Origin of the sequence: Herpetosiphon llansteffanensis (assembly GCF_003205875.1) — a bacterium.
GTDB lineage: Bacteria > Chloroflexota > Chloroflexia > Chloroflexales > Herpetosiphonaceae > Herpetosiphon > Herpetosiphon llansteffanensis.
The window spans coordinates 56,444-114,114 of record NZ_PUBZ01000136.1; the positions used below are offsets into that span (position 1 = coordinate 56,444).

Genomic DNA, 57,671 nt, shown 5'->3' on the forward strand with positions numbered 1-57,671 from the left:
AACCCTGTGGGACGTGCTTGGCCTGGCGCTCGATGCGGCGGTTTGGAGCAATGGCTTGGTTGTGCCAACGATCTTGCCTGCACTCTTGCATGCTGGCTACGATCGCTCGTTTGAATTGTTAGCCAATGCGCTGGGCGATTCGGCAGTTTTGCATGCTCAGCCACAAACTGCTTTGGCAATTTCGCTACGTGAGCAAGGCCGTTTGGTACAGCTTGCCCGTGATACAGCGCTTGATTTGGGTGGCATCGCCAAGGGTTGGGCCGCTGATCAGGCAGCTCACCAGTTGGGCCAACAGGCTGCTTGTTTGGTCGATGTTGGTGGCGATTTGGCGACCGCTGGTCAGCGCCACGATGGCTTAGCTTGGGCGGTTGGCGTGCCAAATCCGCGTAGCCAACAGCGTGAAGCTATGCTCTGGTTTGCATCGGGCGGCGTGGCAACCTCAGGAGTCGATTATCGGCGTTGGCGCAAAGGCGATCGCTGGCACCACCACATCATCGACCCGCGCACTGGCGAACCAAGTACCAGCGATGTGCTGAGCGCAACAGTGATAGCACCAAGTGCGGTGCAGGCCGAAGTTGCCGCCAAAATCGTTGTGTTGTTGGGCCTTGCACAAGGTTTAGCCTGGATTAATCAACAGCCAAGCTTTGCCTGCATGGCGTTTGATCATAGCGGCCAAAGCCACACCTGCGAACGCTTTGATCACTATCGTTGGGAGTAAATATGAGTGCTTCAGAACACGATAAAGCAGCCAGATTAGCGGCGATTCGCGCGCAAAACGCTGCCAAAAAAGCCCAAGCTGCCGAGCCAACTGAGCCAGCGCCGCAAGATAAAGCAGCCAGATTAGCGGCGATTCGCGCCCAAAATGCTGCCAAAAAAAGCGAGCCTGTTGCAAACCCCGTTGTGGCAGCGCCAGCGCTTGTTAAGCAGGCTGCACCAGTTGCAGCGCCTAGCGCTGATGAATTGCTCGAAGCTGCTAGTGCCAGCCTTATGAGCTTGATGCTGGCTTTGGTCATCGGTATTGTTGCTGCCGTGCTGGTGCTGCCGCGCTGGATTCCTGGCCTCAGTAGCTCGCTGCTTGGCGAGCAACCCAAAGCTTTTTGGTATCTTTCGCGCTCAAGTGGCTTGGTGGCCTATAGCTTGGTCTGGCTTTCGATGTTGTTTGGGCTTTCGCTGACAGGCAAGGTAGCGCGTTTGTGGAATGGCGGCCCAACAATGCTTGATCTGCATCAACATGCCAGCATTTTAGGCATTGGTTTTGGCCTGTTTCATACCGTGATTTTGCTTGGCGATGGCTATAGCAATTACACATTAAAACAACTGCTCGTGCCATTTGCCAGCAGCCAATATAAACCGCTGTGGGTTGGCTTGGGTCAAGTTGGTTTGTATGGGCTGGCGATCGTCACCATGAGTTTTTGGCTCAAACGCTGGATTGGCCGCAGCGCTTGGCGGATTATTCACTACGCTAGTTTTGGCTTGTTTTTGCTCGTTTTGGCCCACGGTATTTTCAGCGGCAGCGATACCAGCATGCCATTGGTAACGCTCTGGTATTGGGCAACTGGAGCCAGCGTTGTGTTTATGACGCTCTATCGGGTGTTGATTATGCGCCGTAGCAAACCCTTGCCCAGTGTTGCTGCAACGCCGCGCGCTTAATATGCTAATGCTTGCCAAACGTGATACCATAGCAGCATTGATTGATCGAGAAGTTTGATTAAAAGGTGTTGCTATGGGGATGTCGTTTGTTACGCCACACTATTTATGGCTGTTATTGTTGTTAGTTCCAGTTGTGGCTTTGGGGTGGTTTAATGGGCGGCGCTTTCAACGCAGCCGCTTAATTGGCTCGTTGCTGTTGCGCAGTTTGTTGCTGATCACGCTGATTGGCTCGTTGGCAGGCGCGCAAATCATCTCGCCCGTTAAACAACTCACGACAATCTTTTTGGTCGATACTTCCGACTCGATTACCCCCAACCAACGTAGCCAACAAGACCAATTTATTGCCGATGCCTTGCAAACGATGCCCAAAGATGATCAAGCGGCGATTATTGTGTTTGGCCAAAATGCCCTGATTGAACGGTTGCCCTCGGAAGTGCGCACGCTCAGCCGCATTCAATCGGTGCCAATTGCGGCCCGCACCGATTTAGAGCAAGCCATGACCTTGAGTTTTGCCTTGTTTCCCGCCGATACCCAAAAACGGGTGGTGCTGCTCTCCGATGGTGGCGAGAATAGTGGCCAAGCGCTCAAAGCCTTGGAATTAGCCCAAGATCGCCAAATTGTGGTCGATGTGGTTACGGTTGAGCAAATGGGCGGAGCTGAAGTTGCAATCACCGCTTTGCGCATGCCCGGTCAAGCTCGCATTGGCCAAGAGTTGCAAATTGTCGCGCAGATTGATAGTAACGAAGCTCAGGATGCCACAATTCGCATTTTGATCGACCGTGAATTGTATGCAGAAGAAGCTTTGGCCTTGCCCAAAGGCACTTTAGAATATACCTCAACCGTGGTGTTAAATGATCAAGGTTTCCATAAAGTTTCTGCCCAAATTATCCCAACCAACGATATTCGCAAGCAAAATAACGAAGCGACAGCCTTGGTCAATCTGCAAGGGCCACCAAAAATTTTGGTGGTGGCCAACGAACCTGCCGATGCAGAAAATATTGCGCCTGCACTCGAAGCTGCCAATTTGCAAGTTACGGTCGTTGGCCCAACTGGCTTGCCCACAACCTTAGCCGATTTAGCCGATTACGAAGCAGTGATTTTGGCCAACGTGCCTGAACGCTTGGTTGCCGAGGAGTCGCAACAAGCGCTGCAAACCTTTGTGCGCGATCTTGGGCGTGGCTTTGTGATGATTGGCGGCGAGAACAGTTATGGGATTGGTGGCTATACAAGCACGCCAATCGAAGAACTATTGCCCGTCGAAATGCAATTGCGCAATCGCGAAAAATACCCACCAGTTAGCGTTGCGGTGGTGTTTGATATTTCTGGCAGTATGAGCGCGCAAGTTGGCGGTCGCGAGAAGGTGACCCTGGCCTCGGAAGGTGCGGCGCGGGTGGTGCAATTGCTGCGCGATTTCGATGAAATAACCGTGCTGCCGTTTGATAGCGCTGTGCAAAACCAATATGGGCCGGTAGCTGGCTCGGAGCGCGAAGTAGCCCAAGGCGAAATTATTGCCCGTGGCGTAACTGGCGGCGGCGGCATCAACGTCCACGATTCGTTGGTTGCTGCTGGCAGCGTGCTCAAAGGCCGCGATGCACCAATTCGTCACATTATTTTGCTGGCTGATGGCTCGGATTCGCAGCAACAAGAAAATGCTGTCCGTCTGACCGATGAGCATCGGCGCTTGGGCATTACCACCAGCACGATTGCGATTGGCAATGGTGGCGATGTAAGCTTTTTGAATAATGTGGCGGTTGCTGGTGGCGGGCGGCACTTTTTAGTTGAAAATGCGCTGGCGTTGCCCGATATTGTGTTGCAAGATGCCCAACTTTCGCTGGCCCCGTATATCGTTGAAAAAAGCTTTTTGCCTTTGCTTGGCAGCGATAGCGTGATTATGGCCAATTTGAATACGGCGAATTGGCCGCAATTGCTTGGCTACAATGGCACAATGGCCAAAGATAATGCGAATATCGTCTTGTGGGCCGATGAAGATGCGCCGCTGTTGGCCCAATGGCAATATGGTTTAGGCCGTTCAGTTGCTTGGATGAGCGATATGAAAGGCAAGTGGGGCACAAACCTCACGCGCTGGGATCAATTTCCGCGCTTAATTGCCCAAATGGTTGGCTGGACGCTGCCGGTTGTCTCCAACGAAACGATTAGCGTCAATGCCAGCTTTGTTGGCCCAGAAATGGAAGTAACCCTTATTGCCCGCGATCCCAACGATACGCCGATTACTGGCCTGATTGTTGATGGCAATGTGGTGAATGATGGTGGTTCGCAAGCTGGCATTAACTTGGTCGAAGTCAGTGCTGGCATTTATCAAGGCCGCATCAGCAGCCCTGGCGCTGGCACCTACTTTTTGCAACTAGCTGGGCGCAATGGCGAAGGTCAAGCGGTGTTTCAAGAAACTGCTGGGGTCATCGTGCCCTATTCGCCAGAATATCGCCAAGGCCAATCGAACCCCAACTTGTTGAGCACGATTGCCCAACGCAGCCAAGGCCGCGTTTTGACCGATCCAACCACGGTTTTTGAGCATTCGCTTGAACTGGTAACCAGAGCTACCCCAATTCACTTTAATTTACTGTTGGCAGCGCTGCTGCTCTTATTGCTTGATATTGCTGTGCGCCGGTTGCGTTTTGGCCAATTGGGCAACGTTTTGGCAGGTGTGCGTCGTCGCCAAGCTGCGCCATCGCAAACCATGGGCGATTTGGCCGCAGCCAAGCAACGAGCACGCACGAAAATGGGCCAAACTACATCAGAACCCAGCCCAATTGCCAGCAAGGAAGCGCCAGTGTATAAGCCTGGAGCGAACTATACGCCACCAGCCGCTCAGCCCAAACCTGAGCCATCAACGGTTGCGCCGCCGCAGCCAAAGCCAAGTGCACCAGCGCCAACGCCAACCCAAGGGCCACCACCAAAGCAAGCGAATCTCGATGAGATTACTGATCCATTAGAGCGTTTGCGAGCAGCCAAAAATCGTGCTCGTCGCCAATAGCCTAGCCTAAATAATATCTGAAGAGGAGAAAACCCATGTTAACGCCTGTTAAAGGCAATTCTGCAATCTTGCGCTTTATCAAGCCCACATTAATTATCATAGCCATTGTTAGTTTCATTCAATTTACTGTGATCTATGGATTCATGGTTGCGATTACAAAAAATATGACTGACTTTCCATCATTTTATTGGGCGAGTGATGCGTTCTTTAATCAAGGTATTTCGCCATACAACATTAAAATTATCCAATCATATTTTGATAAAACCATATTTCCCTTTATCTATATTCCACCAAGTATCCTTCTATTTTATCCATTATCGCTAATGAATTATAATAATGCATTTATTGTTTATTTATTTATTAATCATATTGCATTATTATTTTTTGTGTTACTTTTAATTAAATATTTTAATATTAAATTATTATCAAATCAATCATTGCTATTGATAATTATGATATATAACGCACATCCGATTTTGTTGAATATTGATTATGGATAGATAAATTTATTTGTGATTATATCTTTATTGTTATTTATTATGTTACGTAATAAAATGCAGTTTATTGCTTGTACTTTTTTAGCTCTTGCAACCATTATAAAAATGTATCCAATTATTATTATATTAATTTTATTAGTAACTAGAAAATATAAAATTTTTATGAAAACCATACTTGCAATAAGCTTAATTATTGGTACATCAATGATCTTTATTCCAAAATTTGTATGGCAAGATTGGTTTTTTACTGTAGTTCCTACTGGAAGCTATGGGGAATCGCCAAAAGGCTTACCGGCAATATCTCAAATCCATAATCAATCATTTAATGGTTTTTTTGCACGATTATTTACACAGCAAGAAGGTTCATATCATATTATGAATTATCCTTGGTTAGCAAAAATCAGTACCTATAGTGTTTGTGCGGTAATATTTGCTATTACGGTATCCATTTTTTATAAATACTTGAGAATTGATCGTGACGATATAATTGAAAAAATAGTTTTTGCAACTACGCCATTGATTTTTTAATTGCACCTCTTTCATGGATTCACCATATTCTGCTAGTTTACCCAACTATTCTTTATTTGTTTAAAGTATACTATGCTGAATATCCAGTAAAAATGAATATTCGCTTTATTGGAATTAATAGTATTGCAGTCTGTTTATCACTATTTCAACTAGGGACACCACGAATCCCAGCATTGCCGCTGGTATTTATCCTCTGGTTAATGATGCTAGAAGTTATTGTTAAACAGCAATCATTGCGCCCAACCGTAATCCAAGCACAACCAATTGAAGCGCTTAGCCATAGTTAAATAAAAATCCTACGAGCAGCAGGCAAACGCAACACTCGTAGGATAGTTGGATTTTAGAGGGTATCTTGGAGTTTTACGACCAATTGTTTGAGGGCAAAGCGGGCGCGGCCCAGGTTGCCGCCGCCATTGACTGCCAACACAGCGAAGTAGCCGGGGATGATTTGCGATGCCAAGTAGGTGGCATTATCGGTCTCAACCGCGACATCACGGACTTGGCCAGCCTTTAAGCGCGAGGCGGCTCCCGCAGCGGCGGCAGCAAGGCCGCCAAGCTCCACTTCAGCAACATCTTTGCTAAAGTTTGCATCAACATCGTTGAGGAGCATTTCAACGCCCAGCCCGTCTGTCCCCACGACTCCGGCCAATTTAACACCGGGTACGTTTTCAATCGCGCTGGCCAAAATGTCTTTCATCCCCATAGTGGCTCCTTATCAACAAACTGTGCAGTGAGTTCTGATGTTTGAGCTATCATACCACACCGCGACCGCTCTGCAATGCGCTGCTTACATTTCGCGGCGGCCTTGCAGCGCGCGACCCAAGGTTACTTCATCTGCATACTCTAAATCGCTGCCCATCGGCAAGCCCCGCGCCAAGCGGGTTACGCGAATACCCAAGGGGATAATCTCACGCGCCAGATAGGCTGCCGTGGCATCGCCCTCAAGGTTGGGGTTGGTCGAAAGAATCACTTCTTCGATTGGTTCAACCCGCAAGCGACTGAGCAACTCGCGAATTTTCAAATCTTCGGGGTTAATGCCTTCGACAGGCGAAATTGCGCCGTGCAGCACATGATACAGCCCTTTGAACTCGCCAGTACGCTCCAACGCCACCACATCCAGCGGCTCCTCGACCACACAAACTTGGCGTTCATTGCGATTGGCATTGGTGCAAATGCTGCACGGGTCATCAACCGTAATATTAAAGCAGCGATTGCAAAAAATCGTGGTATCTTTCATGGCCATAATCGCGTTGGCCAAGCGCTCCGATTGCTCGCGTTTGGCGCGCAGCAGATAGAAAACCAAGCGTGAGGCCGATTTTGGCCCAATTCCAGGCAAGCGATTAAATTCATCAATTAATTTTGAAACTGGTTCTGGCGTAATTGTATCGTACCCAAATGCCACAGTACACGCTCCACAGTTAAGTTAAAACAGGGTGGTCGCACGACCACCCTGAATCGGGGTTAGCCGCCGTTTTAGAATAAGCCAGGAATGTTCAAGCCGCCAGTGAGTGGCCCCATTTTGGCGTTTGAAAGCTCTTCGGCCTTCTTCGAGGCATCGTTGATTGCCAACATCAGCAAATCTTGTAGCATTTCAATTTCGTTGGGGTCAACCGCTTCTGGTGCAATGACAATGCTGAGAATTTCGCGGTGGCCATTCATTTTGACTTCAATCACACCGCCGCCAGCGCTGCCTTCGACCAAGGTTTTGCCCAAATCTTCTTGAGCTTGCATCAATTTCTTTTGCATTTGTTGCAATTGATTGAGCATTTTGCGATCCATTATGATACTCCTTTGTAGAAAATTGCTATCCTAAAGCAGTGCAAGTATAAGAAATTCAATCTAAATGTCAAAGTAGTTTAGCTGCCATCCTCTTGCACGCCAACAATGCGGGCATCGAAGATGTTGCGCGCTGCTTTGACAATGTGATCCTTCATAATCTCTTCGCGCTGGCGACGAGCATCACGAGCACGATTTTGCTGATCGCGGTTGGCTTCTTCGCCGCGCACAAAGATTTGGCGACCAACTGCCTTGGCCAGCAGGTCTTCGATCAAACGGCGCTGGGTTTGGTCATCAAGCTGCTTGGTGTGAAACGGCGATGGCGTGCCAATCAGCAAGGTATTATCTTCGAGGCCCAATGGCTCGCAGCTTTTGAGCACCGCTTGCAAGCGTGGGTTGTAGGGCTTGAGATCTTCGATTACCTGCAACCAAACCGCTTCAACTTCAGCCAAGATAATTTCTGATTCGGCCAAAACGATATGTTGCTCGGCCTCAGGCAGTGGTTGAACTGCTACGACCGCTGCCACGGTTACTGACGCTGATTCAACAACCTGTGGTGGTTGCTCAACGCTTGGTGGCTCAACCTTCGCTGCCGCTGGAGCAACTGGCGTTGGCCGTTGCTGCGCTGCTGGCTCTGCTTGGCGGGGTGCTGCTGGCACTGGTGTTGGGCGGGCTACTGGCGCAACTCCAGCGCGAATTGGGCTGGGTGCTGCAACCACAACTGGCGCTGGCACAACCAAGGCTTCGACAACCGCCATCTCCAAAGGCAACTGGCCATAGGGCGTGGTGCGCAATTGATGATCAAGCCCGCTAAAGATTTTGAGCCAAGCCAAAATCGAGGCTAAGGCTAATTGTTGCGCATGGCTTTGCATGGTTGCCAAAACATCGTGGCCAACATCGAGCAAGTCGGCGGAGCCGCCCGATTTGAGCAGCATCAGGCCACGTAGATAGCTCACCACATCGCGGGTAAATTGGCGTAAGTCAGCACCTTGGTCGGCAATTGTGTTGATCACGCTGAGCGCTGCGGCCACATCTTCGCCAGCAAACGCCGTAACCAAGGTTTCGACCTCGCGCGAGGCAGTTGCCCCCAGCAAACTTTGGACGCGGCTTAATGGAATTTGTGGCTCGCCATAGCCCATCAGCTGATCGAGGATGCTCATTGCATCGCGCATCGAGCCAGTTGCCGCCCGCGCAATCGCTTCAGCCACGCCAGGTTCAAGGAAAACGCCTTCTTCGCCAGCAACCCATTCGAGGTGGGCAATTGTGTTGGCGATGGTATGCCGATTGAAGACAAAACGCTGACAGCGCGAAAGAATCGTCGCTGGCACTTTGTGAAATTCGGTCGTCGCCAAAATAAACATGGCATGGTCTGGTGGTTCTTCGAGGGTTTTGAGCAGCGCATTGAAGGCAGCGGTGCTCAGCATATGCACTTCGTCGATTACATAGACTTTTTTGCGAAATTGGGTTGGGCGAAATTGCACTTTTTCAATAATTTCGCGCGCATCATCAACGCTGGTATGCGAAGCTGCGTCCATCTCAATCACATCGACGGCGCGGCCCTCGACAATCGAGCGGCAGGCGCTGCATTCGCCACAAGGCCGCAAACGCGGATCGCTTTGCTCACAATTGACCGCCTTGGAAAGAATCCGCGCGGCACTGGTTTTGCCGACCCCACGCGGCCCGGTAAATAAATAGGCATGGCCAATCCGATTGGCCACGATTGCATTGCGCAAGGCCTGCACAATATGGGCTTGGCCAACCAGATCATCGAAGGTCTGCGACCGCCATTTTCGATATAACGCTTGCGACGACATCTATACTCAACCCTTTTGAAACATCAGTCTCAATTATAGCATGCCCACCGATATGAATTATGAAGGATGAGGGATGAATTATGAAGGCAGAAGGCAGAATAAATTATGAAGGATGAGGGATGAATTATGAAGGCAAAAGAAATTATGAAGGATGAGGGATGAAGGCAAAAGAATATGATCGAGATTAGAACCACAAAATCGACACCCCTCGCCCGCGTTTTCGTGGGCGAGGGGCTGGGGGTGAGGGCATGCTTTTGGTTGTCAATCCAATGAACCAATACACATAGCCCAGCGCCTATAGCCAATTTCTCGTGGTATACGAGTTGCAATTAACCAATCTAGCACGAATTGAGGATTTAACCTATGCAAGCGAGGAGGCCCAGATGCAGCCAAGCATCCTGAATTTATTTAAGCAAACCTTCAAAGAATGGGGCGATGATAAAGTGCCTCGCTTAGGTGCGGCCTTGGCCTATTACACGGTATTTTCCTTGGCTCCGCTGTTGATCATCGCGATTAGTATTGCTGGTTTGGTGTTTGATCAAGAGGCGGCGCGCGGTGAAGTAACCCGCCAATTATCGACCCTGATTAGCAACGATGCAGCCAAAGCGATCAACGAGATTATTGAGCAATCGAGCAACCAGAAATCTGGTATTATTGGCACACTGATTGGGGTGGCAACCTTGCTCTTTGGTGCTTCGGGCGTGTTTGGCCAGCTCAAAGATGCCATGAACACCATTTGGGGCGTTGAGCCAAAGCCAGGCCGTGGCATTTGGGGCTTTGTGCAAGAACGCTTTTTCTCGTTCACGATGGTGCTGGGCGTGGGCTTTTTGCTCTTAGTTTCGTTAATTATCAGCACGATTCTTGATGCTGGTAAAAATTGGCTGTTTGGCGAAGAGATTGGTATCGTATTTCAGATGGTCAATATTATTGTTTCATTTGGAATTATCACAGTGGTATTTGCGCTGCTGTTCAAATTCTTGCCCGATGTCAAAATGGCATGGCGCGATGTTTGGATTGGTGCAGCGCTGACGGCGTTGCTGTTTACGATTGGTAAATTTGCGATTGGCCAATATCTGAGCCGCAGTAGCACGGCCTCGACCTTTGGTGCAGCTGGCTCATTGATTATTATCCTCGTGTGGGTTTATTATTCGAGCCAAATTCTCTTTTTTGGCGCTGAATTTACCCAAGTGTATGCCAATATGTATGGTTCGCATGTTGTTCCTGATGATAATGCCGTTGCGGTTACTGACGCTGCCCGCGCTGAACAAGGTATGAGCAACCGCCATTCGCCACGTGATCAGCGCACGCCACGCCCAGCAACCAGCGCTGGTAAACCACAAGTTATCGTGACTGAACGCTTTAAATCATTGGAAAAACAACGCTATGTGGCGGCTGTTTTGGGCTTTTTGCTGGCAGTCGTTGCGGGTGCATTCAAAAGCTTGCTGAAGGATAAACCATCATCCTAAATTACAAACACGATGCAAAACAGCGGGGCTTCGGCTCCGCTTCGTTATTTTAGGCTTAGGAGAGAAGTCTTGGGGGCTTATCTGATTTCATGATACCATGCGCGACAAGCCTGAGTCAATCGGCAATTCGATCAGTAGACAAATCAAGTTGGCTGCCCTACGATAGCCGTTCAAGCCATCAAAGAGGAGTGTATGCTATGACAGACCTGCGGCAGTCCGAAGAAGCATATCAAGTCGACCGTGAATATAAGCGCATGGAGCGCGAGTTGCAGGAAGCTAAGGTTGCCAATCGCGAGTTGCGCCGACGGCTGGAAAAGGTTCAGCAACAGCTTAACGAAACATCGAATGCCTACAATAAAACTGTCAAAAATATGCTCGATATGATTCGTGAAAACAATGAATTAACCGTTGAATGCGAACGCCTGCGTTGGTATAGCGGGCGCTACGATAGCGAACAGATTCGGGTTGAAACCAAACAATTGCCCAAACTCAGCCCCGATGAAGCCCGTGCGATTCGCAAGGCCATGGCCCGCTTGCACCACCCCGACATCGGCGGCAGCATCGAACGCATGCAATTGTGGAATAGTCTCTTAGACCAGATTGAGCAAGGCCATTAAGCACAACGAAGGAAGGTTATGGCTGTACTGTATGTGGTTGCCACCCCAATTGGCAACCTTGAAGATATTAGTCCGCGTGGTTTGCGCATCTTACAAGAGGTTGGCTTAATTGCCGCCGAAGATACGCGCCACACCCGCAAATTGCTGCAACGCTATCAGATTGAAACGCGGCTGATTGCCTACCACGAGCACAATAAACTTGCCCGTCTAGATACGATTTTGCTAGCCTTGGCCAACGGCGATGATGTGGCCTTGGTCAGCGATGCAGGCACGCCCGCGATTTCCGACCCTGGCTATGAGTTGGTTGGGGCGGTGATTGGCGCTGGCTTTGCGGTGGTGCCAATTCCTGGGCCAAGCGCGGTGATTACTGGGCTTAGCGCTTCTGGCTTGCCAACCGATCGCTTTTATTATTTGGGCTTTCCGCCACGCCGCTCGAAAGAACGAATTGCTCTGTTCAGCGAAGTTGTCGATATTCCAGCAACCTTGGTGGTGTATGAAGCGCCGCACCGTATTTGTGATTGTTTGGCCGATGCCTTGAGCGTATTGGGCGATCGTCCGGCGGCGGTGGCTCGCGAATTAACCAAATTGCACGAGCAGTTTGTGCGTGGCACGCTCAGCGACTTGGTGGCGCATTTCAATACGACCGAGCCACGCGGCGAGTTTGTGTTGATGATCGGCGGTGCTACTCGCCCAGCCAAACGCAAACCAACCAGCAGCACAACCAACGAGCTTGGGGTTATTGTCGAAGAAGCGCCTGCTGATGTCGATTGGAATTTGATTCGGGCTGAGTTGCAACGCCTGCGTGCTGAAGGCTGGACGGGAACCAAAGCCGCCAAACAGCTCGCCAAACAATACGAGCTTGATCGCCATCAAGTCTATAGCGAATGGAGCAACTTGCCAGAATAAGCCCAAAGTCGCACTTCTGACTGGTCATTTAAGGCGTATGATTAAGCTTGGGAATTAATCTGGCTGCCCTGAGCAGTGTGTGACGAAAGGTCTTGCATGAGCGAGCAAACATTTACACCCAAACGGATTTTGGTGGTCGTTGCCCACCCCGACGATGCCGAATTTGTCTGTAGTGGCACGTTGTCACGTTGGTATCGCGAGGGCCACGAGATCCATTTTTGTCTCTGTACCGATGGCAACAATGGCTCAAGCGACCCCAACATGACTTCTGAGCGTTTGGCTGAAATTCGCCAAGCTGAGCAACGCGCTGCTGCGGCGCATGTTGGGGCCGATGTGAGCTTTCTGCGTTTTGAAGATGCAGCGTTAGAACCAACCCAAGAAGTGCGCAAGGCAATTACACGGGTGATTCGGCGCTTCAAGCCTGATATTGTGGTTTGCCAAGATCCAGCTTTCCGCTATAGCGACGATTATTTGAACCATCCCGACCATGTGGCGGCTGGCAATGCAACCTTTGCGGCAATTATGCCCGCAGCCTCAACCCGTTTGATCTTCCCTGAACTTTTGGAAGAAGGGCTTGAGCCACACAATGTTCGTCAGGTTTATTTGATGGGTGGTGCGCAAGTTGATACGTGGATTGGTTTGACTGAGGAAGATTTTCAGTTGAAGCTCAAGGCTTTGCGTGAGCACAAATGCCAATTGGGCGATTGGGAGCCGGAGCAGATGATGCGTGAGTGGGCTGTGTCTACCGCAAAGTTGGCTCGCGAGGCTGGGGTCGAGTGCGAATTGGCCGAATCGTTTAAGCTCGTGACCCTTGTTCGAGATTAAGCAAGCGTTGGGCTGAACTGATAAAGCGAGGATCGTAGGCTGCAATTTCATGCCAACGGTCCTCGTCGTTTTGCAGGCCGTTAAGCAACCGCTGTTGTACATCGAGCAAGGCATTACGAATGGTGGGATAGGCGCGTTTTTGCTCGAAACGCCCAACATCAAGCACCTCGCGGGCCAATTCTACGCTATATTTGGCGATCCAGCGTGGTTTGAGCCGCTGCCAATCGAGCAAGGGCATTGGTCTGGTGTTGCTCAAGAGATCGCTGGTTTTAACCCAAAACGCTTGTGGTGGCAAGATCGCGATCGTCGCATAATATTGCTCAGTAGTTTTGTTATGCCGATCCAAGCCATCCAACAAGGGAAATAAATCGCCAAGCCGTACCAAGGCAGGTCGGGTATTAATGTATTGCAGTAGTTCGTCGCGGCTAATTTGATCATCTTCAAGCAAATCGTGCCAGAGCGCAATCACGGTGGCAATTTCATCGCGAATGCCAAACACCTCGACAATTTGCAAGGCAACTTCGACTAAATGATACAAATAAGGCTGATCGCTGAGCGGACGCATGCGCCCAGCGTTGCGTTCAACCGCCAGTTGTAAGGCTGGCTCGACTGCCGAGCCAAGGTGTGCTGCTCGCAGCCGTGCCAATAACGCTTCTGTTGGTAGATGTTGCATAAGTTCTCCTTTTTAGCGAATTAAGCGCCAGAATGAGCGCCCTTCAAGGGTTTTACCAATCGTGGTTGGGTCTTCGAGGCTCTTGAAAAAGCTCAAAGCCAAATCATTGACATCAACTGGGCGCATTACCGCACCCAAGCGGCCAATTAATGGCAATTTGCTGAGCAAGGCAAAGGGCAAGGTTGCCAATTGAATTGCCCGCCGACTTGGCCCGACAATCGCCGCAGGCCGCAAAATTGTCCAATCGAGGCCGCTTTCGCGCACGGCTTTTTCAGTTTTGGCCTTCCAGCGCAAATACGAGCCAAGCGGCAATCCAGCGCCCGCCGAGCTAAGCAGCACAAAACGCTGTACGCCCTGCGCCTGAGCGGCTTTAATCAAAGCGATGGTTGTGCCATAATCAACAGTTTCGTAATTTACATCAGCATTAAATTGGGCCTGAGTTGTGCCAATTGTTTGAAAGACGGCCTCGCAGCCTTCAAGCGCAGCCTCAACGCTGGCTTGATCGCCAAAATCGCAGATTGCAAAATCTTGGCCCAAGGGAAAATGGCTTTTGTTGCTGGCGCTTTGGCGCACCAATGCTCGAACCTGCCATGCGGGATTATTGGCAGCTTGGCTAATAATCCGCTGGCCTGTGTAACCCGTCGCTCCGGCTAAGGCGATAATGGTCATAAACTGGTTTCCTCACGCTTACGTGGCAAGCCCGTTGGCTGGTCTAAATCGTAGTGGCCTGGCTTGAGATCATCATCAACTGCAACCCGTTGATCAAAGACATAACATTCGCCCTGCCATTGATTGCTGCTTGGCTCGACGGTTTCTAAATATTTCAAAATTCCGCCTTCAAGATGGTACACCTCTTGAAAGCCCTTGCGCAGCATATAGGCCGTAGCTTTTTCGCAGCGAATGCCGCCGGTGCAAAACATCGCCACTTTGGGATGTTGCTGAGGATCAAGGTTTTGCTCGACAAACGCTGGAAATTCACGGAATGAATCGGTTTTGGGATTGAGCGCATGCGGGAAGGTGCCGATTTCCACTTCATAATCGTTGCGGGTATCAATCACAATCACTTCGGGATCGTTGATCAGCATATTCCACTGCTCTGCATCAACATAGGTTCCAACGCCATCGTTGGGGTTGATTTCGGGCATGCCGAGGGTCACGATTTCCTTTTTCAAGCGCACTTTCATGCGCTGAAACGGCATTTGGCTTGTCCACGATTCCTTCCAAACCAAATCGGCTAGACGTTGGTCGCTACGCAGAAAATCGAGCAATTCGCGTATGGCTGGTTCGGGGCCAGCAACGGTTGAATTAATGCCCTCGTGGGCGAGCAAAATCGTACCTTTGATGCCGCGTTGGTTGCAAAAATCGCGCAATGCGTCGCGTTTGGCGGCAAAATCGGGCAGGTCAACAAATTTATAAAAGGCAATGACTAAGATGTCCATAGGTGTTCATTTCAGCTAGAAATAATCGTCTCGATATTGTACCACGATGGTTGTTTGTCGTTCAGCCAAGGGTTTGGCGCATAGGTGATGGTGTCATCAGAACCCTTTAATTCGGCAATTGTGGTGAATTGCACGCTTTTAGTATTGTTTGGTCGATCCCACAAGCTGATCAGTTCGGGTGAACCATTGATCATTTTGCCAGTCGCCATCGCGACATGGTTTAGCGGACTACCATTGCTGACAAAAAAAACAATACTACCTGCTTCGATTTGGCCTGAACTCCATATTTGCTCTGGATTATAGCCTAAGCCTTCAGCCAAAGCCTGGTTTGCAGCCGTTAGTTGATCTGTGCCATTAGCGCTTGCTTGGTCGATTTTGGTAATAACATTGGTATACATAACATCAAGCTGCGCTAAAGAAAGATCGCCTGAGAGCAAACCAATATACATTACTGATTCCCAGCAGTTCATATTCCATTGATCATACGTTTGAGGTAAAAAAGTACGGCCATACATATCAAAAGAACTTAAAGGTCGATTCCTATCCGCTAGAAGGAAATTAACTAATTGAGCAAAATTTCGATCGACGGGTGGCTCACGTTCAGGATACATTGCATTGGGTGCTGGGGCTTTATCGTTAAAAAGACCCTCTGTTGTTAACATCAACGAAGCCTGCGACCATGTTAACGAGCCTTCGAGCAGGCTAGCCATGATGATTTGCGGCAGCGTGCCAGGCAAAGCCCGAATTGCTTCGCGTACCATTGATTGATTAAGTAAAAACCGTCGTAGCCCCAACGGAATCAGCCGAATGGTTTCGATGACCAAGCTGGATTGTTGTGGCCGAAGCCATGCGAGAAACTGATCAACAGTTTGGGCAATGACTTCGGGTGGAATTTGCTCATTGATTGGCTTGGCCTGCAACGCAAGCGCCTCGTGCTCAGCGTTAAACAGCGCCGCTGCTTCTGCTTCGGCCTCGTGAAAAGCCTTGGCAATGGCTTTGAGCACAGATTGGCTCTCAGCGAAAACAAGGGCTAAGCGCGTGTAGGCTGGCACGATTTCGTCATCAAACTGATTGAAACATGCGGTAGCTGCATCGCCCTGCCAGCCGCCATGTTCAAGCGCTTGGATGGTTTGCCTGAGTTGGTGCAAGATGGCTTGAATTTGGCTTTGTTGGGTGGCGCAGCGTTGAGAGAGTTGGTCGATCAGCTGATAGTCAATTTGGACAATCTGCATAGCCATGGGCCTATGCTCCGTTGCTAATCGGCTGGTAGATTATTGAAATGTTTGTTGTTGGGTAAATTGAGAGAGGTGTGCAATCAAGCACGTATCGACTATAGCATACTCTTTTGGCGCTGTAAAGAGGGCTTTTAAATGAAGTAGTGGCGAAGCCTACTGAGGACATGCACAACCTTGTACATGTCCTCGATTGCTGGTTCGATCACGATTGGAGCAAATAGACTCCGCGTTGATCAAAGCCGAGCCAGAGCACTGCGCCTTGGGCATTGATAACCGCACGGCTTGGAATGAGCGAATATTTTTCAGCTTCCCAGCTTGGTGGTAGAAGATCGTTACTGGCTAGGCGGGTTTGTTCCTGACCAGCAGCATCCATCCAAATAACTTCATTATTGCTAACCAGCAAGGCTCCGCCAGCAGGAGTTGCCGATTTAATGTTGGAAAACCAGCGATTGAGTGGCGATTGCTCGATGGTGCTCGTGGTTTGCTTGGCAAGATCATGGCGCTGCCATTGGCGAGTTTGGCTACTGGCTTGGTACGTCCACCACAGCACAACGCCGTTATAGAGCCAAATCTGGCTTGGAGCAGGGGCCTCTTGGGCAAATTGGGGGCTTAATTCGCCCGTTTGCAGATTAATTTCCCAAAGCTGCCAGCCGCTACGATTACCAGCATAGAGCCAAACTCGACCATTATCTTGTAAGAGGAGTTGGCGTTGATCAAGCTCATTGGGCAATTCGAAGGGGCGTTCGTGCTGCCAAACAACCTTGGCTTCTAAATCGAGCAATTGAATACTCACAGTGCCTGGGCTAGCGACAGCCACCACAAAGCCTTGGGTCGTTGGCATAACCGCTGTTGCGCTGGTCTTGATTGCCTGATTAATATCCCAATAGCGACCATCGGCAACCTTGATGATTCGACCATCGAGCCAAAACCATGGTTGCTGCTGAGTATCAAGAATAATTTCGGGAGTCATGCGGCCAAGGGGCTGATTTGGCAGCGATGTTGGAATATCGATCGGTTTTAATCCATCCTCGCCCCAAGGAATAAAGCCAAGAATGCTGGTGGCTTGGGCTGTTTCAAGTGTTGGCATAACAGAATCCTTATCTGGCTGTGGCGTGGTGGGTATTGCCGCAGCGCAACCACTGAGCAATACACCAGCAAGCCCCAGAATCAAGCAGAAACGAGATGATAAACTCATCACAAACTATCCTAACTAAGGCTTTGGCTGATCCCAAGGATTGGGTGTCGTGCTTATTTTATCTGGTGGCATCCCTGCGGCTGCCATTGAAGCCTCTAAATCTTCAATCGTCGTTCGTTGCATCGATCGCACAAAGTTTCCGTTTGCATCCTGTGGTAAGACCCATAAACTCATAATTTCGGTCTTACCATCGGGAGTTGTTCGCCCTGTAGCAATGGCAACGTGCGATAATGGACTACCACTACCTTCAAAAAAGACGATGCTGCCAGCAGCTGGCTGATCGCCTGTTGTCCAGTCTGTGCGCTGATTTGCACCTAAGGCATTTTCAATCACCGAATAATAGTTGGCTCCTGCATTCGCAGCATTTTGATGAATTTCACGTAATTGGCTTTCGCTAATTTCGCCACTTAAATAAGCAGCATACATGGTTGCTTCCCAGCAATTCATTGTGCCATTGAGCGAATTTGGGGGGCCAGCTTCACCGCGCATCCACAGCGCGAAATCATTCGTTCGAGCATCGCCCGTTATGGGATTGATGACATCAGGTTGAATTGCGCCATTATCGCCTGGCCCAGAGGCTGCCGGCCAGAAGAGTGCACCTTCAAGCAAGGCTGCCGTAATAACATCGGCGGCTGTACCTTCACTGGTCTTGATATATTGCATTAATTCGGGATTATTTAAAATAGCTTGGCGTTCTTCAACTGTGGCTTTAGCGATGGCATCAAGAATAACGTTGGGATCGACGCATTGATTTTTGAGCGATTGAATGAGCGTTTCTAATTCACTGGTTGGTTGACCACCACCACCACCTGGGTCAACTGAGAAAGCTTTTATTGATTGGTTGCTGCTCAATTCTTCACTGCTACCATTATTGCCGCCGACAGCCTTGGTTAATCCGCCTTCGGTTCCATTTGTAGCGGCAAACATGTCGCGAAAGAGCGCGGCAGCTTCTGCTTCTGCTTGCTGAAACGTCGTTGCGATAGTTTGCATCGTGCTTTGGCCTTCGCCTAGCACCGTACAAAGCCGCGTGTAGGCTGGCACAACTATGCTATGAAACTCTTTGAAACAGGCATTCGCTGCATCACCCTGCCAACCGCCGTTCTCAAGCGCTTGGATGGTTTGCTTGAGGCTTTGTACAATTGCTTGAACCTGAGTTTGTTGTTTGCCGAAGCGTTGCGCTACTTGCTTGGCTGCTTGATAGTCGATTTGAACGATCTCATTACCCATACACACTGCCTCCATTGATTTGACGGGTAGTGATCAATCTGCCGAGGAGGTAACAGGGTATAGCGAGGGTCACGATGCGGAGAGTATAGCAAAGCGGTTACCTATATATGACGATGACTATACCATACTGAATTTGGCGCTGTAAAGAGGGCTTTTTTGGCATACAATGCCAGCGATTCGCCTTTTGCTAAGGAACAGTTTATGGCTGAGCTGCCAACCTCTGTTCGTCCACCTCATGAATCGTGTTTGCGGCTATTTCTGCGCTTTTTGCGCTTTGGCTTTTTGGCGTGGGGCGGGCCTGTCGCCCAAATTGCCATGATTCGTCAAGAGTTGGTTGAGGAAGAACGCTGGATTGAGCGCGAGCATTTTAATCGGGTGCTGGCGGTGTATCAAGCCTTGCCCGGCCCCGAAGCCCATGAATTGTGTGTCTATTTTGGCATGGTTGCCCGTGGCCGAATTGGCGCTGTGCTGGCGGGATTGGGCTTTATGCTGCCTGGGTTTATCCTGATGCTTGGGCTTTCGTGGGCCTATGTGGCCTATGGCATGAGCGCAATTGGCATTGGGGCGATTTTGTTTGGCTTCAAGCCAGCAGTGGCAGCCTTGATTATTCGAGCTGTCCATAAAATTGGCGCGCATGCGTTGCTCAATCGTCAGCTCTGGGCAATTGCAATTTTTGCTGGTATTGCGACATTTATGGGTGTGCATTTTATTGCGATTCTGCTGCTGTCGGGCGTGGCCTATTGGCTGTTGCAAAAGCCGCAATTAAACAAAACTAGTTTGCATAGTTCGTGGTTGCCGCTGTTGGTACTGGCGGTTTTAGCTGCGCCCAGCGTGTTGAGTTTATTTGGTTATGGTTTACGCACGGGCTTGCTGACTTTTGGCGGCGCGTATACGGCGATTCCGTTTTTGCAGAACGATGCGGTGGTTGTTGGCGGTTGGATGACTAACGAACAGTTTATTGATGGCTTGGCACTCTCTGGGATTTTGCCAGCGCCATTGATTATTTTCTCGACCTTTGTGGGCTATCTTGGCGGTGGTTTTGCTGGAGCCTTGGCTTTGACCGCAGGCACATTTTTGCCAGCCTTTTTATTTACGATTCTTGGCCATCATTGGCTCGAACGCATTATTGCCAATGCGGCAACTCATGCCTTTCTCGATGGGATTACGGCAGCAGTGGTTGGCTTGATTACGGTTACAACCAGCCAAATTATTCTGGCTGCGTGGCCGCGTGAGTTGGCTCCAGCACTGCTGGCATTGCTCATCGCCGGGCTGAGTTTATGGTTACTTTATCGCTGGAAGGCCAAGTGGGCTACGGCGGCGGTGGTGCTTGGGGCGGGGGTTTTGGGGCTGCTCGCGTTGCTACTTTAAGCTTGAATCTTGGAGTATGCCCTCACCCCCCAACCCCCTCGCCCACTGAACGCGGGCGAGGGGGAGCACCCGTTTTCATCATAAATTATGTAAAAGCCACGCGATTAAATCCCCTCGCCCGCCGCGTGGGAGAGGGGTTGGGGTGAGGGAAGCTTATCGTCGTTTAGGCAATGACGCGCGGCGTAAGATCGAGCGTGCCTGCCAATAAATGAGCAACAGTTGTGCGCAAAACTGCTTGATCAAACGGCTTAGCAACAACCACATCTGCGCCGCGCAATTTGGCTTCAGCAGGATCGATCTGGCGTGCCCAGCCCGAGAGCATCATCGTGCGAATGCCATGTTCGCGCTCGCGAATGAAGCGCAACACGTCCCAGCCCATCATATCGGGCATACCAAGGTCGGTGATGACCAAATCGAACATCCCAGGCCGGAATTTGGCCAGTGCATCGCGGCCACTATCGGCGCTCACAACTTCGTGGCCCCACGCTGCCAACATGCGGCTCAGCGCAATCCGCACCAATTCTTCATCTTCGACGATCAAAATACTGCCGCGCACGTTGGGAATGTCGTGGTCGGTGGCTTCAACTTGGGCAAAATCGACTTCGAGCATTGGCAGCCAAATTGCGAAGTTGGTGCCGCGACCTTCGATGCTTTGGACTTCGATTCGGCCACTATGACGCGAAACGATTGCCGCTGAAACCGCTAGCCCCAAGCCATTGCCACGCTCGCCTTTGGTCGTAAAGAATGGATCGAAGATCCTTGCTTTGACTTCTTCGCTCATACCAACGCCGCTATCTGCCACCGAAACAAAGACTTCCGAGCCGCGCTGGCCAGTGGCGACCCGCAGCATACCGCCATTGGGCATAGCATCGACAGCATTGATAATTAAGTTGGTCAGCACTTCGCGCAATTCAGCAGCATGGCCCCGAATCGTTGGCACATTCAGAATTTCGCGTTGCAATTCGATGTTAACCCCTTGCTCTTGGGCGGCGTTACGCCAGCGCACTCTGGTCAAATCGAGTGCATCTTCGGCCAACTCGTGCAATTCAACCGGCGCGTCAATTTCGCCATCATCTTTGCGGGCAAAACGCTGAATCCGCTTGACGGTTTCGGCTCCATCTTTGGCGGCGCGTTCAATCACGCGCAGGGTTTCGCGTTGCTCAGGATTTTGCAATTCGCCCATCAACACCTGAACATTACCCAAAATGCCTGCCAACAAGTTGTTGAAATCGTGGGTAACGCCGCTGGCCAATTCGCCAAGTGCGCGTAATTTCTCGACGAACAGCAGGTGATCTTGGGTTTGCTCAAGTTGTTGCAAAGCTTGGGCGCGTTGGTTATACAAACGACCGTTGACCAAAGCAGTAGTCAGGAAGTGCGATAAACCGCCCAACAAACTGACTTGTTGTTCGTCAAAGGCATTCGGGCGGCGGCTGGTCAAATTCAGCGTGCCCAAGCGCACGTCGGCGGTGGTCAATGGCTGAATCAACAACGATTGAGCTTCATCGGCAAATGGCAATTGCAACGGCTGGCCGGTATGATGCTCGACCTCGGCGATATACACCGGATGGCCTGCTTCGTAGGCGGTGCGTAACGGCCCGTTGCCCTCGGTTTCTTGGCCAGCGCTCAACATGCCATAATCTGCATCGTTGGCCGCCAGCACTTGGAACATGTTGCTGCCCACATCATAGGTCGTGACGGTTGCTTGATCATAGGGAATAAGCTGGCGAATTTGCTGGAGTGCTGTATCCAAAATCCGCTTGAGATCAAGCGAGGTGCTGATTGCGCGGGCCAAATCGTTGATCGCGGTCAAATTGGTGGCGCGTTCGCGGGCATTGGCAAATAATTGGGCATTGCTCAGCGATGAGGCCAGTAATTCGGCTATATCACGCAAATGGTTGAGCGTTTCTTCATCGAGTTTTTGGCTGCTTTGGCTCAACAATACGCCAATAATATGCCCGCTATTCATCAACGGATGGGCAACTTGGGTTGCGACGGTGCTTGGCGAGGGCAATTCAGTATCAAATGGTGGCTGACGTTTGATGATAATTTGGCTTTCGGCAGCAGCTTCGGCGGCAATCCCCGCGCTGAGCGCCAGCCACAAGGTCGAAGTTTGCTCGATTTGCTCTGCTTTGCGCGTAACGCCGTGGCGCACCACAATACTGCTATTTTCAATCAAGCCAACGCCAACAAACGAAAGATCAAATTTTTTGACCAACGATCGCACAAAATCGTTGAGCAAGGTTTCAATTTCGAGCGTGCTATTGAGCAAGCGAGCCAATTTAAACACCGCTTCGTGGCGGCCTTGGGTTGTATGCAATTGGCTGGTTTGGCTGGTTAAGCTGGTTTGGCGCGCCAAGAGATGTTGGCGCAAGGCCTCAACTTTTTGCAAGGTGTTGTCAATCAGCGGGTCGCCCGAATTGCCCGCTTCAATTGCTTGATCGGGGTCGAACTCGCTTGGCAATTGTTCAAATGGCTTGCGAGTTTGGCGCACGCTGCGCATTGTCATAATCAGGGTTATCAGCGCCCCAACCACGGCGGCGGCCCCAATAACGCTATAGATAATCAATTGTTCGTTAGCATTGAGCGCACGTCCTTGGCGCTGCGCTTGATCAAATGACCACCAAAACCAAGCCAAACCGCCTGCGATCAGCAATAACGAAAGCGTTAAGCCAATCAGCAGAGCATTGCGAATCCGAGCAAGTGGCGAACGTCGCATACACACTTCTCAATAGTTGCTGCCAAAACAACAACGTGAGCCAATCCAAAAAGCTGAGCCAAGCTACTTAATTTCGGTGTTTGCACCAAGCGCTTGGCGTTGATGATCAGGGCTGGAATTGAGCCAACCCATTGCTTGCCATTCGGCATAGGCTGCATTGTACTGAAAAAGCCATGGTTTAGGCAAACGCGCAATCAGCCACGCTGGCAAGTGTTGGCCAACGTTTGCAATTAATGCAGCGCGACTAAACCGCAACCAATCGGCAATCCAGCGCAGCCAATCGCGCCAGCCCAACACTTGCCAAGCAACCTGCATAATGTTTGGGTAATAGGCCAGCGTGCCTAATACTACCCGATTATAGTCTTGCCACGTCATTTGATCTTGGAAGAAGCGCCGCGCAAGCTCGTAGCCCAAGTCGTTGAGCACATGGGCAAAGACATTTTGTAGTTCGTTGACATCCTGCGGGCGGCCCCATGGAGTCATAAAGCGGCTAAACACCCAATTCATGCTGACGTTGCTTTGGTAGGCACTGATCAGTCTCAGTTGTTGGGGCGTGGTTAATTGCTGTTGTAGCGCTTGTTCGAGCAAATCGGTGGTACGCTCAAGGTTGCGTACAAACGAACCAAAACCGCAAAAGGTTAATGGCGATTGTTGCGCTGATGCATCGCCCAAGGCCAAAATTCCTGCTAAGGGCTTGGGTTTGCTCAGGGCATGGCGGGCAGGAATATAGCCAAAAACTGGCCGCAGATGCTTAGCATTCGGTTGTAGTTGCTTGTAACTTGGCAATAATTCAAAATAATCTTCAAATAAATCGAGCAGCGAGTGCTGATACTGGGCTTTTGCACCAACCCGATCATAATAAAATACATAGACGGTCAGTTCGTGATCGCGGCCTGGAAAGCCTTCCCAAATCAATTGGCGATCAGCTTGGGTATCGGCAACGCTAATCAAAATATCGCCCAAGTTTTGGTCATGGTCTGCGCCGCTGAGCACCGTCCCAACAGTTGGGCAGATGCCTGCAAAGGGCTGGGTTGCAAGGGTCAATGGCGAGGTTGCACCCATGGCATCCATCAGCAAACGTGTTGCAATCACATGCGCTTGATCTGCCTTGCGTACAGCCACAACTGTTTGTTGGCGCTGTGGATCGTGATAAACATGCTCAAAACTGGTGGCATCCCAAATTGTGCCGCCAGCAGCCAAAAATTGTTGGCGCGCATACTTGAGCAACGCACCAGCATCAAGCGCAATATCCAAAACCTTGGGCAAGTGTAATTCGGCGGGCGCAACCGCTGAGCCAGCAGCGTGAAAGCGCACAACCCCATCGCTATAGCGCGCCATAATAATCTCGCGTTCGAGCGTTTCCCACGAGATAAAGCCAGTTGCCACCAAGCGTTCAAGCTCGGCCTGAGAAATATTCCATTCGCGATGAGCACAGCCAACTTCATGGCGATCAAACACCAAAACTCGCAGCCCTTTGCGGGCCATAATCGTGGCGTGTAGCAAGCCCAAGCCGCCACCAGCATAGACCAAATCAAACGCCGTATCGGCCTTGGGCAATTGATCGGTTTGGCTGTAGGGGAGATTTGGCCGCTGGCCCTGCTCAAACTGTTGCCAGCGTTGATCGAGTGCTTGAATCCGTTGCAGTTGATCGAGGGCGTTCATGGCTTGGAACGCTTGCCAAGTGCGCGGATGGCTCTCAGCAAGCTGGTTGCTTGCACGTGCTTGGTCGGGCCAAACTCCGCGCCAGCGTTGCAAAACATCAGCTAATTGGTTGTGTAGCCAGCGGCGGCGTTGCCAATAGTGCCATAATTTGAACGCTGTTTTGGGCCATTCGACGTGCAAGGTTGCCCGAATGTGGGTGCTGGAAACACTATCCAGCAATTCGAGCACCAAATCGGCTTTGAGGCTTGGTTGATCGCTACTTTGGGCTTGCCAATGCAAACGTTGCTGGAGATGCTTAGTGCTAATCTGCCAAGCCTGATCAGCCCAAAGCCAGCGGCCAGCAGCTTCCGATCCCAACAACCAGCCTGGCAGCTCGGCCAAGCGGGCATAAATTGTTGCTGGTGCTGCAGCCCATTCAAGATCATAGTGTGCGTAAACGTGCATAATTCCCACAATCGCAATAAAACATTCTGTGAGCTACTACGCAGGTGGGGTGCAGAATGCTTTAGCGCTAGAAACACAAACGCCGCCTTTATGTTAAAAGCGGCGTTGATGCTTGAGCTTGGAGCTTGGTCTAGCCAAATTCCAGCTGCATGCCTTCTTGAAAGAGATCCCAAATCAGCCAACAGATGGCATCTTGATCTTCCGTATGTAGATCGTCGATATATGATTTGGTGAGCTGAATAATATCTGGGCGACTGAGCAAATAGACGCGATGACCCATCGTTGCATACAGCCGCATCGACAATTCGTCGGCCAATTCAGTCAAGTCATCATCGATTAATCGTTCATCAGTCGAGCGTAAGCGACCACGCATCGGCCACCTCCAAGGGTATGAGTTAGTTTAAAACCTAGCGTGAGTAACCGCCAGGTCGATCCATGGGCGAGCGATCCATCGAAGTGGTATTGGTTGGCTTGGTGCCAGGGTTCATGGAGGTATCCATCAAACTATCGGCAACATAATCCAAGTACCCTTTGATGTCCTCGTTATCTTCTAACGCTGCGAAGGGTGTTACGGTTCCGCTAACTGCTTTAACACTTTGGGCTAGCTCTTTCATGGTAGTATCGATGCCGCGCACCAACCCACGCATAACCGAGGCTAGTTCTTCTTTTTCTTGGACAGTCAAATTAGCAAAACCGATCAACGCCTTCTCTTGAGCGCGGAGCAAGGTATTGCGTAAAATAGCAATATCGGCTTGGGTTTGCAATTCGTAGCGGCGTACCAAGTGCGCTTGGCGAATCTGTTCGACCAGTTCTTCGCTGCTGACTGGAGTCCACAACAATGCAGGAATAAAGATAAAGCCGATCAACCCGACCAACACTTGCAACAAGGTAATGTTGCTATCTTGGACGACTGCCTGAGTTTCCCACCATTGATATTGCAAGGTAAACGAGTAGTAGACCAGAATCAAGGCACAGACCACGACCACGACGTAGCCGAGGGTTCGGGCATTGATTTTTTGCAACAGCATGCCTGCTGGTGACCATGGAATCAAGAAGCTCACCAAGCTGGGCGGTGCTAAAACCAAAATCAATGTAAAGGAGCCAGCAATCAGCTTATTGGGGGTAAGAACGCTCTGAATGCCCCACCAATACACAGCCGATCCGACCATGGCGCATACGGCAAGCACAACCAAGAGGGTTTTCGCCGTAAACTGAAAACCGCCTCCTCGGTTGCGGCGCTGACCGCGAACCATTTCTAAATACCGACTGCTCATATGTACAGTCTCCTTCTGCCCTATTGTGGCGTAATATCGGGCGCAAGATAGACAAATGTTTCAATAACATCAGCGCCATAGCCAGCACGTCGAATCCGTTGGATCATGCTTGGTTCTAAGGTCAAGCCATAATCTACGTTAATCGTATATGGGATGGCTAAAGCAGCTAAACCACTCCAACGCAATCGAAACTCGCCGCTTGCGATGAGTGGAGAGCGAACCCAACCAAGGCCAACATATTGACCTGAGTTTGGATCATACCACCAAAGCATCACTGTGCCAGGTGCAGCATAGGTTGTTGGCTCGCTAAATTGCTGAACATCAACTTTCTGAGCCTCCCATGCGGCATTCCCGCTTGGTGGTGGGGTTAGTACAACCGTTGGTACCGCTAAGCTTGGCTCAACTGGCGCGCTGGTTGCAATAACTTGGCTGGTCGGGCCATCTTCAACGGCGGTTGGCACGAGAATTTGGGTTGGCTGACCAGAAACGTTGGTTTGTGATGGTACGGTTGGTTGAATGTTTGGGTTCGAGCCGCTCACGGTTGGATTGGCAGCAGTCAGGGTCAACGATTGAAGGTTTAACCCACCTGGTTGGGTACAACCAGCAAGACCTGTGCTAACGACAAAAAACCACAGCCACCGATGTACCGATGCTCGTTTCATGCGCTCTGTTGCGTACTGCCAAGCTCTGTGGAAGGTCGTCAATTGCTACCACCATCACTATCCAAATGTGGGCTGAGTTATGCCCTGCTCATGATGTACACACACATTAATTGAGGTGTCGCGAGCATGTGCAGATGAACATAATTATCAATGCCGCGCATTGAAATTATACTACAAGTTGGCTAGAGTTTTGTCAATGTTTTATTAGTCCTCTATTAGCCTATCCCTATGGGGGGAATTGGCCATTACAATGGGCTATTTTAGCAGCTTGCTGGCCCGATTCCCGATTTTGCTACGCCGTTTATCGCTGCTTGGAAGCAGCAATTATTGATTGACATGTCACCTCATGGGGGATACGATATACTTTAGCACGTCGATGTGTGTTTTATGCCAAAGGGATGCCATGAAAGCAATTGAATTTCATGAATTTGGAGCCTTGGCAGATGTGTTGCAGTTGGTCGAAAAGCCAACCCCAACCGCTGGCGCTGGCGAGGTTTTAGTCCGCCTAACCGCGCGCTCGATCAATCCATCTGATGTCTATACGATTCAAGGGACGTATGGGGTGCGCCCTAGCTTACCAGCAGTCCCAGGTAACGAGGCCGCTGGGGTGATCGAGGCGCTCGGCGAGGGCGTTACTGGCTGGTCTGTCGGCGATCGGGTGATCCTTATGCTCGGCGCAGTCGGGACCGAGGGCACTTGGCGCGAGTATGCCGTCGTCAAGCCGCAATTTTTGGTGCCAACTCCGGCAGCACTCAGCGATGCCCAAGCTGCTTGTACCTGGGTCAATTATTTGACCGCGTGGATTATGAGCGATGAATTGCAGTTGCAGCCCGACGAACCAGTCTTGGTAACTGCTGGCGCTTCGCATTTGGGCCGCGCGATGTTGCAATTGGCCGCAATTCGTGGCTTCAAAGTTGTGGCGACCGTGCGCAAAGCCGAACAAGCCCAAGCTTTGCTTGACGCTGGTGCACTTGGCGTAATCACCCATCCCGGCGACGATCTTGCCGAGCGCTGGAAGGAAATTACTGGTCAAAAAGGTATTGCCAAGGCGATTGATGCTGTTGCTGGCGAAACTGGCACAGCAGTATTCAATGCAATGGCTCCCTATGGTCAAATGATCGTTTATGGTTTGTTGAGCAACCAACCAATTCAAATTGATGGCCGCATTATCTTTAGCGAAGCGACAATTCGTGGTTTTTGGCTTGGCCGCTGGCTCAACCGCCAAACCCCGCAAGTGCTTGGCAAACTGATCGCTGATGTGAGTGCGATGTTTGCCGATGGTCGTTTGGCACCGCATGTTGATACCACGGTCGCCCTCGATGATCTGGCTGGGATCGTGCGTGTGGCAACCGAAGGCGGCACTGGTAAAGTCGTGATTACAGGCTAGGAGGCTTGTTGTGCATCCCAAATCCGCCAATCGCTTAGCTGGCTTTGGCACTTCAATTTTTAGTGAAATAAGCGCTTTGGCCGCGCAATATCAAGCGATCAATCTTGGCCAAGGCTTTCCTGATTTTGCTGGGCCTGCATTTTTAAAAGATGCTGCTTGTAGCGCCATCAATGCCGATCTCAACCAATATGCGCCAAGTACGGGTTTGCCAACCTTGCGAGCGGCGATTGCGCGGACATGGGAGCGTCACACCAAAGCCTCAGTCAATCCCGAGACGGAAATTACGGTCACCAGCGGGGCAACCGAAGCATTGTTTGCCACAATTATGGCCCTGATTAATCCAGGCGATGAGGTTATCATTTTTGAGCCATATTACGATGCCTACCCGCCGAATGTGCTGATGGCTGGCGGCATTCCACGCTATATTCGTTTGAGCGAGCCACGCTGGGATGTGGATTTTGCCCAAGTTCGGGCTGCGATTACGCCGCAAACCAAAGCCATCATTCTAAATACGCCACATAATCCGACTGGCAAAGTTTGGTCGCGGGCCGAATTAAACCAGTTGGCAGCAATTGCGATTGAGCATGATTTGCTGGTATTGAGCGATGAAGTCTATGATCGCTTGGTCTTTGAAGACCATCAGCATTGCTCGATTGCCACCTTACCTGGCATGTGGGAGCGCACGGTTACCATCAGCAGCACTGGCAAAACATTTAGCGTAACTGGTTGGAAAATTGGCTATGCAATTGCACCGAATCCGCTGACCGAGGCGATTCGGCGGGTGCATCAATTTGTGACGTTTGCCAGCGCCACGCCTTTGCAAGCGGCGGCGGTGGTTGGCTTGAATGCTGGTGAGCCATACGAACGCCAGTTATTACAATTTTATAGCGCCCGTCGAGCGCAATTGGTTAAGGCGCTGGGCGATGCTGGGTTGTATGTGTTGCCGCCGCAAGGCACCTATTTTGTGATGGCTGATATTCGCGATTTGGGCTGGGATAATGATGCAGAATTTTGCCGCCATCTAATTAGCGAAATTGGCGTGGCAGCGATTCCCCCATCAGCCTTCTATCACGATAATTATCAAGCGGGGATGGTGCGTTTCTGCTTTGCCAAAAAGCCCGAAACGATTGCCGCCGCAGCTGAAAAACTCAAGCGCTTAGGGAGCCGAAGCTGATGCGTTTTCCAAAATCTCAAGCATTGCAATTGCATTCCTGCTTCGAAGAATTGATTCCAGGCAGGATGCATAGCAGCGGGCAGCGCTTTTTGCCCTTAGTTGTGCTGGGTTTTAAGCAAGTGCGCTTAGGCGTTGTTGATCGCCATAATCATGTGAATCAGGCCCATGCGGGCCGCTATGGCAAGGCGCAGTTGGTGTTTCAGCTGAGCCGAGTCGCCTTGCAACCAGCAGATACCCAGCGCATGGCAATCGAGCCAGAGGTTGGCAATGGCTTGAGCACCATGCCGCTGGCCTATGGCTGCATCCAAGATTTAATTACTTGGGAGCGGCGCGATGATTTGGGCTATGCAGTGAGCTATGTCGAAGCAATTATTGCGGTTGGCATTGGCAGCATTGGTTTGCGCACGACCATAACCGGCCCAAACGTGGCCAAATTGCCCAATGAGCAGCTGCAAACTGGCGATTGGGTTGTGCTCAGCAATTCACGGATCGATATTTTGGGCTTCGAGCCTGATTAGTTTTTGATCCACGAAGGACACGAAGCCTAATTTTTTGATCCACGAAGAGCACGAAGAGCACGAAGCCTGAAACCACGAAGATCGCGAAGGTTAATTTTTTGATCCACGTAAGGTTAAGTTTTTTCGCCACAGATTGGCACAGATTCGTGGGATTATGTTCATGCTAGCCAAGAGCCTAATCCCTCGCCCCTGAATCCTGATCCCTCGTATCCTCTGCGCCGCTGCGTTAAAGCTGACCCCTTATTGAAACCGCGAAGGGCGCAAAGAACGCGAAGGGCTATGGGCTTTTTGACTTTTGACTTTTGCCTTTTGACTTCATCCCTCGCCCCTGAATCCTGACCTCTGAATCCTCTCCCAATTTTGCCTTTTGCCTTTTGCCTTCATCCTTCATAATTTCAATGGTGGCACACTTTCTGCATTTACTTACTAGCAGAACAGGTTTACAACTGTCGATTACAAACAGAAAAACGCTGGCACACTTTCTGCATTACAGCAACAGTAGAACAACAAGTACATTGATAGGAAACTAAACAATGTACAACTACTGAAAAAGAAATGCTGGCACACTTTCTGCATAAGCAATCACAGTAGTAACAACAAGCACTATTTGAAAAAACTAATGGAGGAATCACAATGTTTTCACTTATCGCTTGGCTTATCTTCGGCGCATTGATCGGTTGGGTCGCTAGCAAAATTATGAACACTGATGCTCAACAAGGCGCAGTATTGAATATTGTTGTCGGGATCATTGGTGCATTCATCGGCGGTTTTTTGGTCAATCGCGACGTGACCGCTAATGTGTTCAACTTGTGGAGCGTCTTGACCTCGTTGATTGGCGCAGTTGTCTTACTCGCAATCGTCAACTTGGTCCAACGTGGCCGCGTTCGCTAAGTTTTGAAGCTTACTTAATTAGTATCAACAAGCACTGATATTGAATTAACTATTTGGAGGAATCTATAATGTTTTCACTTATTGCATGGCTTATCTTCGGCGCATTGATCGGTTGGGTTGCTAGCAAAATTATGAACACCGATGCTCAACAAGGCACAGTATTGAATATTGTTGTCGGTATCATCGGAGCATTCATTGGCGGTTTTTTGATCAACCGCGACGTGACCGCTAACGTGTTCAACGTGTGGAGCGTCTTGACCTCGTTGATTGGTGCAGTCGTCTTGCTTGGGATTGTAAACCTCTTCCAACGTGGACGCGTCCGCTAAGCCACAACTGGCTCTGATCTGTGGAATCGCTAGTGATACAACGTCGTATCGCTAGCGATTTTTGTTTAACTACAGGCGGCAACAAAGCGATAGCCTTGGGCGGCTAGCTCAGGCAGCAGAATTTCCAAGGCCTCGATTGTTTGTTGGCGCGAACCACCGCCATCATGCAGCAACACCACGGCTCCATCACGCACTTGGCTACGAATTCGGGCCACAATTTCCTCAGTACCTGGTTGTTTCCAATCAGCGCTATCCACATCCCATAACACCATTCGCAAACCTAGTTGATTGGCGTTGGCAGCAATTTGCTGGTTGTGCTTGCCATAGGGTGGCCGAAAACAATTGCTCGCGGTTGCGCCCAACAGTGCTTGGGTTGCGCTCAGCTCATTTAATACGCTTGCTTGATCAAGCTGGGTTAGGTCGGGGTGGCTCCAGCTATGATTCGCCAGCAGATGGCCAGCTAAGCGTTGTTGTTCAATGATTTCGGGATAGGCTTGGGCATTGCGTCCGAGCACAAAGAACGTGGCTTGAGCATTATGCTGGGCCAGCAAATCAAGTATTTTGGGTGTCCAGGTTGGGTCGGGGCCATCATCAAAGGTCAAATACACCACTTTATTGCTGGTTTGGGTTGATTGCATTGGCGGAACCTCGGTTGCTTGCGGCGTATAGGTTGGCCCAATGGTAATTGTGGCGGCAACTGGCTGGGCCAAACGCCATGTGATGGTTGGTCTTGGGGTTGGGGCGCTGGAACCACAACCAATTAAAAGCCAAAGTAGCCCAATTAACACCAAGCTATGGCGGCAGGCGTGGCGCTTTCTGCTATAATCGCTGCTAGTAATCTGCATCAAAACGATTAAAAACCAGTCAAAGGATTATAAATGACCAGCGAACGTCCAAGTATTTCGGTCTTCTTTCCTGCCTATAACGATGCTGGCACCATTGGTAGCTTGGTGATCACAGCATTTCACGTTTTACCCGAGCTCACCGATGATTATGAAGTGATCGTGGTTAACGATGGTAGCAGTGATTATACCGCGCAAGTGCTTGATGATTTAGCCACCAAATATCCACGTTTTCGCCCAATTCACCACCCCAAAAATCGCGGTTACGGCGGAGCATTACGCACCGGCTTTGCTTCAGCCACCAAAGATTTGGTGTTTTATACCGATGGCGATGCCCAATACGACCCCAATGAATTACGTGATTTGTACCAAGTGCTAACCCCTGAGGTTGATATTGTGAACGGCTACAAGATTGCTCGTTCTGACCCATTGCATCGGAAAATTATTGGCCGAATCTATCACCATGGGGTCAAATTTTTATTTGGCTTTAAATTGCGTGATGTTGATTGCGATTTTCGTTTGATTCGGCGTAATGTTTTCGATGTGGTCAATCTCGAATCGGATAGCGGCACAATCTGTTTGGAATTGGTGAAAAAGTTGCAGGATGCAGGCTTTAATTTCGCTGAAGTGCCAGTCCATCACTATCATCGGACGTATGGCAAATCACAGTTTTTTAATTTCCCCCGTTTGTGGCGCACCCTGATTCAGTTGTTGCAGCTGTGGTGGAAATTGGTCATCCTCGGTAAACATCTTAAGGAACAAGCTGCTCGCCAACGCGCGCTTGGGCGTGACGTAGGCTAAATGGCTCGTATGGAGGTTGTGTGATACAGCAGGCATTTCGCGGCAAGCGCTGTTTGATTACTGGCGGTTTGGGTTTTATTGGCTCGAATTTAGCCTTTCGCTTGGTCGATTTAGGCGCAGACGTTGTGATCGTTGATTCATTGGTGCCAGAGTATGGCGGCAATATGGCCAATGTGCACGGCTTGGCCGACCACGTTCGGATTAATATTGCCGATGTGCGCGACCAACATTCGTTGCAATATTTGGTGCAAGGCCAAGACTATCTGTTTAATTTAGCTGGTCAGGTTAGTCATATTGATTCAATGGAGAATCCCTTCAACGACCTGGATATTAATTGTCGTGCGCAGCTTTCGATTTTGGAAGCTTGTCGCCACAATAATCCTGCGATCAAAATTGTCTTTGCCAGCACCCGCCAAATCTATGGCCGCCCCGATTATGTGCCAGTCGATGAGCAGCATCTGTTGCACCCAACCGATGTTAATGGCATCAACAAAATGGCTGGTGAGTGGTATCACATTCTCTACAATAATGTCTATGGGATTCGGGCCTGTGCCTTGCGCATGACCAACACCTATGGGCCGCGCATGTTGGTACGCCATGCCCGCCAAACAGCGTTGGGCTGGTTTGTGCGCCAAGCGCTCGACGACGAAGTGATTAGCATTTATGGCGATGGCGAGCAGCAACGCGATTATACCTATGTCGATGATGCGGTTGAAGCCTTTTTGTTGGCTGCAATCAACCCTGCCGCCGATGGCCAAGTGTTTAATCTTGGTGGCCCTGAGCCAATTAGCCATTTGCAGTTGATTTCGACCTTGACGGAAGTGGCGGGCACTGGCTCGTATCGGCTTGTGCCGTTTCCTCCCGAAAAAGCCCGCATCGATATTGGCAGCGTGTATAGCGATTATCGCCGGATTCAAGCGGTTTTGGGCTGGCAACCAACCACCAGTTTGCGCCAAGGTTTAGAGCATACGGTCAGCTTTTATCGCGATTTTCGCGAAGCCTATTGGTAGTTTCTACCTTTACCCCTAACCCCTCTCCCACTTCTAAGGGAGAGGGGAAATTATTTAGTTTGGTTATGCAATGTCAACAACGTCTGCGCCTTCAATCGATCAGCAATTGCGTGTCGCCATGCTTTGTCGGGCGGTTTTTCCGTTGCACGGCTTTGGTGGCATCGAACGCCATGTTTTTCATTTGGTCACCCATTTGAGCGATTTGGGCGTTAAGCTCGATCTCTGGACGCAAACGATTCCCGATGATGCCCCAAGCTCAGGCACAGCCTATGCGCGCTTGTGCCAAAACCCGTTGATTCGCGTGCATGAAACCCGCTATGATCGCACCAGCCCGTGGTTGCGACCAAATAGCATTCTTGGCCGCCAAATTAATTATCCAATTTTTACTTGGCAGCAGGCGAGCGCAGTGACCAAAACTGCCCAGCAAGGCCAGATTGACATAGTGCATACGCAAGGCTTGTGTGCCTTGGGCTGGGGCTTGGTGCGCCAACAGCAGCCACATTTGCGCCGCATTCCCCATATTGCCAACCCGCATGGTATGGAAGAATATAAGAATGTTGATTGGCGCAAGCAGCTGGCCTATGCTCCGTTTCGCGCCCAGTATTCATGGAGCCATCGCCAAGCAGATTGTGCGATTGCCACCGATGCTTGCACTGCCGATGATCTACCGCATTTCTTAGGCGTTGATCCTGCGCGGGTGGCGGTCTTGCCCTCGGCAATTGATGTTGCTGAAGCCTTGGAACAGGTAGATGCTGAATTGGGCCATGCGCTGGCGCAACGCTTGGATTTAGCCAACAACGAGGTGGTGTTTTTAACCGTCAGTCGTTTGGAGCGCAACAAGGGCTATCATCTGTTGCTGGCGGCCTTGGCCGAACTGCGCGACGTGTTGCCTCCAAACTGGCGCTTGTTGATGGTTGGCACTGGCAAAGAGCAGCCAGCGCTGGAGCAACAAGCCCAAAATCTGGGCTTGTTGCAACATGTCAGCCTGCTCGGTCGTCTGAGTGATCGTGAATTGCATTCATTGTATGAACATGTCGATTTGTTCATTCATCCAACCTTGTATGAAGGTTCGTCGTTGGTCACGCTTGAAGCGATGATTCATCGCTTGCCGGTGGTAGCAACCGCTGCTGGCGGCATTCCCGATAAAGTTATCAGCGGCCATAATGGCTTGTTGGTGCCAGCGAACAATCAACGGGCTTTGGCCAATGCGCTGCGTTTAGCGCTCGATTTGCGCCAATACTGGCCGCAATGGGGTGCTGCAGGAGCAGCGATTGTGCGTCGGAGTTTTGATTGGCCGGTTGTGGCGCGGCAAACCCTTGCCACCTACCACGAACTTTTGCAAGCTCGCTCTTTGCGTGGAGGATTCCAATGAGTTTTCGTACCCCTCAGCCCTCGTCATCACAATCTGCTCCATCGTCGCCGCCATCACCTCCCATTCCAACAATGCAACTTCCCGAACTGCTGCAAGCCTCGATTGCCTTGGCTGGCAAGCCGAGCGAACCGCCATTTGGCCTTGTGCGCGGGCGTGGCTCGCTCAAAAACGCCTTGATCTATGTCGCGATTGGAGCGTTTGTCAGCGGTTTGTTGTTGTTGGTAATTGAGATGTTAGTTAATCACGCTCCGGGCAAGCAGGCTTCCCTGTTGCTGCTGATTAATGTCATTGGGCATACTGCTGGTTTTGCGGCCTTGATTTCGTTTATTGCCCAACGTCAGCGCCTCAGTTTTCGCCAGCGTGATGAATTTGCCACTGCTTTAGCCATGGCTTGGCCACCAATTATGTTGGTGGTTGGCGGCGTTTTCTATTTGCTAACGAGCTTTGTGAGCTTTGTCGGGGCAATTTCGGGCTTGGCTTTGAGTTTGTTGTTTATGGTTGCGACTTTAAAGGCGCTGCGGGTGCTTTTTTCCAAGCCCTATGAAGAAACCTTCGTTAGCGTTGCTTATGGTTTACTGTTCTATAATCTAATTCTGAGTTTTATAGGGTATTTGGTTGGCCAAATTTTATAACATCCGCGATGATTTGGGTCGTGAATTGCGCTTCGAGCACGTGCCACAGCGTATTGTCTGCTTGGTGCCAAGCCTAACCGAGTATCTTTTTTGGTTGGGCTTGGCCGAGCACATTGTCGGTATCACCGATTATTGTATTGTGCCCGCCGAACAGGTGGCAACAGTACCCAAAGTGCGGGGCACGAAAAATCCCAATTGCGAGCAGATTATTGCGCTTGCACCCGACCTAATTATCGCCAACAAGGAAGAAAATCGTCAGCGCGATATTGCGGCACTCGAAGCTGCTGGCTTGACGATTTATGTTAGCGATATTGATAGCGTGCAGCAGGCCATGGCTTGCTTGCAAACCATTGCTCGCATGCTTGGGCGCAGCGAGCAGGCTAAGCCCTTGATCGACGCGATTCAGGCTGAGCTGGCGCTTGCGCCTATTCGACAACAACGGGTAGCAACGGCGATTTGGCGCGACCCATGGATGTGGGTTGGCAAAGCGACCTACGCCGCCGATTTGTTAGCCTGTTGCGGGGCCAGTAATTGTTTAGTCGATCCAGCGGGACGCTATCCACGCTTGGAATTGGCTGAAATTGCGGCCTTGCAACCAGATCGAATTTTACTCCCCGACGAACCATATAGCTTTAGCCAAGCAGATGCTGCTGAATTGCAGGGCTTGGCTCCTCAAATTAATTGCTGCGATGGCCAATTGCTCACCTGGTATGGCCCGCGGATTCCGTTGGCTTTGCAAAGCTATCGTCGCTTATTAAGTGGCGATTGATATTTAGTTGGTTTGGCTGGCTTGACGGCTTTTGGTATCCACAATCGTATCGCGATACTCCTGACCCCAATCACGCATCAGAAACAGAATTGGCCGCAAACTCTCGCCAAACTCCGTCAGGGCATATTCGACCCGTGGCGGCACTTCGGCATACACCGTGCGGCTAATCACACCATCGGCTTCGAGTTCGCGCAGTTGCAAGGTCAACATACGCTGGGTAATTTCGGGCAAAAAGCGTTGCAATTGGCTAAAGCGCTTCTTGCCATCGCACAAATGAAACAAAATCACACACTTCCACTTGCCACCAATTACCGCAATAGTTGCCTCAACCGGGCACGAATAGCTGAACCCATAATCATGACACATACGATTTAGCCCTTTACAATCCAATAGTATCAATTTTGTTAGTACACAACAAAATTGTGCGTTCTTGTAAAAATCATAGCACGGTTTATACTTAGGGCAAAGTTTTGGTTGTCTAGATGGAAGGATACCTGGATATGGCGACGATGAAAGCAGTTCAAATTAATCGTTATGGCGGCATTGACGAATTGGTGCAGGCTGAAATTGAGCGGCCTGAGCCAGCAGCCGATCAAGTATTGATTAACGTGCATGCGATTGGGATTAATCCGGTTGATTACAAAGTGCGCGCGGGGTATATTCCTGGCTTTTTTGGCAACGATAACTTTCCATTAGTGCTGGGTTGGGATGTGGCGGGCACAATTGCTGCGGTTGGGGCAAATGTTAGTCAATGGCAGGTTGGCGATGCAGTCTATGGCATGGTCAATTTTCCAACGCCTGCTGGAGCGTATGCGGAATATATGCTTGCGCCTGCGAGCGAAGTTGCGGCTAAGCCCGAAAGTCTCACTTTTGAAGCAGCGGCAGCTGTGCCATTAGTGGCGTTGACCGCTTGGCAAGCCTTCGATGCGGTTGGTTTGCAGGCTGGCGATCGGGCGCTGATCCATGCAGCTGCTGGTGGCGTTGGCCATGTGGCGGTGCAATTGGCCAAATTACGTGGTGCGCATGTGATTGCGACTGCTTCGGCCCGCAACGAAGGCTTTGTGCGCGAATTGGGCGTTGATCAATTTGTCGATTATACAGCTGCGCCATTTGAGCAACAAATCGCGCCAGTTGATGTAGTGTTTGATACAGTTGGCGGCGAGGTTCAAGCGCGCTCGTATGCAGTGCTAAAACCCCAAGCTGGCTTGGTCACGATTGTTGGCTCGCCACCAGAAGATTTGGCTGCGGCCCACGCAGGCAAGAGCTTGAGCCACTTGGTGCATGCTGATCAAGCTCAACTTATAGCAATTGCCAAATTAATTGACAGCCAACAACTGCGCATCGAGCTTGAGCATGTTTTTGATTTTGCCGAACTTGCTGCGGCCCACGAGCGCATGCAAAGCAATCGGGTGCGCGGCAAAATTGTCGTCAAAGTGAGCTAACTTCACGCAGCCTCATGGCAGATAGTCCTAGCGACTATCTGCCATGGGCTACTCAAGTGCCTAGGACTATCTTCCCATTTGCATGTTGCAGATTGTTAAGTGTTTTCTTATACTTAGGGGCATCTGCACTTATATGGGGAGGTCACCGCACACATGGCAACACGCTTTCGAGCTTCGCTTTTAGGGATACTCTTGCTGGCCGGGATCGGCTTACAGGGTTTGGCTCAGCCTCAAACACCCACCGCACCTAGCGCACCCACCGTTTTAAATGAAAACTTCGATTCGCTAAACGATGCTTTAGCTGATGGCTGGGTGGTTGTGAATGCGAGCGAGCCACGCAATGATGATGATACAGATCATAATCGCTGGAAACAAGGCCGCTCGAATGGTTTTACGCAGATGTCCTCTCACTCAGGTGCTGCGAATTCATTTGCTGGCTCTGCTTGGGAGGCTTCAGATATTGATAGCGACTCCATTATTAGTAACTGGTTGCTAACACCACCACTCGTATTGGAAAATGGTAAAACTGTTTCATTCTGGACGCAATCGCGTGGCTGCTTAGCTTTTGCAGATCGTTTAGACATTCGCTATAGCACTGCTGGAACCAGCACCAACGTTGCTAGTGGTAATAACACTGGCAATTTCTCGAATCTGATTGGCCGGATTAATCCTAATCAAGAAACTGGCGATGATCCCGATGGCAGTGATGGCTATCCATGTGACGATTGGGCTCAATTTACCTATACCATCAGTGGGGTGAACCAGCCAACCGTAGGCCGGATTGGTTTTCGTCACTATATTGTTGATACAGCAGATAATGGCCAGTATATTGGGATTGACGATTTTAGCTATTCGGGCAATGTGTCTGGTGGCGATACGCCGACCCCAATTACCCATACGCCAACGCCTTCAAACACAGCTACGGTTACAGCTACCCCAACCAATACGGCGACCAACACCCCAACCAATACGGTGACGAACACGCCAACCAACACGGCGACCAACACGCCAACTAACACGCGCACGCCAACCGGCACACCGCCAACGATTACCCCAAGCCATACCCCAACCAACACGCCGACCCGTACGCCAACCAATACCCCAACCAACACCCCAACGCGTACGCCAACCCGTACCCCCGAAATTCCAGTCTTCAAAGTCTTTATGGCCCCAATTCAAAAAGATGCCTAAACGTGATTAAACAAAAGCCCCGTGAGATACATTCCATCTCACGGGGCTTTCGCTTGGGGTGATAATTTTAGGCTTTGATTTTGAGCAACAAGGTTTCGTGGGGCTGGATGCGGGTTTGCCACGCTTCGCCAAATTCGGCAATATCTTCTTGGGCCCACAAGTTGCGCACCGATTTTGGTGTGTCGAGCAGGCCAATATCGCAAGCGCGCAAGGTTAAATCGCTGCCATTCGCGCCCCGGTTGATCAACGCAACCGCAACCGAGCCATCAGCCAGCGGTTTTTTCCAAATTTCGCAGGTGCCAATTTGCTTAACTCGACGGCCAGCAATGCCCAATAGATCTTGGTTGACGGCCAAGACTTCGCGGTTGGTCAACAAGCTGCTGGTCTCGCGATCCATATTGCGAATATCGCAGCCAATCATCAATGGCGAACAGGCCATGACCCATAATGACATATGGGTTTGATATTCGATGAACGATAAGCCACCGCCGGAGATTTGGCCTTTGCCTTTCAATCCGACCACCAGCATATCCAAATCATTCCACGCATCGGGGCCGGCGTATTCGGCCAAGTTGGCGGCAATATCAATCGCCGTGTCAATGCCGAGGCCATAATATTTGTGCGGCGCAACCCAAATATCGACCCAGCTATCGAAAATATCGCCAGTTACCCGCCACATATGTCCGCCAACCGAACGGCCCCAAAGTTGCGGGCTACGGCCACCCCACTCACACAGCGAGTAGAGAAATTGACGGTTGGTTTTGCGCAAGGCCTCGCCCATACGCGTGTAGCGGTCGATCGCTGTGGCTTGGTCGGTTGGCGCAAAACAAAAATCATATTTCAGAAAATCGATGCCCCACGAAGCCCATAATTGCGCATCTTGCTCCTCGAAGCCGAAGCTACCAGGGTAGCTGGCGCAGGTCAGATGTGCTGCGTCAGAGTAGATGCCAATTTTCAAATCAAGGCTATGAATATAATCGGCCAGCGCCTTAATGCCGCTGGGGAATTTTTCGGGGTCGGCAACCAAATCGCCATTGCCATCGCGGCCAACTTTGGTCGACCAGCAATCGTCAATCACAACATAGTTATAGCCAAGATCCTTAAGCCCAGAGCTAACAATCACGTCAGCTGTGGCGCGGACTGAATCTTCATGAATCGTACTACCAAACATGTTCCACGAGTTCCAACCCATTGGTGGCGTAGGTGAGAGAGGTTGCTCTGAAGTAGTCATACATTTCTCCATGTGGTAAGGGCCGTTCCTTAACCATAGGATCATTGTAGGCGTTGCGCTTGGCCAATGTCAAAGCTTTTCATGGATAATATTTTTAGAATTTTAAGCCTACTTGACAATACCATACAGTATGGTATGTTTTAGCTGTGGCATAAACGGAGGCACTATGGCACGGGTACGCCGTGAAGATTGGTTGCAACATGGACTGAGTATTCTCAGCAGCGAATCGGTTTCGGCCTTGACAATCGAGCGTTTGACGACCGATTTGGGGGTGACCAAAGGCTCGTTCTATCATCATTTTGGCGGCTGGCCAAGCTACAAAACCGCGCTTTTGCAGCAATTCGAGCAACAAGATACCTTAGACATTATTCAGCATTTGGCGAGCTATACCGACCCTCGCCAAAAACTGCGCGCCTTGTTTGATTTGCTGACGATTGTGGCAATTTATGCAGCCAACGACCCGTGGGATGTGGAAATTGCCATGCGCGGCTGGGCGGCTCACGATGCTGAAGTTAGGGCAATGATCGAACGCATCGATAGCCTGCGGGTGAGCTTTGTGGCCGAAATTTGTAGCGCAATTACTGGTAATAGCAATCAAGGCTTATTGATGGCCCAGCATGCCTATGTAATTTTGCTTGGCGCTGTGTTGATGCAACCAATGCTGCCAATGTCACGTTTACGCCAGCTTTACGATGAATTTTTGCGTTTATATGCAATTCCTGGAGGCCCTGATGTCGATCCAGCAGCACCCGATTCTCGCGCCCCTGATCGCCCAAGCGAATCACGTTGATGTTAAAACCCGCCAGATTCAGACCGCCCAGCCTGAGCAAGAGTTGCGCCGTTTTATCGCCGCCATGATTGGCTATAACCCACGTTGGATGCAGAGTTTATATGCAATTCGCTGGGGCTTTGTGCGGCTGTTGGGCATGCGCCAAGAAGGCTTACCTGATACCAAGCAGCTGCGGCCTGAGCAAGTGCCAATGCAAGCAGGCCAAAACTTGAGTTTTTTCAAGGTTGCAGCGGCAGCAGAAGGCCAATATTTGGTGGCCTCGGCCAGCGAATCGCATCTTACTGCATGGCTTGCGGTGGTGTTGGAGCCACGTGGTGGGTTAGCGTACAACCTGCATACCGTCACGATTGTGCGCTATCACGCTTGGACAGGGCCTGTCTACTTTAATGTGATTCGACCATTTCACCATGTAGTCGTCAACCAGATGATTAAGGCTGGGCTTGCCGGTTTACAGCCAGCGGCATAGGAGCAAACGATGCTAGCACGTACAACAATTGTGGGCTTGATTGGTGGGGCAACGGCGTTAATCCATGGGGTGGCTGGCCAATTAACCAGCATTCAGGCCTTGAACCAAGCCAATCTAGCAGCCAACCCACGTTTAGAACTTGTGGCAACTTGGCATATGCTGACGATTCAGCTTGCTTGGTTGGCCTATCAAGTTTGGCGCTTAGGCCAGCATCCTCGGCCAATTGAACAAGCGCGCGCAATTACTGGCCAATATCTCGCCTACAGCGCGTTGTGGTTAATCTTGAGCCTTGTGGTTGCTGGACAGCTGTGGTTGGCTCCGCAATGGCTTTTATTGGCAGCGTTGGCTGGGCTAACATGGTGGGCAACGCCACGGACAAACCTGATTAAGCAAGGAGCACATTGATGCAAACCTCATTTCTGGGCAAGCTTGGCGCTTGGATTTTTATGATCGTTGGGCTAGGCCATCTCTATTTTCAATTGTTTAAAACTGCGGCAGATTCGAGCGCAGCCAGCCAGTTGCAACAAATTGAGGTGCAGTTGCCCGGCGCTCAACGCAGCATGTTGCAATTGAATAGCGGCTTTTCGTTGGCCATGGGCTATTTATTGATTGGCTATGGCGTACTGAATTTGCTGATTCTGCGGGCGCTGGGCAATGAGCCAGCCCGTTTGCGGGCAATTTGGCGCTTCAATAGCGCAGTTTCATTGGGTTTGGCTGTGCTTTCGCTGCGCTACTTTTTTATCTTTCCTAGTAGCTCGTTTACGATTACCACGGTGTTGTATGCGCTGGCTAGTCGCCAAACGCAACCCCAACATCCATCGCAAGCCTGAAATATTGCCCCCAGGAATCGAGTATAGTAAGCACGATATAGATGCCAAGATCGACGAGAGCGATCTTGGATTTTTAGTGCAATCGAGGCCTCTTATATGCTACGTCGGATGTTGGTTCTGTTCGTGTTGGTTGGTTTGGTTGCGTGTGGCACAAATGATAAAGCTGCCACCAATAGCGAAAATCTCACCTTGAAATTAAATGTTCAGCCAAATCAAACCTATCGTTATAAATCGACCCAAGTGCAAACCATGACCCAAACCATGTTTATGACTGAGCAAACCCAAGCTACCACTACGACCATGACAATGGAACAAAGCGTGGTTTCGGTCTCGCCGGAAGGCGAAACAGTCATTCGGATTGTGATCGATTCGCTGCAGGTTGATATGCAAACCCAAGATCAAGCCTTGAGCTACGACTCAACTGATCCTACTGCAAATACCGATTCGCCAGAATTTGCGCAATTTGCTGGGCTGACCAGCCAACCAATGACGCTTACTTTAAGCCCAGAAGCAAAAGTAACCAAGATCGATGGTATCGATCAGATGCTTGATAAAATGCTTGTTGGCAGCGAAGAAAACGAACAGACCTTGATGATGCGCGATATGTTGACCAAAACCTTTGAACAATCCTATGCCAAAGCCACGATTATTCCATTTGGCGGCAAACCAATGGCAATTGGCGATTCATGGCAAGATGTAACCGATATGAATTTGCAAATTTTCTCGATGGTTTTGACCAACACCTACAGCTTGAAAGAGCGCAATGCAGGCCTAGCCACGTTTGATCTGACTGGCCAATTTGAGATTGGTGAATTCAACTTCCCTGGCCTGATGGAACGTGATGATATGAAATTGGCGATCGAAAAAGGCGAAGGCGAGAATAGCCAACGTGGCACCGTTGTGATTGATGAAGCCACAGGCATGCTCAAATCGAATGTGCTTGATCAAACCATGTCGATGGTGATTAAAATCGAAGGTGAGGATCTGGGGCAATCACTAACCATGCCGATGTCACAGACCTTGCATATGGAAGTGCAACTCCAACCATAACATCAGCTTTTTTTCAGCTGTGATTAAGTTGTTTATCGTGGTTTATCGATCTCCAGCGTGCTATAACGATAGCACGCTTTTTATTTGAGGATTTTGTGATGCGCTTACGCTTTTTTAGTGGTTTGTTGAGTGTGCTGCTCTTGGCTGCCTGTGGCGGCCAAGCCACCAGCCCAACAATTACGCCACCACCAACGATTACGCCAGCCAGCCAAGCTGAAGTCTTGGCCACCGCAACCTTGGATTCGAGTACGCCAAGCGAGCCAACTCAAGCGGCGGCTGAGCCGAGCAACGCGCCAGCAACGCCAACCAGCGATGATCCCAATGCGCTGGTTGATACGTCGATGCTGACCGGCAGAATCTATTTTGTTGATCCCTTAGGTTTTGCGATTAACTCAATTGCTGCGACTGGTGGCGATGTGCAAACGGAATACAAAGAGCAAGGACCAGTGCCATTGGCGCGCTTGGGAATTGACCCAAGTTTGAGCTATTTGAGTGTTTTCAAGGGCGATTTTTTGCACATTTATAGCCTCGATTTTCAAGAGCTTTTGCGCTTGCCAAGCAGCTTTGAGCCGATTTGGTCGCCTAATGGCGATGGCAAGTTTGCGCTGCTCAAATTAACCGATATGGGCGAGATATTTGTTGATGTGTATGATTTGAAGAGTGCTAAACCTGAAAATATCGTAGTGAGCACGCTTGGCTATCGTGCAGCTTGGCTTAGCGATGGCAGCGCATTGGTGGTGCATAATGGCAATCAAATTGGCGAGGCTAGTTTAACTGATGGTGCATTTAGCCCGCTTGGCGAGCTAGTTGAGGATGAGAATGGCAGCTGGGTGGTTGATGATATTTTGAGTCACGATGACTGGATCTATTTCCATGGTGGCCAAGTTAATTTACTTGGCGCATCGGGCAATGGCATGCAATGGTGGGTTTTGATGGATGGTGTGCCTCAAGCGCTGAGCGAAATTGGTGGCAATGGCGTAAGCCGCGTGCAATTGAATGCCAAACGCGAGCAACTGGCCTATATCGATACTTTTCATGTGAGTGCCTGTTTGACTGCGCAAGTGCTGAGCGTGCAAAATGCCGATTTTAGCTCGGCAGCGCTTACGCCGAATTTAGGGCCAATTGCCGATAATACTGGCCAAGAAATTCATGGCGCGGCATGGAATCCAAGCGGCGATTGGCTGACCTTTGCCAAGGGCAGTTATAGCTGCGCTGACTCAGGCCCGATCTATGCAACACCGCAAGTATTCGTCTGGAATCCAACCAGCCAAGCGCTCCAAGCCTTTGAGTATGGCAGTTATCCAGTGTGGGTTAAATAAAAGGATGAAGGATGAGGGATGAGGGATGAAGAATCAAATCAAAAGGCAAAAGTCAAAAGGCAAAAATGGGATTAGGCTCTAGGCTCTAGGCTTTGGGCTAGGAGGCCATAATCAAAAATAATCTGTGCAATCTGTGGCAAAAAAATTACCTTCGTGTTCTTCGTGGTTAAAAAGCTCTCATGGCTCGTCATTTTAACGTAGCGGCGCAGAGAACCGAAGGATGCGTGAAGGATGAAGGGCTAGGAATTTAATCATCAAGGGCGCGAACGTTACAAAGGATTTAATTCCTTTGTGGCCTTCGCGCCCTTGGTGGTTATTTTTTTGCTTAGCGGCGGGCTGGGCCTTGAGCCAAGCGGCCAAGCAAGCCACCTTGATTTGGGCGGCTAACATCGCTAGAAGCTTGGGTTGCTGGTTGGGCTGGCAATGGTGCACTGACCAACTCAGCTGGTTTTGCTGGGATCAGGGTTGGGGTTAGATTTGGGCTTGGGGTCGGCGCACTTGCTGGCACTACGACCTTGGCAGCTAAGCTTTTAGCTGGATCAACCCCGATAATTGCCACCACTCCAGCTTTGATTAGGCGCACAATTGCCCGTGAAACATCGATTGGCTCGATGATTAGGCGTTCGGCAATGCTGCGAATGCTCTGTTCGCCATTGATCGTGCGGGCGACGGCCACAGCCATTGAATCGAGTGGTTGGCTGGGCATTGCGCCATTACGAATATAAGGAATCGCATTATCGCTGGGAATAAAATTGCGTAATTCGCTCCATGAACGGGCGCGATCCTCGGCCTCATCGCAGAGGCTCGTTGCATCCGAAACCATGGTTTCTTGGCTGAGTTCGCGTAAATCGCGCACCGCAAATTGGGCATTCGATTCCTCGAATAAGAGCCAAACTGCTTCTGGGCCGACTTTATCGCTATATTCTGCATGGCGCACCAACCCATCACGCGTGAGAATCACCCCACGCCCGTGTTGGCCGATAACTTCGAGCTCGCCACATATTGAGCTTTGTTGCATCAATTCGAGTAATTCGCGTAACGGAAAGCTATTGAACGTGCCTGTAAGTTCCATGGCAACCTCCGAATCTGCTTGCCATAGTAACATACCTCACGTCGGCATATGTCAATCCGAAGTCCCCTTGTGAGTTAGTACTGAGATTTACCTCTGCGGTTAAACCAGTCACGGGGCAGTACTACTGCCCCGTGACTTCCGTTCGATGTTAGTTTTGGTTTAGCGGCTTGCTGGTCGTTCAGGCACACCAATCAAATCGTCTGGCGTGCTTGGGCGTTGTTCTTCGAAGACCAAATTGGTGGTTGCTGGCACAATGTATGGCCCGCGAATGTTGTTGTAGGCTCCACCATAGGTTTCGTGAGTTTCCAAAATCGCGCCGTAATTGGTCAAGCCATACGAATCAGCTTGGGCGTAGATTCTGCTGCCAGCGTTGAGTTGACCAGGCGGCACGAAGCTCAAATCTGAGCGATAGTATTGACCGCCACTGATCAAGGTCAAGGTCGCATTTGGCGCTAAGGCTGGCGCATTGGTTGGAATTGCCCACGCCATGCCGAAGTTGCCAAGGCTGTTCCATGGCTGGTTGACAGTGGTTGGTGCTTGGGTTGGATTGATGTAGGCATCGACCCAATAGCCGCCCGCCAATGGCTCAGTGCCTACGTTGCGTACGGTAACGCGGACTGTGCCATTGACAACCTGAATGCTATCAACCACCAAATCTACGAGGTCGGGCTTCATCACCATTGGAATGTAAACCACGGCGCGATCGTCGTTGATGATAGTGATCGTGCTGGTGATTGGCGTGCCGAGCGCTGTGCCAATTGGGTTGCTCAGGCTCAGCAAAATTGTTTCATTCAGCTCGTAGGTGCTGTCATTGATAATTGGCACCACCACTTGCACGCTGGTTTGGCCGCGTGGGATTGTCAGCGTTTGGGTGACTGGTGTGTAATCGCTGAGATTGGCCGTGCCATTGCTGGTTGCAAAGCGCACCTGAACTGCGCTATTGGGATTTGGCGCGTTCAGTTGAACCGTTACCGTTGCACTGCCTGTTGCTTCAAGCACCTCGTAATTGGCGAGGCTGAAGTTGACCCGTGGCACAACGATGGCCACAATCGCACTGGCAGTATTGTTGGCCAAGATTTGGTCAATAGCATCGCGAACGCTCACGTTGTTGACCAAGGTTGTGTCGCTGGCCAAGCTTGGGCTGATAATCCCCGAAACTTGAATCGAGCCACTTGCATTCGGTTGTAGGTCGCTGACCGTCCACACGTAGCCTGGGTTTGCGCCAGTATCGGTGAGTGTCAAGCCTTGGCTGCTAACCGTGACGTTGGTCAACAGCGGCGAAATAATGTCGGTCAAGACGATGTTGCTAGTTTGCAGGTTGCCAGTATTGGTCAGATTGATGGTGAAGGTTACCGGCGTGCCTGGGATAGCAACTTGCGGCGTGACGCGCTTGCTGATAGCCAAATCAACGCTCGTAACCGTCGCTGGAGCATCAGCGCCATCCAAATAACTGCGTTCTAAGTTGACCGTGCCTTGGGCTGAAGTCCATGTTAGTTCCGCGTTGTTGATCAATGGCGAACCGATGATCAAGGTTGGTGGTGTGGCCACTCGTGCTTGATAGCCGAGCACGCTGACCGAGCCAAGCGCCAAACTATCGAAGGTTGCTTCGATGTTTGTGCCGTTGATTGCAAAGCTAGTTGGTGCTGGGCCTGAAATGACCGTCAGCGAACCAGCAACTGGAGTCAAGCCAACCGGCAGTGTATCTTCAATTGCCAATTCATAGGCGGTTGAAGTACTTTGGGCGGTATGCGAAATCGTGATTGTGTAATTGAGCACTTGGCCAAAGTCAGGCGTAGTGTCATCGACAACTTTGTTGATTTCGAGGCTTGGGTCGATCACGGTAACGCTGACGCTATTGTCGTTGTCGCTCAAGCTTGGGTCAGCACTGCCATCAACGCTATTGGTCAGGGTTGTGCCACGAAGCACATTGCTATCCCCATTGACGGTTGCTTGGTAGGTGATGGTAAAGCTATCGCTATCAACCGTGTTGGCTGCATTGACATTGCCCGGATTGACCACGTTGCTAGCGGCAATCGTCAAGGTTTGGCCGCTGAGGTTGGCGGTAAAGCCATTGACGGTCATGCCATTGGCATTAGCAACGCTGGCCGAACCAGCAACATAGCTCAAGCCAACTGGTAAGCTATCAACAAAGCTCAGATTGTTGGTCGTGCCTTCGAGCACGGTTGCGGTTAGGACGTAAGTTACAACTTCACCGAAGGTTACTTGGTTGCCCAAGGTCGTGGCGATGCTGGTGCTGGCTACGGCTTTTTCAAGCGCAAAACTGGTTGCAACATTGTAGTTCAATACATTGCTGCTATCAGTGAAGCTTGGCAATTGGGTTCCGCTTGCATTCTTCCAAGTGATTGCGCCTTGGCTGGTGGCCGTTGCGTCTTGGTTGATGCTGTTTGGCAAGGTATATTCGACGATCACCGTCAGGCGTTGGTCGTTGCTGCCGTTGGTGTTGATCAAGAGATTAATGTTGCCAGTGTTGATCAAATCGCCATTGGCATCGAAGCCCAAATTACCACTAAAGTTGGTGCTGGTTGCGCCGTCGCTCACGATAGCCGAAACCAAGGCTGGCGTGCCAAACGCTGCTGGCAAATCAACATTGAGATCAACATCGTAGGCCGAGGCCAAGCTGCTGGTTGTATGGCTAATCACCACTTGTTGGCGGATTTTATCGGCTGCATCTAAGCCACCATCAGCGGTGAGTTTGCTCAAATTGATGGTGAGATCTGGCTCGACCACGGTTACGCTGACCGCATTGTCGTTATCGCTCAAATTCGGGTTGGCGCTTGCATCAACATCATTGCTGAGCACCGTGCCTGATACCACGCTTTGGTCGATTGTTGTGAGATAAACCAAGCTAAAGCTATCAGTGTCGAGGCCAGCGGCTGGGTAACTACCAAGATTGGTTGCTGGATTGACACGGAAGATTACATTTTGGCCAACGCTGGTGACGCTGAAGTTATTCAGCGTAATGCCGCCGTTGCTCAAGATTGTGCCTGAACCACCCACGTAGCTCATGCCAATTGGCAAGGTGTCGGTGAGCACAATGTTGCTGGTGCTCCCTTCGATTACTTCAACTTCGAGCGTGTAGGTGAGGGTTTGGCCTGCTGAAACCGTGCTGGCTGCTGGCACAAGCGCCTTGGTTACGGCGAAGAACGAGGCAATGTTTGTATTAGCACTGGCGTTCTTGGCATAGCGAGGCAAGCTAACATCGGCTGCATTGCGCCATGTCACGCCACTTTGCATGCTGACCAAGCTGGCTGGAGCCGCCGTGTTATTGACTTGAGCACGAATTGTCAGCACAATTTGCGCGCCAATTGGCATCGTTGCTGGGGTGTTAGTTGTGAGATTATTGCCAACGATTGCAAAGCTGCCGCCAGTTGCCCCGCCCGTTTGTTGCACATCCACCAGATTCAGATTGCTCAGATTGCTGGTGAAGCTGCTGGTAATGGCGACGGTATTGGCTGCTTGGGCATTGGCTCCTGCTGGATTATCGATCGTTACGGTGAAAGTGATTGGGTCGCCAGCTTCAAGTTGGGCATCGCTGGTTTGACCAACATTGATGGTTAGGGCTGGTTCGCGCACGCTGACGCTGACCGCATTGTTGTTGTCGCTCAGGCTTGGGTCGGCGCTGGTATCAACATCATTGGTCAGGGTTGTGCCCAAGCTTACATCATTAGCAACGCTTGCTTGATAGCGAATCACAAAGCTATCGCTATCGGTTGCTGTTGCATTATTGACATTGCCCGGATTGACCACGCTGCTGGCGCTGATGGTGAGCACTTGACCACTAACCGAGGCATTGAAACCATTAATCGTCATGCCATTGGCATCGAGCACTTGGGCCGAGCCAGCAACATAACTCATGCCTGTTGGCAAGCTATCAACCCACCGTGGATTGGTGGTTGTGCCTTCTAAGACCGTCGTTGTAAGCGTATATTCAACAACTTGGCCAGGTGAAACGGTGCTTGCTGCTGGCGAAATTGCTTTGGTTACGCTCCAAACGCTGGGCACTGTGATGGTTGGCGCTGAGCCAGTTGCCGTATAAATTGGGCGACTAATTCCACTTGCATTCGACCATGAAATGTTGGCGGTGTTGGCGATAGTAGCAGCTGGGTTAATGCTATCGCGAACTATGCCTTGGACAACGACGGTCAACGTTTGGTCGTTCGTCCCGTTGGTATTGATCAAAAGATTGATATTGCCAGTTATTCTGAGCACGCCGCCGCTCAGCGAGATGTCCCCAGAAACGTTGGTGCTGGTTGCGCCATCGCTGACAATTGCCGAAACGAGGGTCAAGTTTTGCAGTTGCAATGGCAACGTATCGGTTAACAAAACCTTGGTTGCATTGCTGTTGCTGCTTGGCACGTGCGCGACGCGAATTTGGTAGCGCACCGTATCGCCAGCATCAACCCCACCTGTGGCGGTGGTGATGGTTTTGGCCACGCTCAAGGTTGGCTCAACCACCGTTACCGAAACTTGATTGTTGTGATCAACTAAGCTTGGGCTGGCGCTTGAGTCGAGATCGTTGGTCAAAATTGTGCCGCCAGCAACCGTGTCTACCACTACTTGATAGGTCATCAAGAAGGTATCAATATCGACGTTGCCAGCGTTGTTGGTGTTGCCGGGGTTGACGATGCTGGTTGCACTGAGCGTCAGGGTTTGGCCGCTGAGCGCAACATTGAAACCATTCAAGGTTACGCCGTTGGCGTTTGAGATTTGGGCCGAACCGGGCACATAGGTCATGCCAGTTGGAATCGTATCGACCCAGACTGGATTGAGGGTTGTACCTTCGATTACGGTCGTGCTGACGGTGTAGGTTACAACTTGCCCAATGCTGACCTCGGTAATTGTTGGCACAATAAACTTGCTAACTGTCCAGCGACTAGCCACGTTGATTGTGGGTGCTGTGGCATTTACGCTGTAGTTGGGGTTGAAGAAGCCAGCGAGATTGCGCCATGTGAGGTTGGCGGTATTGGTGATTGTACTCAACGGAGTCGTTGAGGTTGCCACCAAGCCACGAACCATCACGGTCAACACTTGGTCGTTGCTGCCATTGGTATTGAGATCAAGCCCAAGATTGCCAGTCGTGCGTAATTCGCCGCCAACAATCGTGAAGTTGCTGGCAACATTGGTGGTAGTTGCGCCATCGCTGACAGTTGCCGAAAGAATGCTGGTCGCAGTCAATTGGCTTGGCAACGTGTCGGTGATCATCAGGTTGGTGGCGTTGGCTCCGCTGGTAGCGGTTGGCTGCACCTTGATCAGATAGCGCACTTCATCGCCAGCATCGATGCCAGTGGTAACTGAATCGATCGTTTTGCTGAGCGTGAGTTCTGGCTCGACCACCGTGACCGTAACTTGATTGTTGGTATCGCTCAAGCCGGGGTCGGCGCTAGCATCAACATCGTTGGTGAGCAACGTGCCGCTGGTGGCATTGCCTGCCACGGTTGCCTGATAGGTAATCGTAAAGCTATCGGTATCCGCTGCGGCTGCGTTATCGACATTGCCCGGATTGACCACGCTGCTGCTGTCGATCGTCAGCACTTGGCCGCTGAGGCTGGCATTGAAGCCATTGATGGTCATGCCGTTGGCGTTTTCAACTATGGCCGAATTTGGCACATAGCTCAGGCCAGCGGGCAAGGTATCGACCCATTGGATAGCGTTGGTTGTGCCTTCGATGACGCTGGTGGTCAAGCGATAGGTGACGGTTGCGCCAGCCCCTACCTCGCTGCCAGGCGCGGCAACTGCTTTGGTAACACTGAAATTATTAGCAATCGTGATGGTTGGCGCAAGATCGGTGGCGGTGTAATTGGCGCGATTAACGCCTGCTTGGTTGCGCCATGTTACGGTTGCTGCGTTGGCAATCGTGCCGCCTGGATTGATTTGATCGCGTACTTTTCCCACCACGATAATCGCTAAGCGTTGATCGTTTGTGCCGTTTGTATTGAGTAACAAGTCTGGTGGCGTAATTGTGACTAAATCACCAGCGCCATTGATGCTGAAATTACTGGCAACATCAGTGGTGGTTGCGCCATCGCTAATCGTGGCGCTTTCAATCACCATGCCTTGAATGCCTGCTGGCATATCATCGCTGAGATTGAGCCCAAAGGCATTGGCGTTGCTGGCGGCGAGCGGAGCTACATCAATACGGTAGCGCACGGTATCGCCTGCATCAACCCCGGTTATGTTGGTAGTGATGCTCTTATCGATTGCCAAACTTGGCTCGACCACGGTAACACTGGCCGAATTATTGTTGTCGCTCAAGCCTGGGTTGGCGCTAGCATCAACATCATTGGTCAGCACTGTGCCTGCAACATTGCCAGCAATATCGTTGACTGTCGCCTGATAGGTAAGCGTAAAGCTATCAGTATCAGCCGTCGCTGCATTATTAACATTGCCGGGGTTGGTTACACTAGTGGCGTTGATCGTCAATACTTGGCCACTCAATGAGCTACTCAGGGGAGCGATTGTCATGCCATTAGCATTGGAGACAACAGCAGAACCTGGCACATAGCTCATGCCTGTGGGCAGCGTATCGACCCATTGGATGTTATTAGTTGTCCCTTCAATGACCGTGGTACTTAATTGATAGGTGACAACTTGGCCAACCACAACGTTTGCGCCTGGTGATGCCACTGTTTTGGTGACGCTAAAGCTGGCTGGAATCGTTATGCTTGGTGCTAAATCGGTGGCGGTGTAGCTAGCGCGTTGCACATTCACGCTATTGCGCCATGTGACAGTTGCGGCGTTAGCAATCGTGCCACCAGGATTTACCGTATTGCGCACTGTGCCTGTCAAGTTGATAATTAGCGTTTCGCCAAGTGCTAAGTTTGGTGGCGTTGTGGTGACCAAATCGCCGCTGCCATTGATACTAAAGTTGGCGCTGACGTTGGTCGCCCCAATGGTGGCGCTGGAAATAACCGTACCTTGCAAAGCTGCTGGCATATCATCGCTGACATTCAGGCCAAAGGCATTGGCAGTGCTAGCCCCAGTATGGTTAATCGTAATCCGATATTGCACGGTATCGAAGGCATCAACCCCCGTGGTTGCGCTCTGAAGCGTCTTATCAATCGCCAAGATTGGCTCGGCGATGGTAACGCTAACCGAATTATTGTTATCGGCTGGCACACCATCAGCGGTTGCATCAACATCGTTGGTTAGCACCGTGCCGGCAACATTACCAGCAACATCATTGACCGTCGCTTGGTAGCTAATATTAAAGCTATCAGTATCGGCGGCGGCAGCATTGTTGACATTGCCAGGGTTAAGCACACTACTGGTACTGAGAGTTAATACTTGACCAGTGAGCGAGGCATTCAGGGTTGCGATAGTCATGCCATTGGCATTCGAAATCGTCGCTGAACCTGGCACATAGCTCATGCCAGTGGGCAAGGTATCGACCCATTGGAGATTGTTGGTTGTGCCTTCGAGCACTGTCGTGGCCAATTGATAGCTAACAACTTGGCCAATTGTGGGGTTTATACCGGAAACCACCGTTTTCGTTACGCCAAACGAGGCAGGAACCGTAATATTCGGCGCGCTGCTTGAATCGTTGTAATTTGAGCGCTGAACTGAAACCAAATTACGCCAAGCGATGTTGGCCGTATTGGCAATGGTTGAACCAGGCGTTACCGCATTGGTAATCGTACCACTGACGGTAATAATCAGGGTTTGATCAATTGTGCCATTGGTATTGATATTAAGATTGGTCGCAGTTGTTGTAGAAAGTTGGCCTGCGCCATTGATTGTGAAATTGCTAGCAACATTGGTGGTGGTAGCACCATCGCTAATTGTTGCTGCTTGGATAATTGGTGAGCCAAGCAATGCTGATAAATTATCAACAACGCTTACATCATAGGCATAGGCAGTACTTGCTGCCGTATGATTGACCCGAATTTGATATCGCACCGTATCGCCAGCATCAACTCCGCTTGATGAACCAACAATTGTTTTGCTCACATCCAAGAGTGGTTCAACGATGGTCAGGCTATGGCTGTTGCCATTATCCACTTGGCTGGGGCTGGCCGAGGCATTGACATTATTGGTCAAAACTACGCCGCTGACATTGGCCGGCACATCAAGCACTTTTACTTGATAGGATAAGCGGAACACATCGCTATCAGCGGTTGCAGCATTATCAATATTGCCTGGATTGACGACACTGCTCGCGTTGATCGTAAGCGTTTGACCGCTCACACCCGCAGTTAAGCCATTGACCGTCATGCCATTGAAATTAGCGACCGAAATTGAGCCAGCAACATAACTGGTATTAGCTGGCAAGCTATCGACAAATTGTAAACTGTTGGTCGTTCCTTCGATCAATGCCACATCAAGATAATAGGTAACATCTTGGCCAATCAAGGCATTTGACTCAAGGCTGGATTTGGTTACCGTAAAGGCCTTGGCCAAGCTGAGATTAATATTTCCACTGCTATCGGTTAGGCCTGTAACCGTGGTCAGTGATGGGCTATTGCTCCATGTGGCATTGGCACTATTGCCAACGGTTGCCCCAGCCAGCGCCGTATTGGCAACCTTGGTGCTCAGCACCAAGGTTAGTTTTTGGCTGTTATTACCATTTGATCGATAGCGTAAGGGCATCGGTGTTGTGGTTGTCAGGTTATTGCCAGTTACGCTGAAATTACCTGCAACATTGGTGTTGCCTGTCCCATCGCTGATAATTGCGCTGGTAAGGGTTACATTACTTAACTGTGCTGGCAGCACATCGCTCAGATTAAGATTATAGGCATCGGCCAAACTGAGCGAAACGGTATTTGCACCTTCAACAATCGTCGCATGTTCAACTTCGATCTGGTAGGTTACCGTATCGAAGGCATCGACGTTGGTGGTAGCACTGGTGATAGTTTTACGCACATTCAGAATTGGCGTAATCAATTGGCCAAAAATTTCTGATTCACCAGTTGCTTGGCCATCACGATTATCAGCCCCGCCCCAAACAACGAAGGTATGGTTTTGGGTCGGGCCACCATAAGCGATGCCAATATAGCCATTGGCAAAATGGGTATCGCTGCCATTTGGCCCCATATCGCTGACTTGCACATCAAATGGGGCAATGCGTGCGCCAGTCGCAGCATTAATTTTTTGGCTAAAAATCTCGCGTTCTGCATTGCCAGGAGCGCTAGCAGCCATCCAAGCAATAATAAATTGGTTATCGCGTGAGTTATAGGTAATGACTGGATCGGCAAAAATTGAGTTGGTTGAACTGAGAGCTAACAAGCCACTCGTTATTGCTCCCGATCCGCTGATCAACCGACCATAGACGTTATATACACTATCAGCAATATTATCGCCCGACCAAATGACCAAGTAGAGGTTATTGGTTGGGTTGTAGCCAACATTCACATCAATTGAATCTTCATTCATATTATCGACGATCTGGAAATCGTCAGCGCCAACTTCGGCCAAACTGGCAGTTAAGCGTTGACCATAGACGTCAAAATCGCCATTCGTACCACTATCGTCGGAGCGCCAAACAACTAAATATTCGTTATTGACGCTATTCCACACAATATTCGTATCGTCTGGTCGTAGGATTGGATCGCCAGTTGTGCCAACATCGGAAACCTTAACATCGCCGCCAACTTCGATGAGGTTGCCGCCGCTATAGCCCAACAACTGAACATACACTTCAAATTCGCCGTCAACTCGGCCACCAGCTTTATCATCGCCATGCCAAACCACAGCATACTGATTATTCGTAGCATTATAGGTAACTGCTGATTTAAAAGCATCACTAGCTGAATCACCATCAGCGCCAGTATTGCTAACCCGAATTGGTGTGCCAACCAATGTTCCGCTGGCTGAAATCCGTTGTGCGTAGATTTCGAGTTCATCAATGAGTCCACTCGTGCGAAAATCGCCTTCAAAAACCACTAAATATTCATTTTGGACGCTATTCCAGACCACTTGTGCCCGAAAATACGAATCGCTAGGATCAGGATGATTGGCGATCAAAAAGTCATTGCTGCCAATTTCGAGTCCAGTTACGGCATCGATTAATTGACCATAAATATTGAGCGGCTCTTCGTCACCGCCAAGCTCTGCACCTTCCCACACGACCAAATAGTGGTTGTCGGTGGCGTTATAGGCAACAACTGGATTAGAAGCAATGCTGCCATCACCATTGCCAAGCCCCCCCATATCGCTCAACAACACATCGTTGGAGCCAAGGAGGGGCGCAGCTAGCGGGCGTTCAGCCGACGTTTGAGCTTGCTGAATAGGCTTTGGAGCGGCAAAGGCCCCACTTCCTTGCAGCACAAAGAGCACCCCAGCGAGGAGTGCCATGACCACAGCAGAAAGTCGAGATTGTTTCAACACAGCGGGATACCTTTCTGTTTGGTTACCTTCGTCAGACACACAAATAGGAGTTGAGCCAGCCACTGCGCAGCGCTGCTTCGATGGTGCTTTGCAGTGGGCGAAGATCAAGTGCCGCTTGCTCAAGTTCAATTACTTGATTGGTGGTTTGATCGGTTGAATGGGTTTGAACAAGATACAGCTTGGGCACACTCGTTTGTTGGTTTGAATAACGCTGAATCGTGCCACGCGGGGTAGACCATGCGACCTTGGCAAGTGCTGCTAATAAGGCTTGATCATCGGCGCTGGTGGTTTCAAGCAGTGCTTGGGCCAACCATGCTCCAGCCTCGCTGCCTAACAGCTGGGCCAATGCTTCAAAGGGTTTGGCAGCTGGGGCAAGTTCGTTCGGGTTCCACGGCAAACAGGTAATTAATGCTAGTTTTGTCCGTAACTCAGGCTCGATTTCAAGCCATGTCATGGGACTAACAACCAACTGGCGTTTGCCGATCAACGGACTATCGCTCCAAGCTGCTAAAAATTGGGTTGCTTCTGGGCCGCATGCCGTATAAAAGAGCAGCTCGCTAGGGGTTTCTGCCAAATAATTCCAGAGCGGCGCAAAATTGCCACGATCAGGCGCGACGTGGCTCAGGTAGTGGCCTGTCGCCTGTCCGCCAGCTTGTTCAAAGCCCGCTAAAAGGGCATAATGCAAATCGTAGCCGCTATCGTAGTGGCTGAGCGCATGGACGGTTGTGCGTCCTAGCTGTTCCGCCGCCCAACGACCTAAGGCATAGTGCGCCTGCCATAAGCCAAAACTGTGTTGAACAATCCACGGATGCTGTTCGCTGTGGCGTGGAATATTTTCACCAAGGTTGACTACCAGCGTTGGGCGTGGCATGCGCTGCAAAAATGGCGTAACGTATTCAATTAAGCCACTTTGCAGCCATAACACTAAAATATCGATATGGCGATTGCTGAGCAATGTTTGAATTGTGCGCTCAAGCGTAATGACCCCAGCCCCAACCGTTTCGATATACAGCTGAAGCTCACCAATAACGCCAGCTTGGCTGCTGGCAGCGAGCGCACTGCGAAAACCTTGCTCAAACTCTTCAGCAATCGCCGCGCGATCGGCTGCCAAGGGCAATAACATGCCAATACCCAAACGCTGATAGTTCATACGGTTAAATCCTCAACCAAATTAAGTCTGTGATGGGAAAATACCTTGTAAGGCAATACTGAAATTGATCGTCAAGAAGGGAGCCATATTCAGGTGGG

The 57,671-nt window shown here is 50.4% G+C and carries 48 protein-coding genes and 1 pseudogene (2 of these 49 running past the window's edge); 27 read left to right on the forward strand and 22 right to left on the reverse strand.

All coding sequences use genetic code 11. The features are described from left to right. From C5S61_RS22035 to C5S61_RS22055, 4 genes and pseudogenes are all read left to right on the forward strand, one after another. On the forward strand, positions 1–718 hold the 3' portion of the coding sequence (locus C5S61_RS22035; protein WP_164689719.1) for an FAD:protein FMN transferase. It extends 182 nt beyond the left edge of the window; only the last 718 of its 900 coding nucleotides appear in the window; the start codon falls outside the window, past its left edge; the stop codon is at positions 716–718. A gap of 2 nt (positions 719–720) precedes the next feature. Further along, the gene (locus tag C5S61_RS22040; RefSeq protein ID WP_110518935.1) at positions 721–1,650 is read left to right on the forward strand and encodes a ferric reductase-like transmembrane domain-containing protein; all 930 of its coding nucleotides are present in this window, start codon (positions 721–723) and stop codon (positions 1,648–1,650) included. A 73-nt stretch (positions 1,651–1,723) separates the two neighbouring features. Beyond that, positions 1,724–4,642 (forward strand): glutamine amidotransferase, encoded by a 2,919-nt coding sequence (locus C5S61_RS22045; protein WP_110518937.1) that lies wholly within the window; start codon positions 1,724–1,726, stop codon positions 4,640–4,642. A gap of 164 nt (positions 4,643–4,806) precedes the next feature. After that, positions 4,807–5,667 (forward strand): annotated as a pseudogene (locus C5S61_RS22055) (glycosyltransferase family 87 protein). 340 nt (positions 5,668–6,007) lie between these two features. On the opposite strand, the gene C5S61_RS22065 reads toward C5S61_RS22055, so the two are convergent. The 4 genes from C5S61_RS22065 to dnaX form a co-directional block, all read right to left on the reverse strand. Beyond that, complete coding sequence (locus tag C5S61_RS22065; RefSeq protein WP_054536454.1) at positions 6,008–6,370, reverse strand: roadblock/LC7 domain-containing protein; 363 nt, start codon at positions 6,368–6,370, stop codon at positions 6,008–6,010. 84 nt (positions 6,371–6,454) lie between these two features. Then, positions 6,455–7,069, reverse strand: coding sequence for a recombination mediator RecR (gene recR, locus C5S61_RS22070; RefSeq protein ID WP_110518944.1), 615 nt, complete (start codon positions 7,067–7,069; stop codon positions 6,455–6,457). Positions 7,070–7,140: 71 nt separating this feature from the next. Further along, on the reverse strand, positions 7,141–7,449 hold the full coding sequence (locus tag C5S61_RS22075) for a YbaB/EbfC family nucleoid-associated protein (RefSeq protein ID WP_345720658.1): 309 nt from the start codon (positions 7,447–7,449) through the stop codon (positions 7,141–7,143). Between the two features lie 74 nt (positions 7,450–7,523). Further along, positions 7,524–9,257 (reverse strand): DNA polymerase III subunit gamma/tau, encoded by a 1,734-nt coding sequence (dnaX, locus tag C5S61_RS22080; protein ID WP_110518948.1) that lies wholly within the window; start codon positions 9,255–9,257, stop codon positions 7,524–7,526. A 383-nt stretch (positions 9,258–9,640) separates the two neighbouring features. On the opposite strand from dnaX, the gene C5S61_RS22085 reads away from it, so the two are divergent. From C5S61_RS22085 to C5S61_RS22100, 4 genes are all read left to right on the forward strand, one after another. Then, positions 9,641–10,723: a YihY/virulence factor BrkB family protein gene (locus C5S61_RS22085; protein WP_110518950.1), complete on the forward strand. Its 1,083-nt coding sequence runs from the start codon at positions 9,641–9,643 to the stop codon at positions 10,721–10,723. Between the two features lie 197 nt (positions 10,724–10,920). After that, positions 10,921–11,340: a hypothetical protein gene (locus C5S61_RS22090; protein WP_110518952.1), complete on the forward strand. Its 420-nt coding sequence runs from the start codon at positions 10,921–10,923 to the stop codon at positions 11,338–11,340. A gap of 18 nt (positions 11,341–11,358) precedes the next feature. After that, positions 11,359–12,246: a 16S rRNA (cytidine(1402)-2'-O)-methyltransferase gene (gene rsmI / locus C5S61_RS22095; protein ID WP_110518954.1), complete on the forward strand. Its 888-nt coding sequence runs from the start codon at positions 11,359–11,361 to the stop codon at positions 12,244–12,246. 96 nt (positions 12,247–12,342) lie between these two features. Then, positions 12,343–13,071 (forward strand): PIG-L deacetylase family protein, encoded by a 729-nt coding sequence (locus tag C5S61_RS22100; RefSeq protein WP_110518956.1) that lies wholly within the window; start codon positions 12,343–12,345, stop codon positions 13,069–13,071. Here the strand turns inward: C5S61_RS22100 and C5S61_RS22105 are convergent. The 6 genes from C5S61_RS22105 to C5S61_RS22130 form a co-directional block, all read right to left on the reverse strand. Further along, the gene (locus tag C5S61_RS22105; RefSeq protein WP_110518957.1) at positions 13,043–13,744 is read right to left on the reverse strand and encodes a hypothetical protein; all 702 of its coding nucleotides are present in this window, start codon (positions 13,742–13,744) and stop codon (positions 13,043–13,045) included. The two genes, C5S61_RS22100 and C5S61_RS22105, sit on opposite strands and share 29 nt — an antisense overlap. Positions 13,745–13,756: 12 nt before the next feature. After that, positions 13,757–14,413 carry an SDR family oxidoreductase gene (locus C5S61_RS22110; protein ID WP_110518959.1) on the reverse strand — a complete coding sequence of 219 codons (657 nt, stop codon included), beginning with the start codon at positions 14,411–14,413 and terminating at the stop codon, positions 13,757–13,759. Beyond that, on the reverse strand, positions 14,410–15,183 hold the full coding sequence (trhO, locus tag C5S61_RS22115) for an oxygen-dependent tRNA uridine(34) hydroxylase TrhO (RefSeq protein WP_110518961.1): 774 nt from the start codon (positions 15,181–15,183) through the stop codon (positions 14,410–14,412). Before trhO ends, C5S61_RS22110 begins: the two co-directional genes overlap by 4 nt. 11 nt (positions 15,184–15,194) lie before the next feature. Continuing rightward, positions 15,195–16,421 carry a WXG100 family type VII secretion target gene (locus tag C5S61_RS22120; protein WP_110518963.1) on the reverse strand — a complete coding sequence of 409 codons (1,227 nt, stop codon included), beginning with the start codon at positions 16,419–16,421 and terminating at the stop codon, positions 15,195–15,197. 199 nt (positions 16,422–16,620) lie between these two features. Beyond that, positions 16,621–17,505, reverse strand: coding sequence for a hypothetical protein (locus C5S61_RS22125; RefSeq protein WP_110518965.1), 885 nt, complete (start codon positions 17,503–17,505; stop codon positions 16,621–16,623). A 123-nt stretch (positions 17,506–17,628) separates the two neighbouring features. Next, positions 17,629–18,840: a WXG100 family type VII secretion target gene (locus C5S61_RS22130; RefSeq protein ID WP_164689720.1), complete on the reverse strand. Its 1,212-nt coding sequence runs from the start codon at positions 18,838–18,840 to the stop codon at positions 17,629–17,631. Positions 18,841–19,041: 201 nt separating this feature from the next. On the opposite strand from C5S61_RS22130, the gene chrA reads away from it, so the two are divergent. Next, on the forward strand, positions 19,042–20,208 hold the full coding sequence (gene chrA / locus C5S61_RS22135) for a chromate efflux transporter (protein ID WP_110518969.1): 1,167 nt from the start codon (positions 19,042–19,044) through the stop codon (positions 20,206–20,208). A 163-nt stretch (positions 20,209–20,371) separates the two neighbouring features. Here chrA and C5S61_RS22140 read toward each other — a convergent pair whose 3' ends face one another. From C5S61_RS22140 to C5S61_RS22160, 5 genes are all read right to left on the reverse strand, one after another. Further along, positions 20,372–22,924, reverse strand: a complete 2,553-nt coding sequence (locus tag C5S61_RS22140; RefSeq protein ID WP_110518971.1) for a hybrid sensor histidine kinase/response regulator — start codon at positions 22,922–22,924, stop codon at positions 20,372–20,374. A 63-nt stretch (positions 22,925–22,987) separates the two neighbouring features. Beyond that, positions 22,988–25,030 carry an NAD(P)/FAD-dependent oxidoreductase gene (locus C5S61_RS22145; protein WP_110518973.1) on the reverse strand — a complete coding sequence of 681 codons (2,043 nt, stop codon included), beginning with the start codon at positions 25,028–25,030 and terminating at the stop codon, positions 22,988–22,990. Positions 25,031–25,160: 130 nt separating this feature from the next. Further along, entirely contained in the window at positions 25,161–25,403 is a 243-nt protein-coding gene (locus C5S61_RS22150) for a hypothetical protein (RefSeq protein ID WP_054536469.1), read from the reverse strand. A 34-nt stretch (positions 25,404–25,437) separates the two neighbouring features. Next, entirely contained in the window at positions 25,438–26,304 is an 867-nt protein-coding gene (locus tag C5S61_RS22155; protein WP_054536470.1) for a hypothetical protein, read from the reverse strand. 20 nt (positions 26,305–26,324) lie between these two features. Beyond that, entirely contained in the window at positions 26,325–26,966 is a 642-nt protein-coding gene (locus tag C5S61_RS22160; protein ID WP_110518974.1) for a RodZ family helix-turn-helix domain-containing protein, read from the reverse strand. Positions 26,967–27,369: 403 nt separating this feature from the next. On the opposite strand from C5S61_RS22160, the gene C5S61_RS22165 reads away from it, so the two are divergent. The 5 genes from C5S61_RS22165 (at position 27,370) to C5S61_RS22185 (ending at position 31,262) form a co-directional block, all read left to right on the forward strand. Next, on the forward strand, positions 27,370–28,353 hold the full coding sequence (locus C5S61_RS22165) for a zinc-dependent alcohol dehydrogenase family protein (RefSeq protein WP_164689721.1): 984 nt from the start codon (positions 27,370–27,372) through the stop codon (positions 28,351–28,353). A gap of 10 nt (positions 28,354–28,363) precedes the next feature. Next, the gene (locus tag C5S61_RS22170) at positions 28,364–29,527 is read left to right on the forward strand and encodes a methionine aminotransferase (protein WP_110518978.1); all 1,164 of its coding nucleotides are present in this window, start codon (positions 28,364–28,366) and stop codon (positions 29,525–29,527) included. Beyond that, positions 29,527–30,045 (forward strand): hypothetical protein, encoded by a 519-nt coding sequence (locus C5S61_RS22175; protein WP_110518980.1) that lies wholly within the window; start codon positions 29,527–29,529, stop codon positions 30,043–30,045. Before C5S61_RS22170 ends, C5S61_RS22175 begins: the two co-directional genes overlap by 1 nt. Before the next feature lie 633 nt (positions 30,046–30,678). Beyond that, on the forward strand, positions 30,679–30,936 hold the full coding sequence (locus C5S61_RS22180) for a GlsB/YeaQ/YmgE family stress response membrane protein (protein ID WP_054536475.1): 258 nt from the start codon (positions 30,679–30,681) through the stop codon (positions 30,934–30,936). A gap of 68 nt (positions 30,937–31,004) precedes the next feature. After that, positions 31,005–31,262, forward strand: a complete 258-nt coding sequence (locus tag C5S61_RS22185) for a GlsB/YeaQ/YmgE family stress response membrane protein (RefSeq protein WP_110518982.1) — start codon at positions 31,005–31,007, stop codon at positions 31,260–31,262. A 65-nt stretch (positions 31,263–31,327) separates the two neighbouring features. Here the strand turns inward: C5S61_RS22185 and C5S61_RS22190 are convergent, their stop codons facing one another. Next, positions 31,328–32,107, reverse strand: coding sequence for a polysaccharide deacetylase family protein (locus C5S61_RS22190; protein WP_240614553.1), 780 nt, complete (start codon positions 32,105–32,107; stop codon positions 31,328–31,330). A 33-nt stretch (positions 32,108–32,140) separates the two neighbouring features. Here C5S61_RS22190 and C5S61_RS22195 point away from each other — a divergent pair, with 33 nt between their 5' ends. The 5 genes from C5S61_RS22195 to C5S61_RS22215 all read left to right on the forward strand — a co-directional run bounded on the left by C5S61_RS22195 (position 32,141) and on the right by C5S61_RS22215 (position 36,688). Next, positions 32,141–32,905 (forward strand): glycosyltransferase family 2 protein, encoded by a 765-nt coding sequence (locus C5S61_RS22195; protein ID WP_054536478.1) that lies wholly within the window; start codon positions 32,141–32,143, stop codon positions 32,903–32,905. 20 nt (positions 32,906–32,925) lie between these two features. Next, entirely contained in the window at positions 32,926–33,915 is a 990-nt protein-coding gene (locus C5S61_RS22200) for an NAD-dependent epimerase/dehydratase family protein (protein ID WP_110518984.1), read from the forward strand. A 70-nt stretch (positions 33,916–33,985) separates the two neighbouring features. Beyond that, positions 33,986–35,287, forward strand: coding sequence for a glycosyltransferase family 4 protein (locus tag C5S61_RS22205; RefSeq protein WP_110518985.1), 1,302 nt, complete (start codon positions 33,986–33,988; stop codon positions 35,285–35,287). Next, positions 35,284–35,919, forward strand: coding sequence for a hypothetical protein (locus C5S61_RS22210; protein WP_110518987.1), 636 nt, complete (start codon positions 35,284–35,286; stop codon positions 35,917–35,919). The genes C5S61_RS22205 and C5S61_RS22210 overlap by 4 nt, the downstream gene beginning before the upstream one ends. Then, positions 35,903–36,688 carry a helical backbone metal receptor gene (locus tag C5S61_RS22215; RefSeq protein WP_205701459.1) on the forward strand — a complete coding sequence of 262 codons (786 nt, stop codon included), beginning with the start codon at positions 35,903–35,905 and terminating at the stop codon, positions 36,686–36,688. The genes C5S61_RS22210 and C5S61_RS22215 overlap by 17 nt, the downstream gene beginning before the upstream one ends. Positions 36,689–36,691: 3 nt before the next feature. On the opposite strand, the gene C5S61_RS22220 is transcribed toward C5S61_RS22215, so the two are convergent. Continuing rightward, positions 36,692–37,078: a winged helix-turn-helix transcriptional regulator gene (locus C5S61_RS22220; protein ID WP_439109060.1), complete on the reverse strand. Its 387-nt coding sequence runs from the start codon at positions 37,076–37,078 to the stop codon at positions 36,692–36,694. A 110-nt stretch (positions 37,079–37,188) separates the two neighbouring features. On the opposite strand from C5S61_RS22220, the gene C5S61_RS22225 reads away from it, so the two are divergent. Together C5S61_RS22225 and C5S61_RS27160 are read left to right on the forward strand one after the other, a co-directional pair. After that, on the forward strand, positions 37,189–38,130 hold the full coding sequence (locus C5S61_RS22225; protein WP_205701460.1) for an NADP-dependent oxidoreductase: 942 nt from the start codon (positions 37,189–37,191) through the stop codon (positions 38,128–38,130). 153 nt (positions 38,131–38,283) lie between these two features. Further along, positions 38,284–39,321, forward strand: a complete 1,038-nt coding sequence (locus tag C5S61_RS27160) for a choice-of-anchor J domain-containing protein (RefSeq protein ID WP_205701461.1) — start codon at positions 38,284–38,286, stop codon at positions 39,319–39,321. A gap of 67 nt (positions 39,322–39,388) precedes the next feature. On the opposite strand, the gene C5S61_RS22235 is transcribed toward C5S61_RS27160, so the two are convergent. Continuing rightward, positions 39,389–40,552, reverse strand: coding sequence for a glycoside hydrolase family 27 protein (locus tag C5S61_RS22235; protein WP_164689722.1), 1,164 nt, complete (start codon positions 40,550–40,552; stop codon positions 39,389–39,391). Between the two features lie 166 nt (positions 40,553–40,718). Here C5S61_RS22235 and C5S61_RS22240 point away from each other — a divergent pair, with 166 nt between their 5' ends. From C5S61_RS22240 to C5S61_RS22265, 6 genes are all read left to right on the forward strand, one after another. Next, positions 40,719–41,342: a TetR/AcrR family transcriptional regulator gene (locus C5S61_RS22240; protein ID WP_164689723.1), complete on the forward strand. Its 624-nt coding sequence runs from the start codon at positions 40,719–40,721 to the stop codon at positions 41,340–41,342. Beyond that, positions 41,284–41,808, forward strand: coding sequence for a DUF2867 domain-containing protein (locus tag C5S61_RS22245; RefSeq protein WP_164689724.1), 525 nt, complete (start codon positions 41,284–41,286; stop codon positions 41,806–41,808). The genes C5S61_RS22240 and C5S61_RS22245 overlap by 59 nt, the downstream gene beginning before the upstream one ends. Positions 41,809–41,817: 9 nt before the next feature. Continuing rightward, positions 41,818–42,213, forward strand: a complete 396-nt coding sequence (locus C5S61_RS22250) for a hypothetical protein (protein ID WP_110518996.1) — start codon at positions 41,818–41,820, stop codon at positions 42,211–42,213. Next, the gene (locus tag C5S61_RS22255; protein WP_110518998.1) at positions 42,213–42,638 is read left to right on the forward strand and encodes an LIC_13387 family protein; all 426 of its coding nucleotides are present in this window, start codon (positions 42,213–42,215) and stop codon (positions 42,636–42,638) included. Before C5S61_RS22250 ends, C5S61_RS22255 begins: the two co-directional genes overlap by 1 nt. A 96-nt stretch (positions 42,639–42,734) precedes the next feature. Then, positions 42,735–43,688, forward strand: coding sequence for a DUF6263 family protein (locus C5S61_RS22260; RefSeq protein WP_124033488.1), 954 nt, complete (start codon positions 42,735–42,737; stop codon positions 43,686–43,688). A gap of 98 nt (positions 43,689–43,786) precedes the next feature. Continuing rightward, positions 43,787–45,007, forward strand: coding sequence for a hypothetical protein (locus C5S61_RS22265; RefSeq protein WP_110519002.1), 1,221 nt, complete (start codon positions 43,787–43,789; stop codon positions 45,005–45,007). 325 nt (positions 45,008–45,332) lie between these two features. Here C5S61_RS22265 and C5S61_RS22270 read toward each other — a convergent pair whose 3' ends face one another. The 4 genes from C5S61_RS22270 to C5S61_RS22285 all read right to left on the reverse strand — a co-directional run. Further along, positions 45,333–46,079 carry a DUF4388 domain-containing protein gene (locus C5S61_RS22270; RefSeq protein WP_164689725.1) on the reverse strand — a complete coding sequence of 249 codons (747 nt, stop codon included), beginning with the start codon at positions 46,077–46,079 and terminating at the stop codon, positions 45,333–45,335. 159 nt (positions 46,080–46,238) lie between these two features. Further along, positions 46,239–56,423 carry a beta strand repeat-containing protein gene (locus C5S61_RS22275; RefSeq protein ID WP_124033489.1) on the reverse strand — a complete coding sequence of 3,395 codons (10,185 nt, stop codon included), beginning with the start codon at positions 56,421–56,423 and terminating at the stop codon, positions 46,239–46,241. 31 nt (positions 56,424–56,454) lie between these two features. Further along, complete coding sequence (locus C5S61_RS22280) at positions 56,455–57,573, reverse strand: ABC transporter substrate-binding protein (RefSeq protein WP_110519008.1); 1,119 nt, start codon at positions 57,571–57,573, stop codon at positions 56,455–56,457. Positions 57,574–57,594: 21 nt separating this feature from the next. After that, on the reverse strand, positions 57,595–57,671 hold the 3' end of the coding sequence (locus C5S61_RS22285; RefSeq protein ID WP_110519010.1) for a phage tail protein. 421 nt of this gene lie beyond the right edge of the window; the window shows 77 of its 498 coding nt (coding positions 422–498); its start codon lies beyond the right edge, outside the window; its stop codon occupies positions 57,595–57,597.

Coding starts and splice junctions, on each gene's coding strand:
- C5S61_RS22040 (WP_110518935.1), top strand. CDS start 721: ATGAGTGCTTCAGAACACGATAAAGCAGCCAGATTAGCGGCGATTCGC.
- C5S61_RS22045 (WP_110518937.1), top strand. CDS start 1,724: ATGGGGATGTCGTTTGTTACGCCACACTATTTATGGCTGTTATTGTTG.
- C5S61_RS22065 (WP_054536454.1), bottom strand. CDS start 6,370: ATGGGGATGAAAGACATTTTGGCCAGCGCGATTGAAAACGTACCCGGT.
- dnaX (WP_110518948.1), bottom strand. CDS start 9,257: ATGTCGTCGCAAGCGTTATATCGAAAATGGCGGTCGCAGACCTTCGAT.
- C5S61_RS22085 (WP_110518950.1), top strand. CDS start 9,641: ATGCAGCCAAGCATCCTGAATTTATTTAAGCAAACCTTCAAAGAATGG.
- C5S61_RS22090 (WP_110518952.1), top strand. CDS start 10,921: ATGACAGACCTGCGGCAGTCCGAAGAAGCATATCAAGTCGACCGTGAA.
- rsmI (WP_110518954.1), top strand. CDS start 11,359: ATGGCTGTACTGTATGTGGTTGCCACCCCAATTGGCAACCTTGAAGAT.
- C5S61_RS22100 (WP_110518956.1), top strand. CDS start 12,343: ATGAGCGAGCAAACATTTACACCCAAACGGATTTTGGTGGTCGTTGCC.
- C5S61_RS22105 (WP_110518957.1), bottom strand. CDS start 13,744: ATGCAACATCTACCAACAGAAGCGTTATTGGCACGGCTGCGAGCAGCA.
- C5S61_RS22110 (WP_110518959.1), bottom strand. CDS start 14,413: ATGACCATTATCGCCTTAGCCGGAGCGACGGGTTACACAGGCCAGCGG.
- trhO (WP_110518961.1), bottom strand. CDS start 15,183: ATGGACATCTTAGTCATTGCCTTTTATAAATTTGTTGACCTGCCCGAT.
- C5S61_RS22120 (WP_110518963.1), bottom strand. CDS start 16,421: ATGGCTATGCAGATTGTCCAAATTGACTATCAGCTGATCGACCAACTC.
- C5S61_RS22125 (WP_110518965.1), bottom strand. CDS start 17,505: ATGCCAACACTTGAAACAGCCCAAGCCACCAGCATTCTTGGCTTTATT.
- C5S61_RS22130 (WP_164689720.1), bottom strand. CDS start 18,840: ATGGGTAATGAGATCGTTCAAATCGACTATCAAGCAGCCAAGCAAGTA.
- chrA (WP_110518969.1), top strand. CDS start 19,042: ATGGCTGAGCTGCCAACCTCTGTTCGTCCACCTCATGAATCGTGTTTG.
- C5S61_RS22140 (WP_110518971.1), bottom strand. CDS start 22,924: ATGCGACGTTCGCCACTTGCTCGGATTCGCAATGCTCTGCTGATTGGC.
- C5S61_RS22145 (WP_110518973.1), bottom strand. CDS start 25,030: ATGCACGTTTACGCACACTATGATCTTGAATGGGCTGCAGCACCAGCA.
- C5S61_RS22150 (WP_054536469.1), bottom strand. CDS start 25,403: ATGCGTGGTCGCTTACGCTCGACTGATGAACGATTAATCGATGATGAC.
- C5S61_RS22155 (WP_054536470.1), bottom strand. CDS start 26,304: ATGAGCAGTCGGTATTTAGAAATGGTTCGCGGTCAGCGCCGCAACCGA.
- C5S61_RS22160 (WP_110518974.1), bottom strand. CDS start 26,966: ATGAAACGAGCATCGGTACATCGGTGGCTGTGGTTTTTTGTCGTTAGC.
- C5S61_RS22165 (WP_164689721.1), top strand. CDS start 27,370: ATGAAAGCAATTGAATTTCATGAATTTGGAGCCTTGGCAGATGTGTTG.
- C5S61_RS22175 (WP_110518980.1), top strand. CDS start 29,527: ATGCGTTTTCCAAAATCTCAAGCATTGCAATTGCATTCCTGCTTCGAA.
- C5S61_RS22180 (WP_054536475.1), top strand. CDS start 30,679: ATGTTTTCACTTATCGCTTGGCTTATCTTCGGCGCATTGATCGGTTGG.
- C5S61_RS22185 (WP_110518982.1), top strand. CDS start 31,005: ATGTTTTCACTTATTGCATGGCTTATCTTCGGCGCATTGATCGGTTGG.
- C5S61_RS22190 (WP_240614553.1), bottom strand. CDS start 32,107: ATGCAGATTACTAGCAGCGATTATAGCAGAAAGCGCCACGCCTGCCGC.
- C5S61_RS22195 (WP_054536478.1), top strand. CDS start 32,141: ATGACCAGCGAACGTCCAAGTATTTCGGTCTTCTTTCCTGCCTATAAC.
- C5S61_RS22205 (WP_110518985.1), top strand. CDS start 33,986: ATGTCAACAACGTCTGCGCCTTCAATCGATCAGCAATTGCGTGTCGCC.
- C5S61_RS22210 (WP_110518987.1), top strand. CDS start 35,284: ATGAGTTTTCGTACCCCTCAGCCCTCGTCATCACAATCTGCTCCATCG.
- C5S61_RS22225 (WP_205701460.1), top strand. CDS start 37,189: ATGGCGACGATGAAAGCAGTTCAAATTAATCGTTATGGCGGCATTGAC.
- C5S61_RS27160 (WP_205701461.1), top strand. CDS start 38,284: ATGGCAACACGCTTTCGAGCTTCGCTTTTAGGGATACTCTTGCTGGCC.
- C5S61_RS22235 (WP_164689722.1), bottom strand. CDS start 40,552: ATGACTACTTCAGAGCAACCTCTCTCACCTACGCCACCAATGGGTTGG.
- C5S61_RS22240 (WP_164689723.1), top strand. CDS start 40,719: ATGGCACGGGTACGCCGTGAAGATTGGTTGCAACATGGACTGAGTATT.
- C5S61_RS22245 (WP_164689724.1), top strand. CDS start 41,284: ATGTCGATCCAGCAGCACCCGATTCTCGCGCCCCTGATCGCCCAAGCG.
- C5S61_RS22250 (WP_110518996.1), top strand. CDS start 41,818: ATGCTAGCACGTACAACAATTGTGGGCTTGATTGGTGGGGCAACGGCG.
- C5S61_RS22255 (WP_110518998.1), top strand. CDS start 42,213: ATGCAAACCTCATTTCTGGGCAAGCTTGGCGCTTGGATTTTTATGATC.
- C5S61_RS22260 (WP_124033488.1), top strand. CDS start 42,735: ATGCTACGTCGGATGTTGGTTCTGTTCGTGTTGGTTGGTTTGGTTGCG.
- C5S61_RS22265 (WP_110519002.1), top strand. CDS start 43,787: ATGCGCTTACGCTTTTTTAGTGGTTTGTTGAGTGTGCTGCTCTTGGCT.
- C5S61_RS22270 (WP_164689725.1), bottom strand. CDS start 46,079: ATGGAACTTACAGGCACGTTCAATAGCTTTCCGTTACGCGAATTACTC.
- C5S61_RS22280 (WP_110519008.1), bottom strand. CDS start 57,573: ATGAACTATCAGCGTTTGGGTATTGGCATGTTATTGCCCTTGGCAGCC.